Origin of the sequence: Escherichia sp. KTE96, assembly GCF_000408525.1 — a bacterium.
Lineage (GTDB): Bacteria > Pseudomonadota > Gammaproteobacteria > Enterobacterales > Enterobacteriaceae > Escherichia > Escherichia marmotae.
This window is the reverse complement of record NZ_KE137146.1, coordinates 51,944-108,016: the sequence shown is the minus strand read 5'-3', so window position 1 is coordinate 108,016 and position 56,073 is coordinate 51,944. Positions and strand designations below refer to the sequence as shown.

Annotated in this window: 59 protein-coding genes, 5 tRNA genes, 1 riboswitch and 1 other annotated feature (2 of these 66 only partly in view); of the genes, 29 read left to right on the top strand and 35 right to left on the bottom strand. The window is 49.2% G+C overall.

The window, feature by feature from the left end; genetic code table 11:
* From hisH to hisL, 6 genes are all read right to left on the bottom strand, one after another.
* On the bottom strand, positions 1-512 hold the 5' portion of the coding sequence (gene hisH, locus A1WG_RS20605; RefSeq protein WP_001516611.1) for an imidazole glycerol phosphate synthase subunit HisH. The gene continues 79 nt to the left of window position 1, outside the view; 512 of the gene's 591 nt are visible here — the first part of the coding sequence; it begins with the start codon at positions 510-512; the stop codon falls past the left edge of the window.
* Positions 512-1,579, bottom strand: coding sequence for a bifunctional histidinol-phosphatase/imidazoleglycerol-phosphate dehydratase HisB (gene hisB, locus A1WG_RS20610; RefSeq protein ID WP_001516610.1), 1,068 nt, complete (start codon positions 1,577-1,579; stop codon positions 512-514). Before hisB ends, hisH begins: the two co-directional genes overlap by 1 nt.
* Positions 1,579-2,649, bottom strand: a complete 1,071-nt coding sequence (hisC, locus tag A1WG_RS20615; protein ID WP_001516609.1) for a histidinol-phosphate transaminase — start codon at positions 2,647-2,649, stop codon at positions 1,579-1,581. The genes hisB and hisC overlap by 1 nt, the downstream gene beginning before the upstream one ends.
* Positions 2,646-3,950, bottom strand: a complete 1,305-nt coding sequence (gene hisD / locus A1WG_RS20620; RefSeq protein WP_001516608.1) for a histidinol dehydrogenase — start codon at positions 3,948-3,950, stop codon at positions 2,646-2,648. The genes hisC and hisD overlap by 4 nt, the downstream gene beginning before the upstream one ends.
* A gap of 5 nt (positions 3,951-3,955) precedes the next feature.
* A complete protein-coding gene (gene hisG / locus A1WG_RS20625) occupies positions 3,956-4,855 on the bottom strand; it encodes an ATP phosphoribosyltransferase (RefSeq protein WP_000131781.1) in 900 nt (299 codons plus the stop codon).
* Between the two features lie 46 nt (positions 4,856-4,901).
* Positions 4,902-5,025 (bottom strand) — a sequence feature (His leader region).
* Positions 5,001-5,051 carry a his operon leader peptide gene (gene hisL, locus A1WG_RS22725; protein ID WP_001364200.1) on the bottom strand — a complete coding sequence of 17 codons (51 nt, stop codon included), beginning with the start codon at positions 5,049-5,051 and terminating at the stop codon, positions 5,001-5,003. Its footprint overlaps the feature before it by 25 nt.
* A 425-nt stretch (positions 5,052-5,476) precedes the next feature.
* Between hisL and A1WG_RS20630 the strand changes: the two genes are divergently transcribed.
* The 4 genes from A1WG_RS20630 (at position 5,477) to plaP (ending at position 8,901) form a co-directional block, all read left to right on the top strand.
* Positions 5,477-6,301: an SDR family oxidoreductase gene (locus tag A1WG_RS20630; protein WP_001516607.1), complete on the top strand. Its 825-nt coding sequence runs from the start codon at positions 5,477-5,479 to the stop codon at positions 6,299-6,301.
* A 45-nt stretch (positions 6,302-6,346) separates the two neighbouring features.
* Positions 6,347-7,276, top strand: coding sequence for a LysR substrate-binding domain-containing protein (locus tag A1WG_RS20635; RefSeq protein WP_000803328.1), 930 nt, complete (start codon positions 6,347-6,349; stop codon positions 7,274-7,276).
* 214 nt (positions 7,277-7,490) lie between these two features.
* The gene (gene yoeI, locus A1WG_RS24435; protein ID WP_097433929.1) at positions 7,491-7,553 is read left to right on the top strand and encodes a membrane protein YoeI; all 63 of its coding nucleotides are present in this window, start codon (positions 7,491-7,493) and stop codon (positions 7,551-7,553) included.
* On the top strand, positions 7,543-8,901 hold the full coding sequence (gene plaP, locus A1WG_RS20640; protein WP_000019194.1) for a putrescine/proton symporter PlaP: 1,359 nt from the start codon (positions 7,543-7,545) through the stop codon (positions 8,899-8,901). The genes yoeI and plaP overlap by 11 nt, the downstream gene beginning before the upstream one ends.
* A 74-nt stretch (positions 8,902-8,975) precedes the next feature.
* On the opposite strand, the gene sbcB is transcribed toward plaP, so the two are convergent.
* Positions 8,976-10,403 (bottom strand): exodeoxyribonuclease I, encoded by a 1,428-nt coding sequence (gene sbcB, locus A1WG_RS20645; protein ID WP_001516606.1) that lies wholly within the window; start codon positions 10,401-10,403, stop codon positions 8,976-8,978.
* 208 nt (positions 10,404-10,611) lie between these two features.
* Between sbcB and dacD the strand changes: the two genes are divergently transcribed.
* The 4 genes from dacD (at position 10,612) to A1WG_RS20665 (ending at position 14,135) form a co-directional block, all read left to right on the top strand.
* A complete protein-coding gene (dacD, locus tag A1WG_RS20650) occupies positions 10,612-11,778 on the top strand; it encodes a serine-type D-Ala-D-Ala carboxypeptidase DacD (protein WP_001516605.1) in 1,167 nt (388 codons plus the stop codon).
* 118 nt (positions 11,779-11,896) lie between these two features.
* Positions 11,897-12,370, top strand: a complete 474-nt coding sequence (gene sbmC / locus A1WG_RS20655; RefSeq protein WP_001105399.1) for a DNA gyrase inhibitor SbmC — start codon at positions 11,897-11,899, stop codon at positions 12,368-12,370.
* Positions 12,371-12,578: 208 nt separating this feature from the next.
* On the top strand, positions 12,579-13,637 hold the full coding sequence (locus A1WG_RS20660) for an FUSC family protein (RefSeq protein ID WP_001516604.1): 1,059 nt from the start codon (positions 12,579-12,581) through the stop codon (positions 13,635-13,637).
* Between the two features lie 168 nt (positions 13,638-13,805).
* Positions 13,806-14,135, top strand: a complete 330-nt coding sequence (locus tag A1WG_RS20665) for a DUF496 family protein (RefSeq protein WP_000450409.1) — start codon at positions 13,806-13,808, stop codon at positions 14,133-14,135.
* A gap of 108 nt (positions 14,136-14,243) precedes the next feature.
* Here A1WG_RS20665 and A1WG_RS20670 read toward each other — a convergent pair whose 3' ends face one another.
* The 19 genes from A1WG_RS20670 to pduA are packed head-to-tail and all read right to left on the bottom strand — an operon-like array spanning position 14,244 to position 28,775.
* Positions 14,244-14,687: a EutP/PduV family microcompartment system protein gene (locus tag A1WG_RS20670; RefSeq protein ID WP_001516603.1), complete on the bottom strand. Its 444-nt coding sequence runs from the start codon at positions 14,685-14,687 to the stop codon at positions 14,244-14,246.
* A 4-nt stretch (positions 14,688-14,691) separates the two neighbouring features.
* Entirely contained in the window at positions 14,692-15,042 is a 351-nt protein-coding gene (gene pduU / locus A1WG_RS20675) for a propanediol utilization microcompartment protein PduU (protein WP_001516602.1), read from the bottom strand.
* Positions 15,042-15,596: a propanediol utilization microcompartment protein PduT gene (gene pduT / locus A1WG_RS20680; protein WP_001516601.1), complete on the bottom strand. Its 555-nt coding sequence runs from the start codon at positions 15,594-15,596 to the stop codon at positions 15,042-15,044. Before pduT ends, pduU begins: the two co-directional genes overlap by 1 nt.
* Before the next feature lie 2 nt (positions 15,597-15,598).
* Positions 15,599-16,942 carry a 4Fe-4S dicluster domain-containing protein gene (locus tag A1WG_RS20685; RefSeq protein WP_001516600.1) on the bottom strand — a complete coding sequence of 448 codons (1,344 nt, stop codon included), beginning with the start codon at positions 16,940-16,942 and terminating at the stop codon, positions 15,599-15,601.
* The gene (locus A1WG_RS20690) at positions 16,939-18,051 is read right to left on the bottom strand and encodes a 1-propanol dehydrogenase PduQ (protein ID WP_001516599.1); all 1,113 of its coding nucleotides are present in this window, start codon (positions 18,049-18,051) and stop codon (positions 16,939-16,941) included. Before A1WG_RS20690 ends, A1WG_RS20685 begins: the two co-directional genes overlap by 4 nt.
* A gap of 10 nt (positions 18,052-18,061) precedes the next feature.
* On the bottom strand, positions 18,062-19,447 hold the full coding sequence (pduP, locus tag A1WG_RS20695) for a CoA-acylating propionaldehyde dehydrogenase PduP (RefSeq protein ID WP_001516598.1): 1,386 nt from the start codon (positions 19,445-19,447) through the stop codon (positions 18,062-18,064).
* Complete coding sequence (pduO, locus tag A1WG_RS20700) at positions 19,444-20,451, bottom strand: two-domain cob(I)yrinic acid a,c-diamide adenosyltransferase PduO (protein ID WP_001516597.1); 1,008 nt, start codon at positions 20,449-20,451, stop codon at positions 19,444-19,446. Before pduO ends, pduP begins: the two co-directional genes overlap by 4 nt.
* 11 nt (positions 20,452-20,462) lie before the next feature.
* Entirely contained in the window at positions 20,463-20,738 is a 276-nt protein-coding gene (locus A1WG_RS20705; protein ID WP_000549830.1) for a EutN/CcmL family microcompartment protein, read from the bottom strand.
* A gap of 3 nt (positions 20,739-20,741) precedes the next feature.
* Positions 20,742-21,233 carry a microcompartment protein PduM gene (gene pduM / locus A1WG_RS20710; protein WP_001516596.1) on the bottom strand — a complete coding sequence of 164 codons (492 nt, stop codon included), beginning with the start codon at positions 21,231-21,233 and terminating at the stop codon, positions 20,742-20,744.
* Complete coding sequence (locus A1WG_RS20715) at positions 21,230-21,862, bottom strand: phosphate propanoyltransferase (RefSeq protein WP_000361033.1); 633 nt, start codon at positions 21,860-21,862, stop codon at positions 21,230-21,232. Before A1WG_RS20715 ends, pduM begins: the two co-directional genes overlap by 4 nt.
* Positions 21,863-21,864: 2 nt before the next feature.
* Complete coding sequence (locus tag A1WG_RS20720; protein ID WP_001516595.1) at positions 21,865-22,287, bottom strand: BMC domain-containing protein; 423 nt, start codon at positions 22,285-22,287, stop codon at positions 21,865-21,867.
* 23 nt (positions 22,288-22,310) lie between these two features.
* Positions 22,311-22,586, bottom strand: a complete 276-nt coding sequence (gene pduJ, locus A1WG_RS20725; RefSeq protein ID WP_001516594.1) for a propanediol utilization microcompartment protein PduJ — start codon at positions 22,584-22,586, stop codon at positions 22,311-22,313.
* A 19-nt stretch (positions 22,587-22,605) separates the two neighbouring features.
* Entirely contained in the window at positions 22,606-22,956 is a 351-nt protein-coding gene (locus A1WG_RS20730; protein WP_000444065.1) for a glycerol dehydratase reactivase beta/small subunit family protein, read from the bottom strand.
* Positions 22,946-24,778 carry a diol dehydratase reactivase subunit alpha gene (locus A1WG_RS20735; protein WP_001516593.1) on the bottom strand — a complete coding sequence of 611 codons (1,833 nt, stop codon included), beginning with the start codon at positions 24,776-24,778 and terminating at the stop codon, positions 22,946-22,948. The genes A1WG_RS20730 and A1WG_RS20735 overlap by 11 nt, the downstream gene beginning before the upstream one ends.
* A gap of 9 nt (positions 24,779-24,787) precedes the next feature.
* A complete protein-coding gene (gene pduE / locus A1WG_RS20740) occupies positions 24,788-25,306 on the bottom strand; it encodes a propanediol dehydratase small subunit PduE (protein ID WP_001516592.1) in 519 nt (172 codons plus the stop codon).
* A 14-nt stretch (positions 25,307-25,320) separates the two neighbouring features.
* The gene (locus A1WG_RS20745) at positions 25,321-25,989 is read right to left on the bottom strand and encodes a propanediol/glycerol family dehydratase medium subunit (protein WP_000405038.1); all 669 of its coding nucleotides are present in this window, start codon (positions 25,987-25,989) and stop codon (positions 25,321-25,323) included.
* Between the two features lie 9 nt (positions 25,990-25,998).
* Positions 25,999-27,663, bottom strand: coding sequence for a propanediol dehydratase large subunit PduC (pduC, locus tag A1WG_RS20750; RefSeq protein ID WP_001256922.1), 1,665 nt, complete (start codon positions 27,661-27,663; stop codon positions 25,999-26,001).
* Positions 27,664-27,681: 18 nt separating this feature from the next.
* On the bottom strand, positions 27,682-28,494 hold the full coding sequence (gene pduB / locus A1WG_RS20755; protein ID WP_000097486.1) for a propanediol utilization microcompartment protein PduB: 813 nt from the start codon (positions 28,492-28,494) through the stop codon (positions 27,682-27,684).
* On the bottom strand, positions 28,491-28,775 hold the full coding sequence (gene pduA, locus A1WG_RS20760) for a propanediol utilization microcompartment protein PduA (RefSeq protein ID WP_001183614.1): 285 nt from the start codon (positions 28,773-28,775) through the stop codon (positions 28,491-28,493). The genes pduB and pduA overlap by 4 nt, the downstream gene beginning before the upstream one ends.
* Before the next feature lie 512 nt (positions 28,776-29,287).
* Here pduA and pduF point away from each other — a divergent pair.
* The 7 genes from pduF (at position 29,288) to ldtA (ending at position 35,650) form a co-directional block, all read left to right on the top strand.
* Complete coding sequence (gene pduF / locus A1WG_RS20765) at positions 29,288-30,097, top strand: propanediol diffusion facilitator PduF (RefSeq protein ID WP_001516591.1); 810 nt, start codon at positions 29,288-29,290, stop codon at positions 30,095-30,097.
* 202 nt (positions 30,098-30,299) lie between these two features.
* Positions 30,300-31,214: a transcriptional regulator PocR gene (pocR, locus tag A1WG_RS20770; protein ID WP_000622053.1), complete on the top strand. Its 915-nt coding sequence runs from the start codon at positions 30,300-30,302 to the stop codon at positions 31,212-31,214.
* A gap of 88 nt (positions 31,215-31,302) precedes the next feature.
* Positions 31,303-31,478: riboswitch (cobalamin riboswitch) on the top strand.
* A 217-nt stretch (positions 31,479-31,695) separates the two neighbouring features.
* Positions 31,696-32,130, top strand: a complete 435-nt coding sequence (locus A1WG_RS20775) for a hypothetical protein (protein ID WP_001516590.1) — start codon at positions 31,696-31,698, stop codon at positions 32,128-32,130.
* A gap of 133 nt (positions 32,131-32,263) precedes the next feature.
* On the top strand, positions 32,264-32,809 hold the full coding sequence (gene cobU, locus A1WG_RS20780) for a bifunctional adenosylcobinamide kinase/adenosylcobinamide-phosphate guanylyltransferase (RefSeq protein WP_000973182.1): 546 nt from the start codon (positions 32,264-32,266) through the stop codon (positions 32,807-32,809).
* Positions 32,806-33,549, top strand: coding sequence for an adenosylcobinamide-GDP ribazoletransferase (gene cobS, locus A1WG_RS20785; protein WP_001516588.1), 744 nt, complete (start codon positions 32,806-32,808; stop codon positions 33,547-33,549). Before cobU ends, cobS begins: the two co-directional genes overlap by 4 nt.
* A 24-nt stretch (positions 33,550-33,573) precedes the next feature.
* Positions 33,574-34,653: a nicotinate-nucleotide--dimethylbenzimidazole phosphoribosyltransferase gene (gene cobT / locus A1WG_RS20790; RefSeq protein ID WP_001194240.1), complete on the top strand. Its 1,080-nt coding sequence runs from the start codon at positions 33,574-33,576 to the stop codon at positions 34,651-34,653.
* 61 nt (positions 34,654-34,714) lie between these two features.
* Positions 34,715-35,650: a L,D-transpeptidase gene (gene ldtA / locus A1WG_RS20795; RefSeq protein WP_001516587.1), complete on the top strand. Its 936-nt coding sequence runs from the start codon at positions 34,715-34,717 to the stop codon at positions 35,648-35,650.
* A 56-nt stretch (positions 35,651-35,706) separates the two neighbouring features.
* Here ldtA and A1WG_RS20800 read toward each other — a convergent pair.
* Positions 35,707-35,782, bottom strand: a tRNA-Asn gene (locus A1WG_RS20800).
* Between the two features lie 323 nt (positions 35,783-36,105).
* Between A1WG_RS20800 and nac the strand changes: the two genes are divergently transcribed.
* Together nac and cbl are read left to right on the top strand one after the other, a co-directional pair.
* The gene (gene nac / locus A1WG_RS20805; RefSeq protein ID WP_001011486.1) at positions 36,106-37,023 is read left to right on the top strand and encodes a nitrogen assimilation transcriptional regulator NAC; all 918 of its coding nucleotides are present in this window, start codon (positions 36,106-36,108) and stop codon (positions 37,021-37,023) included.
* A gap of 100 nt (positions 37,024-37,123) precedes the next feature.
* Complete coding sequence (gene cbl, locus A1WG_RS20810; protein WP_001516586.1) at positions 37,124-38,074, top strand: HTH-type transcriptional regulator Cbl; 951 nt, start codon at positions 37,124-37,126, stop codon at positions 38,072-38,074.
* Positions 38,075-38,111: 37 nt separating this feature from the next.
* On the opposite strand, the gene A1WG_RS20815 is transcribed toward cbl, so the two are convergent.
* Positions 38,112-38,187, bottom strand: a tRNA-Asn gene (locus tag A1WG_RS20815).
* Between the two features lie 160 nt (positions 38,188-38,347).
* Between A1WG_RS20815 and yeeO the strand changes: the two genes are divergently transcribed.
* Positions 38,348-39,823, top strand: coding sequence for a toxic metabolite efflux MATE transporter YeeO (yeeO, locus tag A1WG_RS20820; protein ID WP_077627720.1), 1,476 nt, complete (start codon positions 38,348-38,350; stop codon positions 39,821-39,823).
* A gap of 100 nt (positions 39,824-39,923) precedes the next feature.
* Positions 39,924-39,999: transfer RNA gene (locus tag A1WG_RS20825), tRNA-Asn, on the top strand.
* Between the two features lie 92 nt (positions 40,000-40,091).
* On the opposite strand, the gene amn is transcribed toward A1WG_RS20825, so the two are convergent.
* From amn to A1WG_RS20840, 3 genes are all read right to left on the bottom strand, one after another.
* Positions 40,092-41,546, bottom strand: a complete 1,455-nt coding sequence (gene amn, locus A1WG_RS20830; RefSeq protein WP_001516584.1) for an AMP nucleosidase — start codon at positions 41,544-41,546, stop codon at positions 40,092-40,094.
* A 101-nt stretch (positions 41,547-41,647) separates the two neighbouring features.
* A complete protein-coding gene (shiA, locus tag A1WG_RS20835) occupies positions 41,648-42,964 on the bottom strand; it encodes a shikimate transporter (RefSeq protein ID WP_000378543.1) in 1,317 nt (438 codons plus the stop codon).
* A gap of 348 nt (positions 42,965-43,312) precedes the next feature.
* Positions 43,313-43,402, bottom strand: a tRNA-Ser gene (locus tag A1WG_RS20840).
* Between the two features lie 93 nt (positions 43,403-43,495).
* Here A1WG_RS20840 and mtfA point away from each other — a divergent pair.
* Together mtfA and A1WG_RS20850 are read left to right on the top strand one after the other, a co-directional pair.
* A complete protein-coding gene (gene mtfA / locus A1WG_RS20845; RefSeq protein ID WP_001516583.1) occupies positions 43,496-44,293 on the top strand; it encodes a DgsA anti-repressor MtfA in 798 nt (265 codons plus the stop codon).
* Between the two features lie 100 nt (positions 44,294-44,393).
* Positions 44,394-44,469, top strand: a tRNA-Asn gene (locus tag A1WG_RS20850).
* A gap of 92 nt (positions 44,470-44,561) precedes the next feature.
* On the opposite strand, the gene A1WG_RS20855 is transcribed toward A1WG_RS20850, so the two are convergent.
* Together A1WG_RS20855 and hchA are read right to left on the bottom strand one after the other, a co-directional pair.
* Positions 44,562-45,620, bottom strand: a complete 1,059-nt coding sequence (locus tag A1WG_RS20855) for a glycosyltransferase family 9 protein (RefSeq protein WP_001516582.1) — start codon at positions 45,618-45,620, stop codon at positions 44,562-44,564.
* A 304-nt stretch (positions 45,621-45,924) separates the two neighbouring features.
* A complete protein-coding gene (hchA, locus tag A1WG_RS20860; protein ID WP_000218188.1) occupies positions 45,925-46,776 on the bottom strand; it encodes a glyoxalase III HchA in 852 nt (283 codons plus the stop codon).
* 728 nt (positions 46,777-47,504) lie between these two features.
* On the opposite strand from hchA, the gene A1WG_RS25045 reads away from it, so the two are divergent.
* Complete coding sequence (locus A1WG_RS25045; RefSeq protein ID WP_228029473.1) at positions 47,505-47,663, top strand: hypothetical protein; 159 nt, start codon at positions 47,505-47,507, stop codon at positions 47,661-47,663.
* An 88-nt stretch (positions 47,664-47,751) separates the two neighbouring features.
* Here A1WG_RS25045 and ompC read toward each other — a convergent pair whose 3' ends face one another.
* Entirely contained in the window at positions 47,752-48,942 is a 1,191-nt protein-coding gene (ompC, locus tag A1WG_RS20865; protein WP_000824343.1) for a porin OmpC, read from the bottom strand.
* Between the two features lie 648 nt (positions 48,943-49,590).
* On the opposite strand from ompC, the gene drpB reads away from it, so the two are divergent.
* The 4 genes from drpB (at position 49,591) to A1WG_RS20880 (ending at position 52,543) form a co-directional block, all read left to right on the top strand.
* A complete protein-coding gene (drpB, locus tag A1WG_RS0121290; RefSeq protein WP_242664688.1) occupies positions 49,591-49,872 on the top strand; it encodes a cell division protein DrpB in 282 nt (93 codons plus the stop codon).
* 39 nt (positions 49,873-49,911) lie between these two features.
* The gene (locus A1WG_RS20870; RefSeq protein WP_000365593.1) at positions 49,912-50,607 is read left to right on the top strand and encodes a phosphohydrolase; all 696 of its coding nucleotides are present in this window, start codon (positions 49,912-49,914) and stop codon (positions 50,605-50,607) included.
* A gap of 66 nt (positions 50,608-50,673) precedes the next feature.
* Complete coding sequence (gene dcm / locus A1WG_RS20875) at positions 50,674-52,092, top strand: DNA-cytosine methyltransferase (protein ID WP_001157228.1); 1,419 nt, start codon at positions 50,674-50,676, stop codon at positions 52,090-52,092.
* A complete protein-coding gene (locus tag A1WG_RS20880; RefSeq protein WP_000785975.1) occupies positions 52,073-52,543 on the top strand; it encodes a very short patch repair endonuclease in 471 nt (156 codons plus the stop codon). The genes dcm and A1WG_RS20880 overlap by 20 nt, the downstream gene beginning before the upstream one ends.
* On the opposite strand, the gene yedA is transcribed toward A1WG_RS20880, so the two are convergent.
* A complete protein-coding gene (gene yedA, locus A1WG_RS20885) occupies positions 52,532-53,452 on the bottom strand; it encodes a drug/metabolite exporter YedA (RefSeq protein WP_001212246.1) in 921 nt (306 codons plus the stop codon). The genes A1WG_RS20880 and yedA overlap by 12 nt on opposite strands.
* A gap of 172 nt (positions 53,453-53,624) precedes the next feature.
* On the opposite strand from yedA, the gene A1WG_RS20890 reads away from it, so the two are divergent.
* The 3 genes from A1WG_RS20890 to dgcQ all read left to right on the top strand — a co-directional run.
* The gene (locus A1WG_RS20890) at positions 53,625-54,542 is read left to right on the top strand and encodes a DUF808 domain-containing protein (RefSeq protein ID WP_000922674.1); all 918 of its coding nucleotides are present in this window, start codon (positions 53,625-53,627) and stop codon (positions 54,540-54,542) included.
* Positions 54,543-54,620: 78 nt separating this feature from the next.
* Positions 54,621-54,803, top strand: a complete 183-nt coding sequence (locus A1WG_RS20895; RefSeq protein ID WP_000011632.1) for a YodC family protein — start codon at positions 54,621-54,623, stop codon at positions 54,801-54,803.
* 192 nt (positions 54,804-54,995) lie between these two features.
* Positions 54,996-56,073, top strand: the 5' portion of a protein-coding gene (dgcQ, locus tag A1WG_RS20900; protein WP_001516580.1) for a cellulose biosynthesis regulator diguanylate cyclase DgcQ. 617 nt of this gene lie beyond the right edge of the window; only the first 1,078 of its 1,695 coding nucleotides appear in the window; its start codon is at positions 54,996-54,998; its stop codon lies beyond the right edge, outside the window.

The window sequence follows — 56,073 nt, the reverse complement described above, 5'->3', positions numbered from 1 at the left end:
TTATCTTTTTGTACCGCCGCGGTGAACGGTTCGCCGTAGTTGCACTGGGCGATGGTCCACGGATTGACCGGCATGGCGTAGCTGTGAACAAAGTAAAAGTACGCGCCGTCTTCAATCCCCTGAAACAGGCGGTTGCCAGCCTGTGGGTAAACGCGGTTCCAGCCCATATGCGGCAATGGCAGACCAAAGTCGGTCATTTTCGGTACATCCTCGTCGATGATGCCCAGCAAATCGACGCCGTTACTCTCTTCGCTGCGTCGCCCCAGCAGTTGCATTCCTAAACAGATGCCCAGCACCGGTTGAGTACAGGCTTTGATGAGATCAAACAGCTCGCGCTCACGCACCTGATCCATCGCCGCTTGCGCGGTGCCGACGCCAGGTAAAAACAGTTTATCGGCCAGCAACACGACGTCCGGGTCACGGCTGACCTTTGGTTCATAGCCGTGACGCGCAATGGCAGACTTCACCGAGTTCAGGTTGGCGCAGTCGGTATCAAGGATCACCACGTTCATTACAGCACTCCTTTCGACGAGGGCAGGGTGTCACCTTCCACGCGGATGGCCTGGCGCAGGGTACGACCAAAGGCTTTGAACAGGCTCTCTACACGGTGGTGATCGTTTTTACCTTTGGTTTTCAGGTGCAGGGTCACGCCCATGGTGTATGAGAGCGAACGGAAGAAGTGTTCGATCATTTCGGTGCTGAGATCGCCCACGCGCTGGTAGGTAAACTCAGCTTTATATTCCAGGTGCGGGCGACCAGAGATATCCAGCGCGCAGCGTGCGAGGCATTCATCCATCGGCAAGACAAAACCAAACCGGCAGATGCCGCGTTTGTCGCCAAGGGCAATTTTTAACGCTTCGCCCAGCGCCAGCCCGGTATCTTCGACGGTGTGGTGATCGTCAATATAGAGATCGCCTTTGACATTGATTTCCATACGGAAACCACCGTGGGTGGCAATCTGATCCAACATATGATCAAAGAAACCAACACCAGTGTTAATCTTGCTGCCACCTTCGCGATCCAGCCACACCTGAACGTCAATCTGCGTCTCTTTGGTGTTGCGCACTACATGGGCATAACGATCGCGTTTAGTGAGTTGCTCACCAATCATCGGCCAGTTCAGGGTTTCGCGGTTGTAGCGTAAACCATTAATACCCATGTTTTCAGCAAGTTGAATATCGGTCGCACGATCGCCAATCACGTAACTGCTGGCGCGATCCATCGCCTGCTCAGCGAGATAACGCTCCACCAGTTTTACCTTCGGCTTGCGGCAGTCACATTCATCGTCGGGCAGGTGCGGGCAAATCAGCACTTCATCAAACTGCACGCCTTGCGAGGTAAAGATCTGCATCATCAGATTGTGCGGGCCATCGAAATCCGCCTGCGGGAAACGTTGTGTTCCAAGACCATCCTGGTTGGTGATCATCACCAGCTTATAGCCTGCTTTTTGCAGCTTCAGCAGTTCCGGGATCACGCCCGGTTCAAAGGCGAGTTTGTCAAAACGGTCCACCTGAAAATCACTCGGCGGCTCGCTAATCAGGGTTCCATCGCGATCGATAAAAAGATACTTCTGACTCATCAAACTTGCTCCGCACGTAAGGCGTCAATGACGCGCTGGCTTTCTTCACGGGTTCCGACGGTAATTCGCAGGCAGCCGCTTAAAGAGGGTTGTTTATTCTGATCACGTAAGATAATGCCCTGATCCCACAAAGATTTAAACACTGCGCTGGAGGCTTTAAAGCGTGCCAGAATGTAGTTGGTTTCGGAGTCGAAAACCAGCTCCACGCAGGGGATCTCTTTCAGTGCGGCAATCAGGTATTCGCGTTCTGCAATAATTTGCGCCACTCGTTCGCGCATGGCGACGATCCCCTGCGGGCTTAACGCCTGGGACGCAATGTCGGCAACCGGCGTTGAGAGTGGGTAGGGGGCGATCACTTTCATCAGCAGGTTGATGACTTCTTCGTTTGCCAGCGTAAACCCACAACGGAGACCCGCCAGAGCAAAAGCTTTCGAAAGGGTGCGCAAAATAGCCAGGTGCGGATATTCCGCCAGCCAGCCCGCCAGCGATGCCTGCGGGCAAAACTCAATATAGGCTTCATCGGCAACCACAATGGCTTTTCCGCGGGTTAACTCCAGCAGAGTGCGAAAATCTTGCGGATTGATCAGTTGCCCGGTCGGGTTGTTAGGGCTGCAAACATAAACCACTTTCACGCCGTCCAGCTTGTCGGAAATCCCCTGCAAGTCCAGTTGCCAGTTTTCCAGCGTCGGCACCGTGCGACACTCGACGCCAATGGTTTCGGCGCTGACGCTATACATGCCGTACGTTGGCGGGCAATAGAGGATGGCATCTTTACCCGGTTCACAAAAGGCGCGAATCAGTAGTTCAATGCCTTCGTCTGCGCCGCGGCTGACCAGCACTTGTTCCGGTTTTACGCCAGCATATTGCGCGTAATTTTCAATAACCGCTTTTGGCTGACATTCCGGATAGCGGTTGAGCGTTTGCTGAGTGAGCTGAAACTCCACGGCTGTAGGATATTCGTTGGCGTTCAGCCAGACATCGCCGTTACCGCCCAGTCGGCGCGCTGACTGATATGGTGTCAGGTTGCGGACGTTTTCACGCGCTAAATCGGTAATAGTCACGGTGCTCATGCTTGCTCCTTAAGGGCGTTGACACGTAAAGTCACGGCATTTTTGTGGGCTGTCAGGCGTTCGGCGGTAGCCAGCGTTTCAATGGTCGAAGCCAACGCAGAGAAACCCTCTTTCGACAATTCCTGCACGGTCATGCGCTTCTGGAAATCCGCCAGTCCGAGGCTGGAACAGGTGGCGGTGTAACCGTAAGTCGGTAGAACGTGGTTGGTGCCGGAGGCGTAGTCACCTGCCGATTCCGGTGACCAGTCACCAAGAAATACCGAACCGGCGCTGGTGATGCTATCGACCAGTTCGCGGGCGTTGCGGGTTTGAATAATCAGGTGTTCCGGGCCGTACTGATTGGAGATTGTCACGCACTGCGCTAAATCGTTGGTCACAATCAGGCGGCTGGTGAGCAGTGCCTGGCGTGCAGTTTCAGCACGCGGTAACTCTGCAAGTTGACGTTCTACAGCTTCGGCAACGCGGCGTGCCATATCGGCGTCGGGCGTCAGTAAGATCACCTGTGAATCCGGGCCGTGCTCAGCCTGAGAGAGCAAATCTGAAGCCACGAAGTCCGGCGTTGCGCCGCTATCGGCAATCACCAGCACTTCCGACGGGCCTGCGGGCATATCGATTGCTGCACCGTCCAGACGCTGGCTCACCTGACGTTTCGCTTCAGTCACAAAGGCGTTACCCGGTCCGAAAATTTTGTCCACTTTCGGCACGGATTCAGTACCAAAGGCCAGCGCGGCAATGGCCTGTGCGCCGCCGACGTTAAATACATCCTGCACGCCGCACAGTTGCGCCGCGTAGAGGATCTCATCGGCAATCGGCGGCGGTGAGCACAGCACCACTTTATTACAACCTGCAATACGCGCTGGAGTCGCCAGCATTAATACGGTTGAGAAGAGTGGGGCAGAGCCGCCAGGAATATACAAACCCACTGAAGCTACCGGGCGGGTGACCTGCTGGCAACGTACGCCTGGCTGGGTTTCGACATCTACCGTCGGCAGTTTTTGCGCATTGTGGAAGGTTTCAATGTTCTTTACTGCTACCGCCATCGCCTGTTTCAGGTCGTCGCTCAGGCGTTCGCAGGCTGCGGCGATTTCTTCAGCAGACACTTTCAGCGCGGTAACCTTGGTTTTATCAAACTTCGCGCTGTATTCCCGTAAGGCGTCATCGCCGCGTGCTTTCACGTTATCTAAAATTTCACGGACGATACGGGTGATGCTTTCAGAGGCGGAGAGCGCCGGGCGCATTAACAGTTGGCGTTGTTGCTCCGCAGTACAGTTATTCCAGTCAATGATTGTGTTAAAGCTCATGGCTATTACTCCATCATCTTCTCAATTGGCAGAACCAGAATCGAACTCGCGCCCAGTTCCTTCAGTTTTTCCATCGTTTCCCAGAACAGGGTTTCGCTACTCACCATGTGCATGGCGACGCGCTGTTGATCACCCGCCAGCGGCAGAATGGTTGGTCGTTCGGCACCTGGCAGCAGGGCGATGACATCATCCAGACGCTCGGTTGGTGCATGCATCATGATGTATTTCGATTCACGCGCCTGAATTACGCCCTGAATACGGGTCAGTAGCTTGTCGATTAGTTGCTGTTTGGATTCTTCCATTTCACCATCGCGCTGGATCAGGCAGGCTTTCGAGCGGTAGATAACTTCCACTTCGCGCAGGCCGTTGGCCTCCAGGGTGGCACCGGTGGAAACCAGATCGCAAATCGCATCCGCCAGTCCGGCGCGCGGGGCAACTTCGACAGAACCGTTCAATAAGCAGGATTTGAAAGAGATACCTTTCTGGTCGAGATAACGCTTGAGCAAGTGAGGATAAGAGGTGGCGATACGTTTACCGTTTAAGGAGAGCGGGCCGTCCCAGGCTTCATCAACGGGCGTTGCCAGTGAAAGGCGACAGCCACCGAAATCAAGACGGCGCAGGGTAAAGTAGCGCGGATCTTCACCCTGGGCGCGGCGGTTGAGCAACTCTTCTTCCAGTACGTTCTCACCGATGATCCCGAGGTCTACCACGCCATCCATTACCAGACCGGGAATGTCGTCGTCACGCACGCGCAGAATATCAATCGGCATGTTTTCTGCCATCGCGATCAGGCGCTGGGTGTGAAGATTAATTTTAATGCCGCAGCGCGCCAGCAATTCGCGAGAATCATCACTTAAACGGCCGGATTTTTGCATAGCTATGCGTAAACGAGTGTTGTCTGTCATTTTCTTATTCCTCTTTTAACCTGTCTGAATCGTTATCAACCGCGCAATAAAAAAGCCCCCGGAAGGTGATCTTCCGGGGGCTTTCTCATGCGTTCATGCACCACTGGAAGATCTGAATGTCTTCCAGCACACATCGCCTGAAAGACTAGTCAGGATGATGGTGATGATGGTGGTGTTTAAATTGAACGCGTGTCATAAAAATCTCTGTGAATGTTTATTCAACTGATGCCTTTTAACCTAAACCACTTTCACGATAGAAAGCAAGGGCTTTTTTATATATTTTGCGGCGATAGATTTGTTTAATGAATGAGCAGGGAAAGAAGGGCGCTAAGAGTGACTACGTTAAAAAAAGTAATCGTGAAAACATGTTTTAAAACCCTCAAGAACATTGTGTTCTGTAACTAAAGTGGCCTTTGTTCATGCCGGATGCGGCGTGAACGCCTTATCTGGCCTACAAATGTTGCCTAAATTCAATATATTGGTGTTTTTGTAGGCCTGATAAGCGGAGCGCATCAGGCAATTGTACATTTGCTAACAGATTCGATTCATTCATAGAATGAATTGTCAGTTTTGATACGCTGGCGTAGCCTTATAGATCTAAGGTGTATCAGGAGAAAACGGATGAAAAAGGTCGCAATTGTCGGGTTAGGGTGGTTAGGTATGCCGCTGGCGATGTCACTTTCAGCGCGGGGCTGGCAAGTCACCGGGAGTAAAACCACACAAGATGGCGTCGAAGCGGCCCGAATGAGTGGGATTGATAGCTATACGCTTCGCATGGAACCCGAGTTAGTTTGCGATTCTGACGATCTGGATGCCCTGATGGATGCTGATGCGTTGGTCATTACGCTTCCGGCGCGGCGCAGCGGTCCTGGCGACGAGTTCTATTTGCAGGCAGTGCAAGAGCTGGTAGACAGCGCGCTGGCTCACCATATTCCCCGCATTATTTTCACCAGTTCAACCTCTGTCTATGGCGATGCGCAAGGCATAGTAAAAGAAACCACACCACGCAATCCCGTGACCAACAGTGGACGAGTGTTAAAAGAACTCGAAGACTGGCTGCACAATTTACCTGGTACTTCGGTCGATATTTTGCGTCTTGCTGGCCTGGTGGGGCCGGGGCGTCATCCAGGGCGCTTCTTTGCCGGAAAAACTGCGCCAGACGGTGAACATGGTGTCAATTTAGTTCACCTGGAAGATGTTATTGGTGCTATCACTCTGTTGTTACAGGCACCTAAAGGCGGACACATCTATAATATATGTGCGCCAGCTCACCCTGCGCGTAATGTTTTCTATCCGCAGATGGCCCGTTTACTGGGGCTGGAACCTCCGCAGTTCAGAAACAGCCTGGACAGCGGCAAAGGTAAAATTATTGATGGCAGCCGGATCTGTAATGAATTGGGATTTGAATACCAGTATCCCGATCCACTGGTAATGCCGCTGGAGTAAAGCATCACGCCAGCAGAATGCCGCATACACCGCAAGGGGGCGTGTATGAAACCACTGCTGGATGTGTTGATGATCCTCGATGCCTTAGAAAAAGAGGGCAGTTTTGCGGCGGCGTCAGCCAAACTGTACAAGACGCCGTCTGCGCTGAGTTACACCGTTCATAAGCTGGAAAGTGATCTTAATATTCAATTGCTTGATCGCAGCGGTCACCGCGCTAAATTCACCCGCACCGGAAAAATGTTATTAGAGAAAGGGCGGGAAATTCTTCACACTGTTCATGAGCTGGAAAAACAGGCAATAAAACTTCACGAAGGCTGGGAGAACGAGCTGATTATCGGGGTTGATGACACCTTTCCTTTTTCTCTGCTTGCGCCGCTAATTGAACTCTTTTATCAACATCACAGTGTAACGCGGTTGAAATTTATCAATGGTGTGCTCGGTGGTTCCTGGGAGGCGCTGACCCAGGGCCGGGCAGATATTATTGTCGGCGCTATGCACGAGCCGCCATCTTCCAGCGAATTTGGTTTTTCTCGTCTGGGTGATCTGGAGCAAGTGTTCGTTGTGGCACCCCATCATCCGTTAGCGCTGGAAGAAGAACCGTTAAATCGACGAATCATTAAACGATATCGGGCGATAGTCGTCGGTGACACTGCGCAGGCAGCCGCGTCTACAGCTTCACAAATACTTGATGAACAAGAAGCTATTACCGTATTTGATTTTAAAACCAAGCTGGAGCTGCAAATCAGTGGTCTTGGTTGTGGTTATTTACCCCGTTATCTGGCGCAACGCTTTCTTGATAGTGGTGCGTTAATCGAGAAGAAAGTGGTCGCGCAAACCCTCTTTGAACCTGTCTGGATTGGCTGGAACGAACAAACCGCAGGGCTTGCCAGTGCGTGGTGGCGAGACGAGATTTTAGCAAATAGTGCTATCGCCGGTGTTTATGCAAAATCTGGTGACGGAAAATCAGCCATTTAAATAAAAAATCATCTGTCAAGCCCCTCATTCTCTTGTCATTTACCCCCCATTTAGGCACAATGCGCCGCTGTCAAAAAATGACTAAAAACCGACGTTTTATCCGCGTCGGTTATTTTTTGCTTCAAACCAATCATTCATACCAAGAGGCCGGGCTTCGTACCGGATAGATATTTACTAAAAATCGACAGTTGTTGTCGCTGAGGAATCCAAAAAAATGGGGCAATTTTTTGCTTACGCGACGGTTATCACCGTAAAGGAGAATAACCATGTCGCATAACGTTACTCCAAACACCTCTCGCGTGGAATTGCGTAAAACGCTTACGTTAGTTCCGGTTGTAATGATGGGTCTTGCCTATATGCAGCCGATGACGCTGTTTGATACTTTTGGTATCGTTTCAGGCCTCACGGATGGTCATGTGCCGACAGCCTATGCGTTCGCATTGATTGCGATCCTGTTCACGGCTCTGAGCTACGGGAAGTTGGTTCGCCGCTATCCTTCTGCTGGCTCTGCGTACACTTACGCCCAGAAATCTATTAGCCCGACCGTTGGCTTTATGGTGGGTTGGTCTTCTCTGCTCGACTATCTGTTCGCGCCGATGATCAACATCCTGTTGGCGAAAATCTATTTTGAAGCTCTGGTGCCTTCCATCCCATCGTGGATGTTTGTGGTGGCGCTGGTGGCCTTTATGACTGCCTTTAACCTGCGTAGCCTGAAATCCGTAGCGAACTTCAACACCGTCATTGTGGTGTTGCAGATTGTGCTGATCGCGGTGATTCTGGGCATGGTGGTCTACGGCGTATTTGAAGGTGAAGGCGCTGGTACGCTGGCGAGCACCCGTCCGTTCTGGTCTGGCGATGCGCATGTCATCCCGATGATTACCGGTGCGACGATCCTGTGCTTCTCCTTTACCGGTTTTGACGGCATCAGCAACCTGTCGGAAGAAACCAAAGATGCAGAGCGCGTGATCCCGCGTGCGATTTTCCTGACCGCGCTGATTGGCGGTATGATCTTCATCTTTGCGACCTACTTCCTGCAACTGTACTTCCCGGATATCTCTCGCTTTAAAGATCCGGATGCGTCACAGCCTGAAATCATGCTGTATGTTGCGGGTAAAGCGTTCCAGGTTGGCGCGCTGATCTTCTCCACCATTACCGTACTGGCGTCTGGTATGGCGGCGCACGCAGGCGTAGCGCGTCTGATGTACGTGATGGGGCGTGACGGCGTGTTCCCGAAAAGTTTCTTCGGTTATGTACACCCGAAATGGCGTACTCCGGCGATGAACATCATCCTGGTTGGTGCGATTGCTCTGCTGGCAATCAACTTTGACCTGGTAATGGCAACGGCGCTGATTAACTTTGGTGCGCTGGTGGCGTTCACCTTCGTTAACCTGTCGGTTATCTCGCAGTTCTGGATCCGTGAGAAGCGTAACAAGACGCTGAAAGATCACTTCCAGTATCTGTTCCTGCCGATGTGTGGTGCGCTGACCGTTGGTGCGCTGTGGGTTAACCTGGAAGAAAGCTCGATGGTTCTGGGGCTGATCTGGGCGGCTATCGGTCTGATTTACCTGGCTTGCGTAACTAAGAGCTTCCGCAACCCGGTTCCGCAGTACGAAGACGTTGCATAATTTTATAAAACCGGATGGTGTCATCATCCGGTAAGTCTCAAAAAGCCGGAGTTTAACGCTCCGGCTTTTTTGTATCAGACGATCTCTTCCGCGTACTGCCAAAGCGCCTTTAACAGTGCCACTTTCTCTTTATCATCGGCATATTGCTGCGCCAGCATCTGCAGTTCATCAGCATAGCCTTGCAAAAACTCTGGAGTGAAGACCTGACGGCGATGCTCCAGCCAGCGTTGCTGTTCGGCGTAATCTAACGTGCCTGGGAAGTTACGCGCCCGATAATTGAACAACAGCTTCTCTATGCGTTTATCGACAAAGGTGATATCCAGTGCCGGTAAGTTACGTGGCTCGGTTTCCAGCACAATTTTCATTGCCGCGCGATCGGCGTCACTGAAAAAGCCATTATAAAGCTGGGCATCCACGTTATCTGAAGGCATAAACGGTTCGGCTTCAGCAAATATTGCCACCACTTTTTCGCGCACTTGCGGGTTTTCACGCAAAATTTTCAGGTTATCAAGGCAATGCTGACGATTAATTCCCAGACGGTCGGCATCCTCCGGGCGAAGTGTATTCGCCTGTGCCAGCACCGGACATTTATTAATATGCACCAGCTTAACCGGGACTGCGGCGTTATTGCCCAGATCGGCTTTTGCGGTATACAGACGCTCGCGCAGCATGTCGCTATCCAGTTCCAGTAATGGCGAAATATCTCCAGCTAAATCCACCATAATCACGGCATTGCGATTTTCAGGATGCCACGCCAGCGGCGCAACCCAACTGGTATTGCCGCGCCACGCACCAAACATGCCGGAAACGTGCACCAGTGGTTTCATCTGTGGCACATCAATCAATGCCATCAGTTTGTGCTTATTACGATGGGTAAAGAGATAATCAAACAGGCGTGGCTGACGCGTTTTCACCAGCTTCGCCATCGCGATAGTGGCGTATACATCGGCCATCGCATCGTGGGCGTTGCTATGCTCTATACCATTCGCTTTGGTTAAATGTTCAAGACGAAAACTCGGTAGACCGTCATCATTTTCAGGCCAGTTGATCCCCTCCGGACGTAGGGCATAACAGGCACGCATGACGTCCAGCAGATCCCAGCGAGAGTTATCATGCTGCCAGCTCCAGGCATAGGGATCGTAGAAATTACGATAAAAAACATTGCGCGTGACTTCGTCGTCGAAACGCACATTGTTGTAACCAAGAATGCAGGTTTTCGGTACGGTAAAAAGCGAGTGGATGCGGGCGGCAAAGGCGGCTTCGTTTTCTCCTTTCGCCCGTGCTTCCTGCGGTGTGATGCCGGTGATTAACACCGCCCCTGGTTGAGGTAAATAATCATCAGCAGGTTTGCAGTAAAAGACTTCTGGTTCGCCAATGATATTGAATTCGCTATCGGTGCGAATGGCGGCAAACTGCGCAGGGCGATCTAACGCGGGGTGCGTGCCAAAGGTTTCGTAATCGTGAAACAAAAAGGTAGATTGTTGCTTACCGTCATTCATCATTAGGTTAAATCCGTTATTTCTGCTGTATGCCAGAGTACCAAATATCACAACGCTAATCAGCTTTAGAGCGACAATTTGGCAGCGTGTGGAAACAGATAATGTCAGATTAAAATGAGATAAATGTCACATTTTCTTGCACTTTATTCCAGCCAGCTCATCAGGATTTCCGTAAAAAGAACAGCTATTTGAAACTCCTGAGGATTTGCTGTTGAAACGCCGTCTTGTTATTGCTGCTTCTTTGTTCGTTTTTAATTTATCGTCTGCTTTTGCAGCAGAAAATATTCCTTTTTCACCCCAGCCTCCAGAAATTCATGCGGGGTCATGGGTATTGATGGATTACACAACCGGACAGATCCTCACGGCGGGTAATGAGCATCAACAACGTAATCCTGCCAGCCTGACTAAGCTGATGACTGGCTATGTCGTTGATCGTGCTATCGATAGTCATCGCATTACACCAGACGATATTGTCACTGTGGGGCGTGATGCGTGGGCAAAAGATAACCCGGTATTTGTCGGTTCTTCACTGATGTTTTTGAAAGAGGGGGATCGCGTATCGGTACGTGATTTAAGCCGTGGATTAATTGTCGACTCCGGCAATGATGCTTGTGTTGCGCTGGCTGATTATATTGCTGGTGGGCAACGGCAGTTTGTTGAAATGATGAACAATTACGCCGAGAAGTTGCATCTAAAGGATACGCATTTTGAAACGGTACATGGTCTGGATGCGCCGGGTCAGCATAGTTCAGCCTACGATTTAGCCGTACTTTCGCGCGCCATCATTCATGGTGAACCTGAGTTTTATCATATGTACAGTGAGAAAAGCCTCACCTGGAACGGCATCACCCAGCAAAACCGTAACGGCTTATTATGGGATAAAACCATGAATGTCGATGGCCTGAAAACCGGACATACTTCCGGGGCCGGGTTTAATCTCATTGCTTCGGCTGTGGATGGTCAGCGTCGACTCATTGCGGTGGTGATGGGGGCTGAAAGCGCAAAAGGTCGTGAAGAAGAGGCGAGAAAGCTACTGCGTTGGGGACAACAGAACTTTACTACGGTGCAAATTTTACATCGTGGGAAAAAGATTGGCACAGAACGCATCTGGTATGGCGATAAAGAAAAGATTGCGCTTGGAACCGAACAAGAGTTCTGGATGGTGCTGCCAAAAGCGGAGATTCCGAATATCAAAGCAAAATACACCCTTAATGATAAAGAACTGACCGCGCCAATTAATGCCCATCAGCAGGTTGGGGAAATTGAACTTTACGATCGGGATAAACAGGTAGCGCACTGGCCGCTGGTCACCCTGGAATCCGTCAGTGAAGGCGGCATGTTTTCCCGGTTGAGCGATTATTTCCACCATAAGGCCTGACCTTTCTTTTGCAGCAGACTGGCAGGAGTGCGAGTCTGCTCGCATAATCAACACTCACTCCTTGTGGTTTTTATATTGCAAATGTACTGTACATAAAACCAGTATTAATGGAGGCATCATGAACTACGAGATTAAACAGGAAGATAAACGTACCGTTGCAGGTTTCCATCTCGTTGGCCCGTGGGAACAGACGGTAAAGCAAGGTTTTGAGCAGTTGATGATGTGGGTAGACGACAAAAATATCGTGCCAAAGGAGTGGGTAGCGGTCTATTACGATAATCCAGACGAAACACCCGCCGAAAAGTTACGTTGTGACACCGTCGTCTCGGTGGCAGATGACTTCACGCTCCCCGAAAACAGTGAGGGCGTTATCCTGACGGAAATTTCTGGAGGTCAGTATGCGGTGGCGGTTGCACGCGTAGTGGGTGATGACTTTGCTAAACCCTGGTATCAGTTCTTTAATACTCTCTTGCAGGACAGCGCTTACGAAATGTTGCCAAAGCCCTGCTTTGAGGTTTATCTGAACAATGGTGCGGAAGAGGGGTATTGGGATATCGAAATGTATGTTGCGGTGCAGCCTAAACAGCGCTGATAAGTGGCACTGGATCAGAGGATAACCCGATTGCTACGCTGTTTTTCGTTATGTAAAAGAGTAAGATTCGTCTGCAGTTTTCTGACAACCAAACCGGGAACGTCTGCTACTCCCGGTTTGCCGGACAGATTTGTTACATAGCGTTATCGTTCCCGGACTGCCAGATTGCATTATGACCGTTTTTTCTCTTATTCCACGGAGTGCTCGCGTGCGTGCCGATAAGTCCTTAAGCCCGTTTGAAATTCGAGTGTACCGCCATTACCGCATTGTGCATGGTACGCGAGTTGCGCTGGCGTTCTTGCTCACCTTTCTCATCATTCGCTTGTTTACCATCCCGGAAAGCACCTGGCCGCTGGTCACTATGGTGGTGATCATGGGGCCAATTTCGTTCTGGGGCAACGTTGTCCCTCGCGCCTTTGAACGTATTGGCGGTACTGTGTTGGGTTCGATATTAGGTCTTATCGCTCTGCAACTGGAGTTAATCTCTTTACCGTTGATGTTAGTCTGGTGTGCTGCAGCCATGTTCCTTTGCGGTTGGCTGGCGCTGGGTAAGAAGCCATATCAAGGTTTATTGATTGGTGTGACGCTGGCAATTGTTGTTGGCTCGCCAACCGGTGAAATTGATACTGCATTATGGCGAAGCGGCGATGTGATCCTCGGCTCTTTACTGGCAATGTTGTTTACCGGCATCTGGCCGCAACGTGCTTTTATCCACTGGCGCATTCAACTGGCGAAAAGTCTCACTGAATATAATCGCGTCTATCAGTCAGCGTTCTCACCGAACTTACTCGAACGTCCACGTCTGGAAAAACATCTGCAAAAACTCCTGACCGATGCCGTGAAAATGCGTGGGCTGATTGCGCCCGCCAGCAAAGAAACCCGTATCCCAAAATCGATATATGAAGGGATCCAGACAATTAACCGTAATCTGGTTTGTATGCTGGAACTGCAAATCAATGCTTACTGGGCCACGCGCCCCAGCCATTTCGTGTTATTGAACGCGCAAAAACTGCGCGATACACAGCACATGATGCAGCAAATCGTGTTGAGCCTTGTTCATGCCCTGTACGAAGGTAATCCGCAGCCGGTTTTTGCTAATACGGAAAAATTGAACGATGCTGTGGAAGAGCTGCGTCAGTTGCTCGATAACCACCATGATCTCAAGGTCGTTGAGACCCCGATTTATGGCTATGTGTGGCTTAACATGGAAACGGCGCATCAACTGGAGTTGTTGTCAAATCTGATTTGCCGGGCCTTGCGCAAATAATTCCCGATCTTCAGAATCATCTTGCTGCTTCGATTCAGCAAAGATAAAGGGTATGATAGTGAAAAGGGATAAAAGCATTGTCATCTGCGGCAGCTATGAGTAATGTTGGCCCTAACGAATAGCGGCTGCTTAAACGAATCCGACTCTCACATTATCAGGGGTATAAAAATGGAAACTACCAAGCCTTCATTCCAGGACGTACTGGAATTTGTTCGCCTGTTCCGTCGTAAGAACAAACTGCAACGTGAAATCCAGGACGTTGAGAAAAAGATCCGTGACAACCAGAAACGCGTTCTGCTGCTGGACAACCTGAGCGATTACATCAAACCGGGTATGAGCGTCGAAGCAATTCAGGGCATCATCGCCAGCATGAAAGGCGACTATGAAGATCGCGTTGATGATTACATCATCAAAAATGCTGAGCTTTCCAAAGAACGCCGCGATATTTCCAAAAAGCTGAAAGCTATGGGTGAAATGAAAAACGGCGAAGCGAAGTAATTTCTGCTTTATTCAATGAGGGTTGCCCGGCAACCCTCATTGTTCATGATTCCTTTCTCTGTGTCACAAGTCATCATTCCCATCTGATAACATATTGAAATGTCGAAATTAACGACAGCTTTCTTCTGTATGCAACAAGGTAAAAAGTTCTGCAACCCCGATGTTATTTATCGCGCTGGTTACTAATACGTTGCGTGCCCCAGCTTCCCGTAACCAGCATTTCACCAAAGATATTTGTTCTACGCTGGCTAAATCCGCTTTGGTTACTACCCCAATGACCGGGCGATTCATCGATGTAGTAAAGCCTGGCGAAAAAGGGGACCACGGTGCGTTCGCATTAAGTACCAGTGCGATAATGTCCGCTTCGCAGGCACAGACCAGCAGTGCGCTGTAAAGGCTGCGGTTTTCGAGGTATTCCCCGGGTGTGTCAATGGTGGCCGGTGACCAGACGATTGCCTGCGTCTTCTGATACTGAATATTCTCTCCGCGCAGGCATTGTGTGAGAGACGTTTTTCCGCACTGACTGGGGCCGATGAGCATCATCCGTTGCATAGTGTCAGGTCCGTGTAATGGAACAGGCGGTAAAGTGCATCATTTCGCCCAGCGTGCGTGTAACCTGGCTAAGTGCATATTCGATAGCAGAAACATCGCCAGCCAGAACTACCGCGCCGGTAAAACGATCAAGAAAACCAATCTCTACAGCGCCTGATTTTGTGGCGATATCACACGCGATGATAGATGCTTCGCTGGGGGTAATCGTCAGAATGCCAATGGCAGAAACGGTGTCTGGTAAACCTAATTTCTTAAACAGATCCTTTCCGGGATTCGCAATCACATGCGCCAGTGTGACCTGTTTACCGGGAACATATTCCTGAATCATCCGTTCAGTCGTGTGTTGAGTTGACATTATCCCTCCACCATCTGACGCCACATGGCTTCATGCGGACGGGCAATCACCGAACGATAGACCAACAAACCTTTTTCCCCCGCGCGCTCGCTGGCGACAGAGACCGCGTTATTAACATCAGAAATATCGCCTGCCACTACCATGTAGCATTTACCGCCAATACCGAAGGCCATATGCACCCGCACGAGCGTGACGTTTGCCGCTTTCACTGCACAATCGGCAGCGTCAATGCAGGCTGCTACACTCCAGGTTTCTACTACACCGACAGCCCGTCGCTGGTCAACATGGTTCAGACTGCTGATTGCAGACAGGATAGTGGGATGAATATTAGGAAGAACCAGACTGTCGACCAGCATTTCACCAGCAAGGGCCGTGCCATTATCGATGGCCTGTTGCACCGCACCGACATCGCCACCGAGCATCAGCAGAAATTTACCGGGGCATAGCGTTTTGCTGACCAGTAACTCAACGTTGGCGCTTTTCAGCATGGCATCGCCGGTTTCCATCCCTTTCGCGATACTGCTAAGTTCTAAAATACCTACCGCTTTTGACATGGTTAACCTCTCACAACCGTAATCGCGTTTTCTGTCACATCACTGATCGTGCCATCAATACTGGCATGAATGGGGGCACCTAATGTGCCGTGTGGAATTTGGCCTACACATTGCCCACGAACGACACGATCGCCTTTTTGGACACACGCAATTGCGCTGGCTCCGATGTGCTGGCGTAACAATAGCGTCACTTTTTCGGGCTGTGGCACGTGTTCAGACCATGGCGCATCCTGATACCACGGTGCTAATCCCAGTCTGGTTACCAGCCGTTTTACGGGAATCAGTCGATAATTTGCCATGACATCCGCAGGGTTTAAGGTGCCTTCGTAGCGGAGATTTTTAGCGCGTAATTCCTGCTTAAGCAGGCGATTTATGCGCATTGGTGAAATACCTACCGGGCAGGCGACGCTGGCACAGACGTTGCACTCCGAACAGGTGAGTGCTGTCAGTAACAGTTGCGGTGTAGCGAGCTGTTGGTAGTTAACCGCACGTACTAACAAATGTGGTGACAGTTCGTGACCGATTAAATGACGTGGACAGAGATCGGTACATAAGCGGCATTGTTCACAAACGGTTTTCGCGACGGCAAGTACGTTGCGATCATCCTGCATTCGACGTTGGATCAGTGAATGAGAGTTGGGTAAGACCAGCAAGCCGCCGGTGGTTTTGCTGACTGGCGTATCGAGCGATGGGATCAAACTCCCCATCATCGGCCCGCCATTGATAAAACCGGGATTATCTACCGTAGCGCCTCCCGCCAGCGCCAGTACCTCGCGTAAAGACATTCCGATGGGAACGGTCACTGTTACTGGTTTAGCAACTGCACCATTAACGGTTAACGTGCGGCGCGTTACCGGATACTGTTGCTCAACGGCTCTGGCAATATTCAGCACGGTCTGGACGTTATTCACCACCACGCCGACGCTAACGGGCAACGCGGCGGGTGGAACGCGACGACCTGTTGCCATCCAGATGGTCAGCACCTCATCCCCAGCGGGATAAACGTCGGGCAAAATATGCAGGCGGATATCCGTTGGAAGTAATGGTGTAAGTGCTTTTATTGCGGGTTGATACTTCTCTTTCAGCGCGATGATTCCGCTAGCAGCCCCGGTGGCTTTCATCGCATAGTGAACACCGCGCAGCAGGCGGCTGGCTTGTTGTGCCATTAACTGCTGGTCCACTTTCAACATTGGTTCGCATTCCGCGGCATTTACCAGGAAAGTGTCAACACACGCCTGCAGCTTGATATGTGTTGGAAAGCCTGCGCCGCCAGCACCCACAACCCCGGCTGCCTGAACTCGCTCACGGATCGTCTGACTGTCACAGGACGTTAACTCGACGTTCATAACAACTCCTCAAGCAGTTCCTCAATAGCGGAGGCATCAGCCGCTCGTGGGTTGGTACGCAATGTTGCATCCGCCAGCACGGCCTGAACCATATCTGGAAGACGTGCTGACCATTCTGCTTTTTTTTCTTTCAGTGCATTAGCGAGAGTCGGTATTGCACAGGCTTTTTTAAGCTGTTCAATATGTTGAATGAGTGCATTCAGGCTGGCGGTGTCATTGGCGTTATCAGGGCATAAATGACACGTTTTTGCCAGCCGGACGTAGCGTTTGGCGGCGCGCGGATCGCCAGCATTAAAGCGGATAACCGCCGTGAGCAGGAGAGCATTCGCCAGGCCGTGTGGCAGATGAAACTGCCCGCCGAGTTGATGGGCAATTGCATGATTTAACCCAAGCCCAGCCTGGCTAAAGGCCATTCCGGCAAGCGTCGAGGCATTATGCATTTTGCCGCGAGTAGCAAGACAATCGCCTTTATTCACTGCTGTAGGCAGGTAGTGAAAAACAATTTGCACGGCTTTTTCGACCAGAGCATCCGAGAAATCACTGGCGCGTGGAGAAACATAGGCTTCTAGCGCATGGGTTAAAACATCCATTCCGGTATTGGCAGTTATCGCGGGAGGCACGCTGACGACCAGCGAGGGATCGAGGACTGCAATATCCGGATAAAGTGCATTATCGAAAAGGGGATATTTAATCCCTTTCTCTGGATCGCTGATGACACAGGCGCTGGTCACTTCTGAGCCGGTGCCGCTGGTGGTGGGAATGGCTACGCAGGTGTCAATCTCAATAGCACACTGGCGACTAAACCAGACAATCGCTTTTGCGGCGTCCAGCGCAGAGCCGCCGCCAAAACCGATAACCACATCCGGGCGTAAAGTCTGCATTTGTGCAATGCCTTTTACCACGGTCTGGATAGTTGGGTCGGGTGTTATTTCGCTAAAAATACTGAGGCGGTTGCTGTCAGGCAGCGCCTGGCGCAACGTGTCAATCAGTGGTGAGCGTGCCAGAAAGGCGTCGCAAATAATCCAGATGTGCTTATTGGTGAAACGGCTAAGCACTTTAAGACTTCCTGGTCCGCTGTATAAACGCGTCTGCAGTGAAAAAGTATTCATTTCCGTTTCTCTAGCGAATGGAAAAACCAGTGGTCAACACGCAGCGTCGTGAGCGGGCAAAAGTCCGTGCTGACGTTGTCCCCTCTCCGGTCGGTGTAGCAATGGTGAAGGTCGTAAAGCCTTCACCGCCGACGCCAATGCCTGCCCAGGAGGGGCCGTTTTTGACAAAGATGGAGGTTTGCATAACGCGCGCGGCAAGGTTGAGCCGAGAGACATTCTGCGAGTGCATAATTGCCGTGTGGTGCAAGCTGTCTTCCACTTTCAGCGCCAGGGTGAGGGCGCTATCAAAATCATTAACTTTTACAATGGGCAACATTGGCATCAGTTGTTCGCAGGTAACCCAGCTATCATCGGCGTCGACAATAGCAATTAGTAATCGAGGGGCTTTCTGCGGTAAAGGAATTCCCGCTGCTTCCAGCATGGCTGAAGGACTTTTACCCACCAGCTTTTTGTTGGCAACATTGCCAGGAAGGCAAATAGCACGCAATTGGTCAGTTTGTTCCCGGTTAAGAAGAAAAGCGCCAAAACTTTGCATCTGTTGGATTAGGTAATCTGCTACTGATTCAACGACTATCAGGCTTTTTTCAGCGATACACGGCAGGTTGTAATCGAATGAAGCGCCGTTGATGATGTCTTCGGCGGCTTTCACAATATCCGCCGTTTCATCGACGATGCAGGGCGGGTTACCCGCACCGGCACCAATCACTTTCTTGCCACTTTTCATCCCCATCGCGACGATACCTGGACCGCCAGTAATTGCCAGAACGACGATTTTAGGGTGCGTCATCATCTGTTCGGTGGCGGCAAAGGTTGGTTCAGACACGGTAACGATAAGGTTATGAATGCCACTACAGCGAAACGCGATGTCTTCGATTATGGCGATCAGTTTCAGCGATACGTTTTTGGCTCCCGGGTGAGGACTGAAACAGACACTATTGCCTGCAGCCAACATGCTGATGCTGTTGTTAATGATGGTTTCCGTTGGATTGGTACTTGGCGTGACTGAGCCAATAACCCCAAACGGAGAGTATTCAAATAAAACCATGCCACCATCACCGGTTAGCGCAGTGGTGGTTAAGTCTTCAATTCCAGGTGTGTTATCGAGAGCCGCTTTGTTTTTTAGATACTTATCTTCTTTATTTCCCATCCCCGTTTCGATAGCGCTCTCTTCTGCCAGTTCGGTAAGGCGGGGGGATAATTCTTCGCGAATGGCGTTGATAATGGCACTGCGGGTTTTAAGTGGGCACTGTTGAAAGCGCAAAAAGGCCTGGTGTGCAGCGCAGACGGCGTCATCGACAGTCTGGAAAATACCATTTCTTTGCGTTTGTGACGCAGTGGGCATCATTTGTTCGCGCAGGATATTGCGGATAGTCGTTTCTAATTCAGTGGTATTCATAGGTTTGCTCCTGCGTTAATTGCTGCCATTGCGGTTTGTGCAATATCCATGTCTTGTTCAACGCTACCGCCGCTGATACCAAGCCCTCCAAGCAATATTCCGTCACGCCAGAGGGGGAAACCGCCACCAAAAGTGACAACTTTGCCTTGCATATGGCTTTCGAGTCCGTAAAGCGGCGCTCCGGGTTGCACGGCGTCAGCAAGCTTGTGTGTTGCCGTTTTCATCGCCACGGCGGTCCAGGCTTTTTTCGGTGCCAGTTCACTGCTAACCAGCAGCGCATCAGGCATCCGCCAGGTAACGCTTTCCGTACCGTTGGCATCAACGATGCTAATGACTACGGGAATATGCAGTTCATCTGCGCGCATTGCCGCGCTACGAATGAGCTGATGAAGATCCTGAAAAGTGAGCGGCATCGTGCGTTCCTTCAATGCTGGAGTGTGGTTAGCTTCGTGATAACGTTTTGTTATTTCCTGAATCATCAGGTTCTGATGAGCAACATTGTCTTCCACGCGGGCGAGGGCATACAGGCAATCGGAAAGCCGGTTGATGTAGTGCAGTAAAACATGGCGAACGGTGGCTTCCGTTGTCAGTTCAACCAGACGTCTTTCGGCCCTGCGAGCCACTGTGCGGGCGAAATGCATGCGGCTTGCGGCTTCACAACGACCAGGTAGAATGAAGCTGCGAACTGGAGGAACCGCGTTCATTGCACTGTCGATCGCTTTTTCCAGCGCGGCGATTTCTTCCGTACTGATGTAACGTTGCTGCGCTGATGGCTGTTCGCTTTCACTGGCGAGCTCGGCACTAAACCAGAATATCTGTTGCTGAATGGCTTCCAGTAAGATGCGATGACTTTCGATGGTGGTGGCGCAATAACACAGACTGAGTGTCGCGTTCAGTTCATCCAGCGTGCCATAGGCTTCGACACGTAGATGAGTTTTGCTGACACGTTGCCCGGTAAATAGGGACGTATTTCCTGAATCGCCTGTTCTGGTATAAATCGCCATCTTTCAACTCCTTAGCGCGAAAGCGTATCGACAATGCCAACCACTGCCAGGTCGATGGCTTCGTTAGGTCCGGAAAACACATGTCTGGCGCTGGAACCGCTGCTGAGGAGTACCAACTCACCGACGCCAGCACCGACTGAATCAACGGCAACTTCGTCACCGGTTAATGGCGTGAGAGGCAGTTCACCGTCAGCGCTGACCCGGCGAACCAACAGCAGTTTTTTCCCGACCAGAGAAGGTGATTTTTGCGTGGATACCACCGCGCCAGTGACTCGAGCCAGATGCATGGGTTACTCCTGCCTGATTAACTGAATGTTTCGGGTAATTGCCGCTTCACGCGCAAGAGCGGTCACACAACATTTCCGTTGCAGCACCAGTATTCCCGTGCATAACTGCGCTATGTCGACATAACTTAAAAGTCGACCACGATGAAGGTAGACCGGTTGCCCTTGTTCGTCGCACCAGGTTAACGGTAGACGGGCGAGTGACTTTAATTTGATGGCGTTCAGAAAATGATTCTGCAACGACAATTGAATGTGCATTCCCCAGGCTAACGCCTCGTGAATGTGGATTGCTGCACGATCTGACGTTTCGTTTTCCGCGAGTTGTCGCAACAACGGCAGATCGACATATTGAATTTGTAACGATGCATACTGATGAACTATCTCGTGAACGCTGGCTTCTCGCAGTTGCGAAACAGTTAGCGCGAGTGTTTTTCCCGCACGCTGTTTCAGGCGAAAAATCACTTCGTCAACAATGTGTTGCATCAGCACGTTATTCATGGCACCGACACCAGCGTGGCAAAAACGTCAGGATTATCAGCGCCTGCGGCGTTGGCTTCGTCGGTATCTATATGCATTTCAAGACGCATATCCGGTGAGACGCGAACGGCAACGTTATCGAATATCAGTCGTCGCTCATCCCCTTCAATGGCGACCGCCACCTTATCACCATGTGTAACGCCATAAATCAGGGCATCAAGCGGAGACATATGAATATGCCGTTGCGCGACAATAACGCCAGAAGCGATTTCCAGCTCTGCAAAAGGGCTTATCAGACGAATTCCCGGTGTGTCGCTGAGATCGCCAGACATGCGTAGCGGAGCGGCGATCCCTAACGTTCTGGCGTCAGTCCGGGAAATCTCCACCTGACTTGAGTTACGTAATGGCCCCAACAAGCGAACGTTGTGTAATTTGCCTTTTGGTCCCACCAGCGTAACAACCTGTTCAGCAGCGAACTGACCAGGTTGTAATAACGACTTTTTCTCGCTGATCGGTTGTTCAGGAAAAAGGCGCACATAATCCGCCGTTGAAAGATGAATGTGACGACTGGAGACGCCCAGAGGGATAGGGCGCTCGCGCATCTCATCCAGGACCAGGCTAACAGCCTCCTGCAAGGTTTGTTTATCCATTACTACCCCCCTCGCTTATCGGAATGCAGGCAAAGTGAACGGGGTTCACCTTTTTGCCGTTGGCACGCCGGGTCAAGACACAAATTACAACTGATAATTTCTGCGGCGACTGTTGTTGCAGGTGTTTCGCTTGCTTCGACTGTCGCATCCAATGCTTCTGTTGTGCGGGGCAGTATTCCTTCTCCAGGTCGGGCAATCACTTTGTGCGCGACAAGACCATTTCGCTGTCTGGCGAAACTGACGCCTGTTGCGATCGCTGCATTAATCGAGGCGACGTCACCGATAATTTTGATGAGAGTCCAGCCCGAACCATTGGTCTTCTCAAGGCCAACCAGCGTGATGGACGCGGCCTTAGCCATAGCGTCCGCGCAACTGATGGCGAGTGCCAGACCACTGACTTCAAGTAATCCCAGTGATTGCTTCACGCTGTGCTCCTTAGCGAATGGGGTTATGCAGATTTAGGTAAAATGGCCTCAACATCGCTGTGCGGTCGTGGAATGACATGGCAGGATTTCACTTTACCAACGGCGCTTGCTGCTGCGCTCCCCGCATCAACGGCGGCTTTTACTGCGCCGACATCGCCGCGGACCATCACCGTAATCAGACCCGAACCAATCTTTTCATAGCCAACCAGTTGCACGTTGGCGGATTTAACCATGGCATCCGCGGCTTCAATTGCGCCAACTAACCCTTTTGTTTCAACCAGTCCTAGTGCGTTATTCATACAGCATTTCTCCTGTGGATTATGGGTGGTATTCCCTGAAGGGAATGCCTTTGACCAGGCGGGCGGCGTTATTGCCGATGCTACGCCGGGCATAGTTATCTTGTTGATACATCAGCGTAAACAACGGTGCTGATGCCGGTAAATTTTTGTAATGTACAATTAGTTTTTCCCGGTCGCAGGCTATGCCAACCAACAGGGGGGACTGACGAGCGGCCTGCCAGGCGCTATCGATCACCTCACCTGACGGGATTTGTTGAATGCTAAAGGGGATCCCCTCTTCTTCAATACCGAAAAGCACCTCATCCCATGCGTTGGTGTAAGCACCGATTACCATGACGACAATGGCGGGGGCTCGTCCTTTACTTTCCATAAGCCGACTCCTTGCGCCAGGCGATGAGTAGCCCGGTAGCTACCGCATTGCGCGGTCCTTCGTTGCCACGGATATTCCCCCGCCCGGCGACCAGTCGATAATGCGCCAACGCATCGGTGACTAACTGTGGTACTTCAAAATCCAGCGAAGAGCCGCCCACCAGCACGACGAATGGAATGTTGCGAATATTTCCACCTGGGCTTACCTGACGTAACGCACGCAGAGCGTTTGTTACGAAGACGCGCTCTTTCGCACTGCGACGAACGGCACGCACTTTTTCCAGTGTTAAATCGCCGGGAATCGGCACCAGCTCGTCGGGTTTCACCACACAAACGCGGGCAAAGACATGAGGGGATAGCGGAGTAGGGAAGAACTGAACGCTGCCGTCTTCATGGCGTAAATGGAACAGGCTTTCTACTTTTGCCAACGGGTACTTTTTGATTTCTTCAGCCAGATAACGATCATTTAAGCCCAGTTCTCGGGCGATAATCATCGTCACCATGTCGCCTGCTCCTGCAAGGTGAGTGGCAATCATTTCCCCTTTCTGATTGATGATGGAGGCATCGGTAGAACCGGCGCCTAAGTCCAGAATTGCCAGAGGGCGCGTTGTCCCCGGGGTAGTTAATGCTCCCTGAATTGCGGCTTCTGCTTCTGCGCCTCCGACCTGAACATCAATATGCAGTTTTTGCTTAATTTCACTGGCGATCATCGCCATTTGCAGGCGGTCTGATTTCACCATTGAGGCGATACCCACTGCCTGTTCCAGTGAAAATTCTCCAGCCAGACCACCGGTTACGCTGACCGGAACAGACGTATCTATCGCCAGCAAATCCTGAATAAAAATTTCGTGGCTGGGTTTATTGGTCAGCACCGCCATGGTCTGGCGAACATGTTCCAGCATTCCGCCGATGTTGGTACCCGGTTCGCCCGTCACGTTCTCCAGTTTTGGGCACTCACCGACCGCTTTCATAATGGTGTCGGCACCTGCGGCAACATCGACCCGCATTGTGCGCCCGGCAGAAAGCAGCTCAATGTTTCCGGCGGGTATCGAACGAGCTTTAACGTCACCAGACGGTGTTTTCACTACTACTGCTGAACGGTTGCCGATAAGCGCTCGTGCCACAGGAACAATGTTTTGAGTCTCTTCAGCATTGAGGGCAAAAACAGTGGCAATCCCATACGGGTTAGACAGGGTTTCGATAACTTTCCCGGGAACGGCAACTTCAATCGCGGCCAGCATACCGAGTGGAATACGCTCGATATAGAGGACTTCATCAACAATGGGTAAAGGGATTTCCAGTCGGTTACTGACCAGCACGCCATCATCGCGTTGCAGAATTACGCCAGTCAGTTGATATCCGGCACGCACGGAGGCGTTTATCATGGTCGCGATATCGGCAAAATCAAATGCCGATGACACGACCAGGATGTATGGTGCTTCCGCCGGGCGTGTTAACAACTCTTGCGGAGTGATGGTGAGTCCCACTCCCAGACCTACTCCGCCTGGCGTTTTCGGGTTGTGGCCGATCATGGTTGATTCGGTGATGATGGTTTCCGTAATGGTTTCCATCGCTACATCACCAATGACCGGAGTTGCTTCGTTGATACGAATAAGCGAAATATCGCTGACAGTGATACCGACTTTTTTCGTTGCCTGTGCGAGCGCCTCCTGAATACCATGTACGTTACGCAACGTACCTTTGATTCCGGTGGTTTCTGCCAGAGCGCTGCTCACGAACGACAATTCTCCAGACGCACTGAGCGTTGCCAGCGCAACCTCTGTCGATGAATTGCCGATATCAATGCCTGCTATATAGCGCATAGTTCGTCCTTAATCGTCGCCTTTCAGTTTTTTACGCTCGACATAGAGTTCTGCGGCTTCACGGACAAATGCAGCGCAAATTTGGGCTTGATAACGCTGTTCAAGATCGTCGGCAATGGCAATGAGTTCTTGCTTAGTCGAACGATAAGGGCGCAACGCATTGTAGATTTCAAGGATGCGATCATCCGGCACTGAGGTAAGTTCGGCAGCACGTTCAAAATTCACCGCCAGGCGATCACGACCAGCATCTTTGGCAATCTCGGCCTGAATACGCAATGTTTCAGGGGTTATGCGCATATCCTGGGCGGTAACTTTATCGCTGAGTACATTTTCCAGAGTGAAATCGTCGAGCGTTTTATTGGTTGCCGTTTTGACCCATTCTGGGTGTTTATTTGCCAGCGGGTAATCAGTCACTTTGGCGCTCAGTGTTGATGAGTGGGGGGCCGCAGAAACAGGAGTTGTATCCTGTAGACTATTCATACGGTTCAACACGTCCCTGACCATCGACTCAATTGCATCGGTATTCATGAAGGTTTCCTTTGTTAAAACGTCACGCGCAGTTCTTGCGGCTTTTTGCCAGTGACCACGTACCTGGTCTCTTTGATATGCAAAATGGCAGATTTGGCCTGGTATTTCGGTCGCGCCATCTGATCGTTGAGGGTCGGAACGGGTTGTGGAGACTCACGCTTCGCATAACGCGCGGCGTTTTTGCCAATCTGGCGATAGGTTTCCAGCGTCAACAATGGCGCTTGTGGGAACAGCTCTAGGTTAGACAGGGGAGGAAGCCCTTGCTGGTGGATAACTGTGGTGCCTTTCGACTGGATACCAATAGCAATGCCTGAACCACTAAGACGATCGCCTTCGACCGCTACGAATGCGACATCAGATGATTTAAAGCAGCGAATCACTCGGGCTTTAATGCCTTCTTCTTCGATACCGGCAATCACTTCGCGCAAAATGTTTTTATGCGGAATGCCGATAATATTGACGGTCTGCGCCAGGCCAAAAGCCGGGCCTACAGCAATAATGACTTCATCTTGCTGAACACCTTGTTGGGCTTCACCAATTTCGGTCAAAAATTTTCCGCCATCCGGCGCGGAAGTGGCAGTTGCGGCGACAGGTGCGCGAAATGAAACGGACTTGTCGCTGGTTTGCATTTCTGCCAGCACGTCTTCGATGATCTGACGAAGTAATTTCTCGTTAATTTCCATTTCTCACCCTTAGTCAATTTCGTTGGGATCAAGTGCACCGGGAATATTTTTGATCTCTTCCCAGCGTTCCCCTTGCAGGCGATAACCCGTAGCCGGTCCGGCGTAATCATTGACGTCATTGACCGCAGAGAGTACTTGTCCGTCATCGACGATAATGGCTGAGGTATGGAGATAATCGCCGGTCAGTTTCGCTTTTTGCATGTTGAGCATGTCCTGCGCGACATCGGTAAAACCGCCTTGCGCCAGGGCTTTCACCACTTCCAGACTGTTACGGTTTTTATTGATAATTTCCTGGGCAAACTTTATGTCTTCTACGATGTTGCGCTCTGGCATATCTTTCGAACCGTGGGCATAGGTCGCTGCTTCGACTTCTTCATCGGTAATGGGCGGTAATCCCATACCTGCAAAGACAGCCTGTAAAGCGCGTGCGGCTTTATTGCGGATGGCGATAACATCTTCTTCGCGCACCGGTCGCAGGCCGCCATCAACCTTCAGGTCACGTTGAAGGACGTTATAATCATCGAAGTCTTCGGCATCTTCGTTTGAGCCGGCAAACATGTTGTCGTAGTTCGGTACTGCGGAAAAACCGGAAGAGATAAAGTCGGTGCCCGGCAGAAACTGCATCAGGAAACGTGCGGTACGGCGCATATCTGAGTGGGTAAAGGTCTGGTCATTACTGGAGGCGCATTCCAGATCCAACGATGAGCAAATTAAGTTTTCCGCCAGTACTGCACGGATGCCTGACGGCACAGCCGATGGCACGCCGATGCAGCTTACGGAACCGTTTTGCAGACCCTGAACACCCGCGGCCTTGGTGATGTAAATGCAACGTGCCTCAAGATAAAGCATTGATTTTCCTTCCGCATAGCCCATCTGCACTTCAGAACCGGAGCCGGAAGTAAAACGCATTTTTAAGCCGCGAGAAGCATAAGATGATGCGAGAAACCCTTTTGACCACGGTGTATCGTCGCCGTCGGTGAAAACGGGTTCCGTACCGTAGACAGAAATCGTTTCGGCGTAGCAGGTGTGGCCTAACATACCGAGTTTCAGTTCAGTGGCTTCTTCCAGTGAACACTGGGTTAAGACGCCAGGGCGTCCCACCTGCGAACCTACCAACAGGGCGATAGCATTGAAAGGTGCATAACGAGCAACGGCAACGGTGGTTTCCTGTTCGTCAAACCCGCGCCATGCTCCCTCGGCCGCGTCGGCAGCAATTTGCACCGGGTTATCTTTGACGTTGGTGACGTGAGCCTGTTGCGATGGTGTGCGACGGGCGCGCATTTTCTGCATCGCCATCATCATTTCTACCACGTTCATTTGTGAAACAACTTCGACGATTTTGGCGGGCGTCATTGCTGTGGTCAGGGGAACAATATCGCTACGTTTGACATTTGGATCGCACAACATATTGGCAAGTTTGACCGAGCTCATCGCGATGACTTCTTCGGCACGCGCGAGATTGATACCGTAGCGGGCGATAAAGTGGTCGATCAAGTCAAACTGGCTGGCGGGTTTTCCATCCAGCTCGGTGACGATGCCGTTAACAATTTTTATTGATGGTTTCGGGTCGTTCGGGCTTTCCATCGCAATGAAGCCTTCTTCAATCCACTCTTTAACGAAACCATCCTGGTTAACCGGGCGTTTTTCCAGTGCTTCAAATCTTTTCGATCTCATGAATCTGCCTCATGGAATTCAGATGTAGGAAGGGCGATCGTTTTTCGGTGTATCACCGAGAGTCGAAAGCACGGTTTTACCGATTTCGCGAGCGGAGATGACCGCCTGTCGGACAGCGCCGGAGTCACCCGAGATAATCAGAATGACTTCATTACTGAAGCTGGTGCCATGAGCTGGGGAGCTGTATGCCACGACATCCACATTGGCGGATTTCAGCGCAGTATCGGCCATCAGAACACCAACAGCAGCCGGAGCGCCGACAATGACGCCACAAGCGCGGCCCAGTGGTGCGCCAAACGCTTTTTCCAGTGCATAGCTGGCGCGAGCGGTATATTGCAGTTCAAGATGTCCGGCTTCATTGGCGTAGACGTCGCCAAAGGTTCGGTCGAGTTCTTTCAGTGCAACTTCAATACCGCGTTTCACGTCGGAAACATCGTTGCCACCTAAGAGGATTAATGAGCCGTGTCCGGCACCACCTTTGGTATCGCGAGGAAGTTCAATGCTAATAACTTCAGTGTTCGTGGCTTTTACTGCTTCATCCGCGGCCATAATGTGTGGCCCCGCACCAATACGCGCGCCCAGAATGCCAATGGAGCGATAGCGTTTTTCAAGTTTCATCGCGTCCAATAGGGCGCTATCAACATTCGCAATGACCAGACCTACAGTGTCGCCAATAGCGGTGCCAACAAATTCCGTTAACGTGCAGCTTTTTTCTGCCATAGCCGTCTCTCGTGTTTGATGAGTGGTTTTCGGGAGAACCTCATGCTCTGGCGTCGCTACGCGAGCGATGACCTGCGCCATGATCTGTTCGACCAGTTCATTGCTGCTCATGGGTTAATTCCCTTTGGTAAGATTTTTTCGACATCAGTATGTGGGCGGGGAATTACGTGTACGGCTTTCACTTCACCGACGTTACGTGCGGCGGCGGCACCTGCGTCTGTTGCCGCTTTTACCGCCCCGACATCACCACGAACGATGACGGTCACCAGCCCGGAACCTATTTTTTCGTAGCCAACCAGCAATACATTTGCCGATTTAACCATGGCATCTGCGGCCTCTATGGCGGCAGTTAAGCCTTTGGTTTCAACCATTCCTAACGCTTCTTGTTGCATAAAGACCTCGCCTGGATTTTTTGACGATATGACTATAAAAAAAAGCGAGAAAAAAGAATGGCTGACTTAATCATCCGATGAGCAAAATTAATAGAGGGTAAATATTATAAAATTGCCTTAATTATCTATATGTTATTAATTTACTGGTCGTTTTCTGGTTTTTTTAATGTGAATTAATTGCATTGGTCGGTAGATTTAATTTGCACTAATGCTTTGTCGGGTTGGGCTTTGCGGAAGTGAATTGTGATATTTGTTTAAGTTTTATTATATAAGGATGGCAATTTTTTATTGTGGAAATCTGGCAGAGTTGGCGAGCTCAATAGCGATTGTATCTAAGTTGAATATTTTTTGAATGACAATAATTTGCTATATCAACACGATTTTTCAGCGTGCCGGTCATGCATGTTGGCAATATTTTCCCCGGCGCAATTTTTATAGTTGCGCTCGATATACACGACAATCAGTGCACGATTAACTGATAAAGAAACAAACTCCGTAAAGAAGGTGTCACTATGAATGATTCACTCAAGGCGCAATGCGTTGCCGAGTTTTTGGGCACCGGACTGTTCCTCTTTTTTGGCATTGGTTGTTTATGCGCCCTAAAACTTGCCGGGGCAAGTCTGGGTCTGTGGGAAATTTGTATCATTTGGGGGTTAGGTATTTCACTTGCTGTTTACCTTACGGCAGGCATTTCTGGCGCCCATCTGAACCCAGCGGTTACCATTGCTCTGTGGTTGTTTGCTGCTTTTCCTGCCCGTAAAGTGTTGCCATATTGTGTGGCACAATTGGCGGGGGCCTTTGGTGGAGCCGTTCTGGCGTATTTTTTATACAACAGCTTGTTTACCGATTTTGAATCTACTCACAATATAGTTCGTGGTAGCGCTGAAAGTTTGCAACTCGCCAGTATCTTTAGCACTTATCCGGCTGCCGCGTTAAATGTATGGCAGGCGGCGTTGGTTGAAGTGGTCATTACGTCCATGTTGATGGGGTTGATTATGGCGTTAACCGATGACGGCAATGGCGTACCAAAAGGACCTCTTGCTCCTTTACTTATTGGCATTCTGGTTGCTGTTATTGGTGCATCTACTGGACCATTAACCGGTTTTGCCATGAATCCAGCGCGTGATTTCGGGCCAAAAATTTTCACCTGGCTTGCTGGTTGGGGGGAAATAGCGATGACCGGTGGGCGTAATATTCCTTATTTCATCGTCCCCATTATTGCTCCGATCATTGGGGCATGTGTTGGTGCAGCAATTTATCGTTTTCTCATTGCAAAAAACTTACCTGTCAATAGTGTTACGCCTAAAGACATCATCGAATAGTGAAATAACATAGCGGTTATAAACGTTTATTTTTTTACTGTTTGTGATCTGCTTTCAGAACTTATTAAAAAGTCTCCCGCCTCACGGAGGCTTTTGTTATTGTCCTTTGTGCTTCTCGTCAGTAAATCATTAGGGATGATGTGAAGATTAAATGTAAAACAATTGTTTTACCATAACAATAAATTAACTGGGAGGTTTTATCATGATTTCTGCGGCGACACTTAATTCAGAACTCATTAATAAAATCGCGCAGGATTTTGCGCAGGCGACCAGCCTTGCGGTTGTCGTGGTTAATATCCACGGTGATGAAATTTCCGAGCTGTTTAACTTCACCTCATTTTGTCAGATGATGCGGCGACATCCTCAGCTTAGCACACGCTGCCGCATGAGCGATCGTTGTGGGGGGCTGGAAGCCTCTAAATCCGATCAACCTTGTATTTATCGTTGCCATGCAGGATTAACCGATTTTTCTATCCCTCTGGTGATTGCCGGGCATTTAGTCGGCTTTGTATTGTGTGGACAAGTCCGCCTGCGTAATGATGATGTCGATTTAGTCGATATTCTGAATGTCGATGATTGTTGGCAGGCAGATCCCGAGTTACTTAATGAATTTCGCAAAGTCCCGGAGATGGATTACTCGCGAGTTATGGCTTCTGCTGATCTGTTGAAGTTAATTGTGGAAAACTGCCTCAAAAAACAACTCAATTTTGTTGTTATTAAAGAGAATAAACCTTATTCGGATCCGCTACGTCAGACTCGCACGCCTAATCCCCACGATAACAAAATGAAAAAAGCATTACGCTATATTGATGCGCATTTATCAGACGATTTGCGCCTGGAAGATGTTGCCTCCCATGTTTATCTCAGCCCTTATTACTTCAGTAAATTGTTCAAGAAATATCATGGGATTGGTTTTAATGCGTGGGTAAACCAACAACGGATGGCCAGCGCCCGCGAGTTGCTGTGCCATAGTGACTGGAGCATCGCCAGCATTGCGCGTAATTTAGGCTTTTCGCAAACCAGTTATTTTTGCAAAGTTTTTCGTCAGACGTATCAGGTAACACCACAGGTATATCGTCAGCAAATTAGCGAAAATACAGCAGCGGAAACAGCATAAATTGAATGTAAAAAATGAGGGATGACTAAATAGATTCCGACAGTAATAATTAACGTTATTTACGTGTTATGGGAAAAGTGAAATCAGCTCATAACATACGCTGACAGGTTTGGCACATTTGTGCCTGGGAAGTGGGTGTAAATCCCTCGCAGCCCCCGCTGCTGTAATGCTGACAACCCCGAAAATACCACTGATCGCGAGATTGGGAAGGGTGGGGGAGGATGACGCTAAGCCAGAAGACCAGCCTGCCAGTCAATACCAACAACTTCGGTGGGAAGTGGGTTGCCCGGAAGCGTCTGCTTGAGCACTGACGCGTCTTTATACCCCTACCACCCTGAAAGGATCAGGGGATGGCGGCATCATTTAGTTTATTCATCGTAGTGCCGACAGGCATCAGGGCTGCACTCAAGGCGCAGCAATCTTTTTTTATGGTATATCAACCTGACCGTCATTGCAGGAAACCAAGCGGAGGACGGAGGGTATGAAAACGATGAAACCCGAATCGATAGCACTTTTTTGCCTCTCCACTGGCGATATTGAATTGGCTAAACATCTGGCTGAAATGTTGCCAATGACCTGTTTTGTTGGTGAGGACTGGCAGCAAGGTTTTCTGCCTTTTAACGGAGGGCCAGTACAATCGTTGTCAGATGCATATAGCGATTATTCAGTGCTGTTATTGATTGCTGAAAACGGGGCATCCATACCAGAAAGCTTTTCTCATCCTGATGGTGCGACGGTAATCTTAATTGCAGAGCACAATGCCCGTTTGTTGGCCGGTCCGACCGGTGGAGCAGTAGCATTAATCAATTATCTGAATGAGACGTGTCGATGGAGAGAATCTGTTGCTAATGACGCATTTTGTCGGGCGTTTTCACAGGGAAATCAGACTATCTCACAATGCCGTCCTCATTCGTAATGAATTGAGAATACTGGATTTTTATTTTTATTACGCGCAGTATTAATCGAGGGAATGTTATTACGGTCAGCACGGTGGTGTATCCATTGTTCTGGTCAATGAATACCATCATACAATTGAATCAGGAGTCCGTATGATGATTTTAGTGACGGGTGGAGCACGGAGCGGGAAAAGCCGGCACGCTGAGGCGCTTATTGGGAATTCTCCACAGGTTCTGTATATCGCCACTTCGCAAATCCTTGACGATGAGATGGCGGCACGAATTGAGCATCATCGACAAGGCCGCCCGGTGCACTGGCGTACAGTGGAACGCTGGCAACAGCTTGATGAGTTAATTAATGCGGACATTAATCCGCAACACGCCGTGTTGCTGGAATGCATTACGACAATGGTGACTAATCTGTTGTTTGAATATGGCGGCGATAAAGACCCTGACGAATGGGACTATATGGCGCTGGAGCTGGCGATTAATGACGAGATTCAGTCGTTGATTGCCGCCTGTCTATGTTGCCCTGCAAAAGTCGTAGTAGTCACCAATGAAGTGGGAATGGGGATTGTGCCGGAGAATCGCCTGGCGCGACATTTTCGTGATATTGCCGGGCGAGTGAATCAGCAACTGGCCGCTGCGGCAGATGAAGTATGGCTGGTGGTTTCGGGTATTGGAGTAAAAATCAAATGAGTAAATTATTTTGGGCGATGCTCTCTTTTATTACGCGTCTGCCTGTACCGCATCGTTGGTCCCAGGGGCTGGATTTTGAGCATTATTCTCGCGGTATTATTACTTTTCCTTTAATTGGTTTATTACTTGGTGCTATTAGCGGACTGGTCTTCATGGTGTTGCAGGCATGGTGTGGTGTGCCGCTGGCGGCATTGTTTAGTGTGCTGGTTCTGGCGCTGATGACCGGAGGATTCCACCTGGATGGGCTTGCAGATACCTGTGATGGCGTATTTTCTGCTCGTAGCCGCGATCGCATGTTGGAAATCATGCGTGATAGTCGTTTAGGAACCCACGGCGGTCTGGCACTGATTTTTGTTGTGCTGGCAAAGATTCTGGTGTTAAGCGAGCTGGCATTACGTGGTGAGCCGATCCTTGCATCTCTGGCAGCAGCGTGTGCGGTCAGCCGCGGAGCCGCTGCGTTATTAATGTATCGTCATCGTTATGCCAGGGAAGAAGGGCTTGGCAATGTGTTTATTGGTAAAATCGATGGACGACAAACCTGTGTCACCCTCGGTTTAGCCGTTATTTTTGCAGCCGTATTATTGCCAGGTATGCACGGTGTTGCTGCTATGGTGGTGACGATGGTGGTGATTTTCATCCTCGGTCAGCTTCTCAAACGTACTCTGGGTGGGCAGACCGGCGATACGCTGGGAGCGGCCATTGAACTTGGTGAACTGGTTTTCCTGCTGGCGCTGCTGTAAGACAGATAACCCAGGAGAAGTGACATGCAAACACTCGTCGATTTACTGAATACAATCCCTGCTATCGATTCTGCCGCTATGTCGCGCGTACAACGGTATATTGACGGGTTACTAAAACCCGTCGGTAGTCTGGGAAGACTGGAGTCGCTTGCCATACAACTGGCGGGAATGCCGGGGCTGAATGGCACACCTCATGTGGGCAAAAAAGCAGTACTGGTCATGTGTGCCGATCACGGCGTCTGGGATGAGGGGGTCGCTATTTCCCCGAAAGCGGTGACAGCCATTCAGGCTGAAAATATGACACGCGGAACAACAGGCGTGTGTGTGCTGGCAGCACAAGCGGGTGCTAAAGTTCATGTGATTGATGTGGGGATAGATACTGCAGAGCCAATCCCCGGACTTATCAACATGCGTGTCGCCCGAGGTAGTGGCAACATCGCCTCAGGCCCGGCAATGAGCCGCTGCCAGGCTGAAGAGTTGCTTCTGGAAACCATCCGTTATACGCGTGAACTGGCGAAAAATGGCGTAACGCTGTTTGGTGTGGGCGAACTGGGGATGGCAAACACGACTCCGGCAGCGGCGATAGTTAGCGCTATGACGGGACATGATCCTGAAGTTGTGGTGGGTATTGGTGCAAACCTGCCAACAGATAAACTGGCTAATAAAGTGAATGTTGTCCGTCGGGCAATTACGTTGAATCAACCGAATCCACTGGATGGTGTTGATGTACTGGCAAAAGTCGGTGGGTTTGATTTGGTCGGAATGGCTGGCGTGATGTTAGGTGCCGCCTCCTGTGGTTTACCTGTATTGCTGGATGGATTTCTATCTTATGCCGCCGCGCTTGCGGCCTGCCAGATGTCACCCGCTATTAAACCTTATCTTATTCCTTCTCACTTATCGGCAGAAAAAGGGGCGCGTATTGCGCTGGCGCATTTGGGAATGGAGCCTTATCTCAATATGGAAATGCGCTTAGGTGAGGGGAGTGGCGCGGCACTGGCGATGCCCATCGTTGAAGCAGCTTGTGCGATATACAGCAGCATGGGCGAACTTGCTGCCAGTAATATTGTTCTACCCGGAAATACAACTTCTGGATTGAACAGCTAAAAACGGAAAGCCTGACAAAAGCTATACTTATTGGATAACTTTCGCGACTTAGGAAAGGGATATGATGCGTCGTGTAAATATTCTTTGTTCATTTGTTCTGTTTTTTGCCAGCCATCATAGTCTGGCGGTAACTTATCCACTACCTCCAGAGGGTAGCCGTTTAGTGGGGCAGTCTCTTACGGTTACGGTTCCCGATCGCAATATCCAGCCGCTTGAAACTTTTGCTGCGCAGTACGGGCAAGGGCTGAGTAATATGTTGGAAGCGAATCCAGGCGTTGACGTTTTCTTGCCGAAGTCTGGCTCGCAACTCACCATTCCGCAGCAACTGATTTTACCCGACACTATACGTAAAGGGATAGTCGTTAACGTTGCTGAGATGCGTCTTTATTACTATCCGCCAGACAGTAATACTGTAGAAGTTTTTCCTATCGGGATCGGTCAGGCCGGGCGTGAAACCCCGCGTAACTGGGTGACTGCCGTTGAACGAAAACAAGAAGCGCCAACCTGGACGCCAACTCCCAACACTCGCCGCGAATATGCGAAACGAGGGGAGAGTCTGCCCGCGTTTGTCCCTGCCGGACCCGATAATCCTATGGGGTTGTACGCTATTTATATCGGCAGGTTATATGCCATCCACGGTACTAATGCCAATTTTGGTATTGGCCTACGGGTGAGTCAGGGCTGTATTCGTCTGCGTAATGACGATATCAAGTATCTGTTTGATAATGTTCCGGTAGGCACGCGTGTGCAAATTATTGATCAGCCTGTGAAATACACAACGGAACCGGATGGTTCAAAGTGGCTGGAAGTTCATGAACCGCTGTCGCGCAATCGGGCGGAATATGAGTCTGACAGAAAAGTGCCATTGCCGGTAACGCCTTCTTTGCGGGCGTTTATCAACGGGCAAGAAGTTGATGTAAACCGTGCAAATGCTGCGTTGCAACGTCGCTCGGGAATGCCTGTGCAAATTAATCTTGGCGCAAGGCAGAGGTTTTAAAATAACTGCCGAGTGAATAGCAAAAAGCCCGCGTTAAAAGCGGGCTTTTCAAAATTTGGCTCCTCTGACTGGGCTCGAACCAGTGACATACGGATTAACAGTCCGCCGTTCTACCGACTGAACTACAGAGGAATCGTGAGAACGGGGCGAATATTAATGGCGAGGCCTGGGGATGTCAAAGGGGGAAATGCATTTTTTTGTTCGTTTGCTGCCAATTTCAACAAAGCGATGAACTTTCAATCTTTTTAATCATGTTCCATCGTGGTGCATATCACCCTTTCATGGGGCATGGGACATTTGTTCTGTAAAAAAGAGCAAGGGCAAAACAATCATAATCTCTTATTTGACAGGCTATTAGCTTTAGTACCAGCGGAAAAATGAAACTGGCAAGTATCTTGCAATCTGGTTGTAGTAATGTCGGCACTTGGGCTGACTTTTAAAAAACCGGAGGCACCATGAACTTTAGACGCCTGAAATACTTCGTAAAAATTGTAGACATTGGTAGCCTGACCCAGGCTGCTGAAGTATTGCATATAGCACAGCCTGCGCTCAGTCAGCAGGTTGCTACGCTGGAAGGAGAGCTGAATCAACAACTTTTGATTCGCACAAAACGAGGCGTTACACCGACAGACGCCGGAAAAATTCTCTACACCCATGCGCGGGCAATTTTACGTCAGTGTGAACAGGCCCAACTGGCGGTACATAACGTAGGACAGACATTATCGGGTCAAGTTTCGATTGGCTTTGCGCCTGGGATCGCCGCGTCATCTATCACCATGCCCTTATTACAGGCGGTTCGCGCCGAATTTCCAGAGGTGGTTATCTATCTACATGAAAATAGTGGTGCTGTTCTTAACGATAAACTTATTAATCGTCAGCTTGATATGGCGGTGATTTACGAGCATTCCCCTGTGTCAGGCGTATCCAGCCAGGCCTTGTTAAAAGAAGATCTGTTTCTTGTCGGTACTCAGGATTGTCCTGGGCAAAGCGTTGATGTTAATGCTATAGCGCAAATGAACCTCTTCCTTCCCGGCGATTACAGTGCAGTAAGACTTCGTGTCGATGAGGCTTTTTCCCTACGGCGACTCACAGCTAAAGTTATCGGTGAAATTGAGTCTATCGCCACACTTACCGCCGCGATTGCCAGCGGTATGGGCGTTGCAGTATTACCGGAATCGGCCGCGCGTTCGTTATGTGACGCTGTTAACGGTTGGATGTCACGTATTACCACACCTTCAATGAGTCTCTCATTGTCATTAAATTTACCCGCCAGATCGAATTTATCGCCACAGGCGCAGGCAGTGAAAGAGCTTCTGTTGTCAGTGATTAGTAATCCAGCTATGGAAAAAAGACAATGGCAATTGGTGAGCTAAACGTTATATCCGAATGGAATAAGATGCAGGTTTTTATTATTTGTTATGCCGGGCATTAGACTCTAACAATAGTGGATGTCTGATATGCCCGGAGTTTACCGTGAATTTCCAACAGCTAAAGATAATCCGCGAGGCTGCCCGTCAGGATTACAATCTGACAGAGGTCGCGAATATGCTCTTTACCTCACAGTCTGGTGTCAGCCGTCATATTCGAGAGCTGGAGGATGAACTTGGTATAGAAATATTCATTCGTCGGGGCAAACGGCTTCTTGGCATGACTGAACCGGGCAAAGCGTTACTGGTTATTGCAGAACGTATTCTGAATGAAGCCAGTAATGTTCGTCGGCTTGCCGAGCTGTTTACCAACGATACGTCTGGCGTACTCACTATCGCAACGACGCATACTCAGGCTCGCTACAGCTTGCCGGATGTCATTAAAGTCTTTCGCGAACTTTTCCCGGAAGTGCGACTCGAGCTTATCCAGGGAACGCCACAGGAAATTGCCACATTGCTACAAAATGGCGGCGCTGATATTGGCATAGCCAGTGAGCGTTTGAGCAATGACCTCCAACTCGTCGCCTTCCCCTGGTTTCGTTGGCATCATAGTTTGCTTGTTCCTGTTAATCATCCTTTAACAAAAATTACGCCATTAACGCTGGAATCAATAGCGAAGTGGCCGTTGATCACTTACCGGCAGGGGATTACAGGCCGCTCGCGTATTGATGATGCATTTACCCGCAAAGGTTTGCTGGCAGATATTGTATTGAGCGCCCAGGATTCTGATGTCATCAAAACCTACGTCGCTCTTGGGCTGGGAATCGGATTAGTAGCCGAACAATCCAGCGGTGAACAAGAGGAAGAGAATTTAATTCGTCTGGATACTCGCCATCTTTTCGATGCCAATACTGTCTGGTTGGGGCTGAAACGAGGGCAACTGCAGCGTAACTACGTCTGGCACTTTCTGGAACTGTGTAACGCTGGATTGTCGGTTGAGGATATTAAGCGGCAGGTGATGGAAAAGAGTGAAGAGGTAATTGATTATCAGATATAACAAAAAGCCCGCTATCAAAGCGGGCTTTTCAGAAATTTGGCTCCTCTGACTGGACTCGAACCAGTGACATACGGATTAACAGTCCGCCGTTCTACCGACTGAACTACAGAGGAATCGCTGTTGGGGCACATCTTAACGGCGAAAAATATTTTGTCAAACCCGATTTTTAAAAAAACTAACTGTTTGCCGTTTCTATCAACAGTTTGTTGCATTTGCAGACAATTTGACAGCGAAAATCTTTGCAGCTTTGCTGATTCTCCCTCATTATTTGAAATGTGGTTTCACTTTCTGCAATTAGGGTCGGCTTTGAATATCTCCTCTGCTTTACGCCACACTCGCTGGCACGCAAAACGCAAGAGTTACAAAGTGTTGTTCTGGCGTGAGATAACTCCGCTTGCTGTTCCTATCTTTATGGAGAATGCCTGTGTCCTGTTGATGGGCGTCCTGAGCACTTTTCTGGTCAGTTGGCTGGGAAAAGATGCGATGGCGGGCGTAGGGTTGGCTGATAGCTTCAATATGGTCATTATGGCCTTTTTTGCCGCTATCGATCTTGGTACTACTGTCGTTGTGGCATTTAGTCTCGGTAAACGTGATCGACGGCGAGCCAGAGTAGCGACACGGCAATCATTGGTAATCATGACGTTGTTTGCCGTGCTGTTGGCTGTTCTTATTCATCATTTTGGCGAGCACATTATCGAATTTGTTGCAGGTGATGCCTCGACGGAAGTGAAAGCACTGGCGCTGACTTACCTGGAGCTAACGGTAATCAGTTATCCTGCGGCGGCTATCACCTTGATTGGCAGTGGGGCACTTCGCGGTGCAGGGAATACGAAAATACCGCTGCTTATAAACGGCAGCCTGAATATTCTTAATATTATTATTAGCGGTATATTAATTTACGGTCTTTTTTCCTGGCAGGGATTGGGTTTTGTCGGGGCTGGGCTGGGATTAACTATTTCCCGTTATATTGGCGCAATTGCAATTTTGTGGGTACTGGCGATTGGTTTTAACCCTGCGCTACGGATCTCGTTAAAGAGCTATTTTAAGCCTTTGAATTTCAGCATTATCTGGGAAGTAATGGGGATCGGTATTCCTGCGAGCGTTGAATCTGTATTATTTACCAGTGGCCGGTTATTAACACAAATGTTTGTCGCCGGGATGGGAACCAGCGTTATTGCCGGGAACTTTATCGCTTTTTCGATCGCGGCTCTTATCAATTTACCAGGAAGTGCACTCGGTTCAGCCTCCACAATAATCACCGGTCGAAGACTGGGGGTAGGGCAGATAGCGCAAGCAGAAATTCAGTTGCGGCATGTTTTCTGGCTGTCCACTATTGGACTAACGGCAATAGCCTGGTTGACTGCCCCTTTTGCCGGAGTTATGGCGTCGTTTTATACCCAGGATCCACAAGTTAAACATGTCGTTGTGATTCTGATTTGGCTAAACGCTTTGTTTATGCCTATTTGGTCCGCCTCATGGGTGTTACCTGCTGGTTTTAAAGGTGCTCGTGATGCACGCTACGCCATGTGGGTTTCTATGCTGAGCATGTGGGGATGCCGCGTGGTTGTGGGTTATGCGCTGGGAATTATGCTTGACTGGGGCGTGGTTGGCGTCTGGATGGGGATGTTTGCCGACTGGGCCGTGCGTGCCGTGCTGTTTTACTGGCGGATGGTGACCGGGCGTTGGCTATGGAAATATCCTCGCGCTGAACATAAAAAGTGTGAAAAAAAGCCAGTTGTGTCGGAATAAACGGCAAAACGCAGAATATTTCAGCAAACGCTTTCAAAATTAAAAAACAGGCTTTGACATTGTGGATGGGCATAGTTAATATTCGCCCCGTTCTCACGATTCCTCTGTAGTTCAGTCGGTAGAACGGCGGACTGTTAATCCGTATGTCACTGGTTCGAGTCCAGTCAGAGGAGCCAAATTCTGAAAAGCCCGCTTTGATAGCGGGCTTTTTGCTTTGCTACTTATCAAATCCTTCACATTTTTTCCTGACGCAAAGGATCTGAACTCATTACCGGAACGGCGGCTCATTAAAGGTTCGCAGTTTACGCGAATGCAGTCGATCGCCTTCCGCGCGCAGCAAATCTATCGCCCGAATGCCAATTTGCAGGTGCTCGGAAATAGCACCTTCGTAAAAACGGTTAGCCTGGCCGGGAAGTTTAATCTCACCATGCAACGGCTTATCTGAAACACACAGTAGCGTCCCGTATGGCACGCGGAAACGATATCCTTGTGCTGCAATGGTTGCACTTTCCATATCAATCGCCACGGCCCGGCTTAAGTTAAAACGCAGTGCAGAAGCCGAGTAGCGCAGCTCCCAGTTCCTGTCATCTGTGGTTACCACAGTGCCAGTACGTAACCGCTGTTTAACTTCCTCACCCGGTCTACCGCTGACCAGCTTGGTCGCGTCATAAAGCGCACGTTGCACTTCAGCAATGCTGGGAATAGGAATATCGGGCGGCAGAACCGCATCGAGAACGTGGTCATCGCGTAAATAAGCATGCGCAAGTACATAATCACCAATAGACTGGCTTTCACGTAATCCACCGCAGTGACCAATCATTAACCAGACATCCGGACGTAGCACCGCCAGATGATCACAGATGGTTTTTGCATTTGACGGCCCCACGCCAATATTCACCAGAGTGATGCCCTGACCATCAATAGTGATTAAATGCCAGGCGGGCATCTGGTGTTTTTTCCATGCGAGGTCGGAAATTGCTTCTTCAGGTGCTTCTGTTTCGGCAGTGATCCAGTTCCCGCCAGCGCAAGAAAGTGCAATATAAGGGCTTTCAGGATCAAGGATCTGGTTGCATCCCCAACGAACGAATTCATCCACATAACGTGTGTAGTTGGTAAACAAGACGAACGGCTGAAAATGTTCGACAGGTGTGCCGGTATAATGGCGTAACCGCGCGAGGGAAAAATCTACCCGGCGTGCATCAAAATGCGATAACGGAGAAAATTCCGCCGGATGATAAATGCCGTCTGCAGTTTCATCGCCAATTTGTGCCAGCTCTGTTGTCGGGAAATAACGCGTTAGCCCGGCGCTCATTGAGCGATCAAGCGTTAACTCGGAGCCATCAATGACATAGGGGTAGGGGATTTCATGCTGTGACGGTTGCACGGAGATATGCGCGCCATAATCCTGATACAACAAAGTAAGTTGTTCATTGAGATACGAACGAAAGAGAGCAGGGCGTGTGATGGTGGTGGTATAGCTGCCAGCGTGAGTAAAGCGACCGAAAGCGCGTGTTTTGGGGGGATTGGTTGTGCTGCCGTCCCAGGTCACGGTCAGTGATGGATAGACAAAAAGACCTTGTTTGCGGGCGTTTTCATCAGGCAATTCGCCACTTTTAATATATTTGCCAATGGCATTGCGTAAAGCGACTACAGATTGCTCATACAGCGCGTCGAGTTTATCCAGTGCCTGAGCTGGGGTCAGACCGGAGCCCTTATTATTCATGTGTGTCTCCTGTTCCATACAATTACCGCGTTTCCGATAGTATGTCACAGGAATGTGAAACAAAAGTGGAAGGCGAAGATCGAATGATCTTCGCCAGACCCTCAGGCGCGTTGATTGTCTTTCATCAACAAAGCAGTTATTGCGGAAATCAGGCATCCTGCCAGCAAATAAATGGCGACGCTATGCCAGTCTCCAGCAAAATAAGTAATGAGAGCTGCAGCAATAAAAGGTGTAAATCCACCCCCTACCACACTGGCAACCTGGTATCCGACCCCCGCGCCGCTGTAGCGATAACTGGCACCAAACATCTCGGTGAACATCGGTTGTTGCACACAAACCACCATGTCATGCGCAATGTTCGCCAGCATAATGGAGAAGAAAACAATCCAGAAAATGGACTGTGCCTCAAGCGCCATAAAGAAAGGAAACGCGCTTAACGCTCCAATTAACGCGCCAGTGATATACACCCTACGGCGGCCAAAACGGTCGGCAAGCCAGGCAAAACAGGGAATTGTCAGACAGCTTAACCCACCCACCAGCAAACCAATATTAAGGAACAATTCGCGCGGTAACCCCATATTCTGGGTTGAATAGTTAAGTGCAAAGGCGGTAACGATATACATTGTCAGCAACTCGCACAGGCGTAGTGCAATAATCTTCAGGAAAGCGCCGGGATGTCGTAACAGGGCTTCGATAACCGGGATACGCTTTTGCGCGGTCACTTGATTATGTTGCTGTTGTTCAAATTCAGCGGACTCCTCCATGCCATTACGCACCCACAATGCGCCCAGCACCAGTATGATGCTAAACAGGAAAGGGATGCGCCAGCCCCAGCTCAAAAACTGCTCATCAGTAGTCATCATGCTGATCAGTGAAACCAGTCCGGTTGAAAGTAGTAACCCTACACCGTAACCAACTTGTACGCCGCTGCTGTAAAAGGCTTTTTTATTTTTCGGCGCGCTTTCAACAGACAGCAATGCAGCGCCTCCCCACTCTCCGCCGACGGCAAAACCCTGAATGGCACGCAGCGTCACCAGTAAAATCGGTGCCCACCAGCCAATAGTCGAAAACGAAGGGAGAATACCAATCAAAGCTGTTGCGATGCCCATCATCCAGACGGTCAGCATTAACATGCGTTTACGTCCCAGACGGTCGCCAAAATGGCCGAAAATGACACCTCCGAGCGGACGGAAAAGGAAACCGACCCCAAAAGTAGCAAATGCGGCGAGCGTTCCCATTGCCGGGCTTATTTGCGGGAAAAACTCGCGATTAAACACCAGTGCGGCGGTAATGCCATAGAGTAAAAAATCGTACCAGTCGACGACGGCACCGGCGAAACTGCCTAACGCAGCTCGTCGGGCGCGACTTAACGAAAGCGTGCCTTCATCGGGACGCGTGGAGATGAGCGTGGAGTCCATAATGTTCCTGTTTGTACTGTCTTTTTATAATTAGTATGGAAAAGGTAACTCACATTGCCGTCGAACTATAAACGAACCTTATGAGACTACCGCGACAGAGAGCATCTGCAAATGTTTTTATGTCAGGAAATGACTATGGGGGACGGGTAGGGACATCACTGTAATGTGCGGAAACGAAACAGAATTGTGGGTTCAGGCGCGTATTAGAAATTCAAAAACAGCGAGAAAAATGTGATTGCTAAAGTCGCGCAGGTTACTTACAGGCGTTATTTTTCGCGGATGAATTTTTCGAATTTTCTCAATGGGATTTGTGTCACTGACATGGGGCGGACTAGCTGTTTGAATGATTGGCGGAGAGAGGGGGATTTGAACCCCCGGTAGAGTTGCCCCTACTCCGGTTTTCGAGACCGGTCCGTTCAGCCGCTCCGGCATCTCTCCGTTCAGATTGTTGCCATGATGCCAGGAAATTTGGCATTTTAACAGTCTCTGTCCGTGCAATTTTGTTCAAGTGACGAGTTTGCGAGCAAAACGATGATTAAGTGGCCCTGGAAAGTACAAGAAACCGCCCATGATGATGCAATTCCGTGGAAGGAAGCTTTGGCGATACCTCTTTTGACATGTTTGACTGAGCAAGAGCAAAACAAATTAGTCACTCTGGCTGAACGTTTTTTGCAACAAAAACGGCTGGTTCCTTTACAAGGCGTTGAACTTGATGCATTGAAAAGTGGTCGCATTGCCTTGCTGTTTTGCTTACCTGTTATGGAACTGGGACTGGAATGGCTGGATGGATTTCATGAAGTGTTAATTTACCCGGCACCATTTGTGGTAGACGATGAATGGGAAGACGATATAGGGCTGGTTCATAATCAACGTATTGTTCAGTCAGGTCAAAGCTGGCAGCAAGGTCCCATCGTGCTGAATTGGCTCGATATACAGGATTCTTTCGATGCCTCGGGATTTAATCTGATTATCCATGAAGTTGCACATAAACTGGACACCCGAAATGGCGATCGCGCCAGTGGCGTCCCCTTTATTTCTTTACGCGAAGTCGCGGGCTGGGAACACGATCTTCACGCTGCGATGGATAACATTCAGGAAGAAATTGAGTTAGTGGGGGAGAATGCCTCCAGCATCGATGCTTATGCTGCCAGTGATCCTGCCGAATGTTTTGCCGTGCTTTCCGAATACTTTTTTAGTGCTCCGGAGCTTTTTGCGCCTCGCTTCCCCTCGCTGTGGCAACGTTTCTGCCAATTTTATCAGCAGGATCCACTGCAAAGACTGCGAAATGCTAATGAAAGGGACGCATATTCAGCACCAGATGTTCATTAAATATCAATTTTGTTGCTTAATTAACCGATTGAAATGGCTTGTGAATTTTAGTGTTGACACTCGCTGCACCACTCAGTAATATTCGCCTCGTTCTCACGATTCCTCTGTAGTTCAGTCGGTAGAACGGCGGACTGTTAATCCGTATGTCACTGGTTCGAGTCCAGTCAGAGGAGCCAAATTCAAAAAAGCCTGCTTTAAGCAGGCTTTTTGCTATTTAGCGCCAAATCATAACAGACATATCTAAAATCTCTTAAATCTGATAATTACATCAGGATTGAATTTTTACGATAATTCTTTTCACCGTGTTCCTGAATTCATCCAGATTGATGCGATCAATCTCTTTCCCTACTACAATTGTCTCTGAAATATCCGCCATTGCAGGCCAGCGTGTTTTATAATCGGCATACACGGCGATGACAGGAACATTATAAGCACTTGTCATATGCAAAATAGAGGTATCTGGCGTTATCGCGAGAAAAGCATTTTTTATGACGGCAGCAGAACGTGCTATTGAAGGAGCCAACGATAAATGATAGACATTGTCAAAATACTGGGTTAGCTCTACTGCTTTTTCAGTACCATTGGGTCCATGAACAATGACAATTGGCATATTTGTTTCATTTTTAATCATAGCTATTAGCTTTTGAGCTATTGTTTCTGAAAAGGTTCTTTCCTGGGCACTGCCATCAAGATTAAGAGCGATATAAGAACCCAATGGATCCAGTTCATAATGTACCTCGTCTATTACCTCTTCGTGGATCGGTAATTCAAATAAAGGGGGGACGGGTGGGAAACCTGCTTCTCGCATCATGAAAGCCCATGTCATTGGTACTGGCGCTCGAAGAGACTGATCCATTGTTGATGCCGATTTACATAATGGGGAATAACATGTCATCGTTAAACCCACAACTTGTAAATTCGTTTTCGCCTTTAAATGACTTATGAATAGCATTGTTTTCAAGTTTTTCTTGCGCATCGCTTCAATGCAGAGATCTGGTGTACCGTGTTGCTCTCTTATACTTTTCGCCAGTTTTTTTATTTCATTTAAGCTGGCATAGTCCTGCATTGTCATACTGACTAATGTTAATTTGGTGTATTTAAGATGAAGCGCATCAAAAACAGATTTATTAATTGTAGATGTGACAATTAATAAATGTTTTATTTTATGTGATTCCAGCGATCTAATTATTGGGTAAATAGCCATTGCATCACCAATTTGATCTGGAATGTGAATGACTGCAAATTCAGTATTTGCAATATCAATATCTTCACATGAATAATCATAATAGCTAAATGCAATGCGTCTAAAAATTGACGTTAACGACATATCTAACCTCGCTTCCCTACTGGTTAAAACGTGATGGAGTTTATCAGAGATAGTCGTTTTCTAAAATCGATAAATAACGTAATGCCACATAACATGTCCTTATATTTTATGTGTTAATGATTTGCTTGAATTATACTTATTATTTCAACAAAGGATTGTATTGCATTCTTCAATGCATGAAGCTGATGCAAAAATGGAGGTAAGACAAGAGATAAAGCGTCAACAACTGGTGGTGAACATCTCTCGTTTATTCAGTGGGGGAGATAAACCCCCACTTTTTTATTACACCGTAAGTGATGTCCGGTTAACCCACGTATGCCGCCAGCATTTCCTGTGCAGCAAGTTTGCCCAGCGCATTCGCTGCAAAAGGGCTGTCTCCGGTGAGAAGTTTACGATCCTTATGTACCCGGCCAGTAATGTCATCATTGATGATGTTCATTCCCATTTTCTTCAGTTCTTCACCGAAGTACCAGGTCAGATGACCCGGCATATAGCCAATATCTGGTGTTTGTTTGTCTGCTGCATCCGGGAATGCGCAAATTGAATAACCGTTTAGTGGGTTATCACCGTGGCGGAGCGACAGAAACGCAGCCGGGCCGTGACAAAGAGAGATAACAAAGCGGTCGTTTTCAATTGCCCATTGCAGAGCGGTAGCAACTTCTTTGCTTTCAGGTAAGCCAATAAGAGCACCATGACCACCAGGAACAAAGATTGCTGCGTACTCGCTGTCTGCGTTGAGGCTGGCGACAACATCCGCTAATTTCTTCGGATTGCGGAACAGAGATTTGTGCTGCTCAAAGAATGGCATCACTTTTTCATCTTTGTGTGGCATAGCCCAGTATTCAAACTTCGTCATCAGGCCAGAGATGGTCGCAACTTCGAACTCGAAACCAGCAGCATGCAGGTGATACAACGGCAGCAACGTTTCAATGGGATGGTTGCCCGTCGAGAATAGTTTACCGTTATCGGTCGGCAAATAGCGTTCGTCAGCGGCGATCACCAGAATTTTATGCTTACCGCTATACGGTTTTGGGTAGTCCACACCATCAAGATCAGATACAGGACTGGTATATTGGCTAAGCGAATATTCTGAAGGGAAGAACGCATTATCTTCAGCAATATCAATCTGCGGGTTCTTACTTGTTTGAACAGTCATAGTGTATTCCTTATTGTTACTTCGGTAGGTTAGTCACTATATTCGCGACTGAGCTGGATGCTATATTTAACCAGGAACGTAAAACGAGTCAATATACCTAAAGCGGTAGAGGGTTGCGTTAAACACGTCAGGGAAAATACATCACAGTTAACGAATAGTGTTCTCATCGAATCAACCTTATTTGCAATAAAAAACGTAAAGCGTAGCAATATATTTTAGTTCATTTTTCAGAAAAGATGAGATTGCATACTCTCGTTACATAGGGCGACTGTAAGAATCATAAATGAGATTTTTAGCAAAAAATAATGATGAAGCCGTTCTGTATAACCGTTAGTCGTGGAAAAATGATGAATCAGATTAAGCTTAACTGATGACAGATATGGTTAATTACATGCTATCAGATTCTCTAATTACAGTAGCAACCAGAAACAGGTGTGCGAGGAGTGGCTAAGGTTACAGCAGATATAATGCGCCAAATATTTAAGGCGTAACTATAATCTTTAACAGATAAATTAATAATAATTTATAGTCTTTTTTATATTAAGATGTTTTCAGAGGTTTTCTATGTACTGAAATATTGTTATTCCGGTGAATGTCTTTCTCGGGATGATAGGGAACTATCACTTTATTATGCGTAGTTTTTCGCTAACGTTTCTTCAGGGCATATTCATTTACCTGGCTTTATTCCGGAATATGTAAGAATCCTGGAGCGTAGATATGTTTCTGACATGCATCGTTTTAAAGATGCACTACGTGCTCAGGCTTTGCACTGTTTAGCGACTCTGGTTGAACAGAAACTGGCAGATGTTATTGTGCCGGGAGTCACCCAGGAATTGAGTTTTGTCGACATGCTACAGCGGTTGAGAGTGCCGCTGCTGGTGATTTGACGAGGGGGATAAAAAAGCCCGAGTTCAATGAGGGACGAACTCAGGCTGGATGAGTTTTTACAGTAACGTGCCGTGGCGCGTTGGCTGATTAGAACTGGTAGACTAAGCCTACAGCAACGATATCATCGGTTGCGATGCCGTTTGCTTTGTAGAAGTCATCGTCGTTATCCAGCAGGTTGATTTTGTAATCAACATAGGTGGACATGTTTTTGTTGAAGTAGTAAGTCGCACCGACTTCAACGTATTTAACCAGATCTTTGTTTGCGTAATGATGATTCCCCTGGCTGTCGAAGTTATCACCATTCAATCCGCCTAAATCCTTACCTTTAGATTGCAGGTAAGCGATGGACGGGCGCAGACCGAAGTCGAACTGATACTGAGCAACAACTTCAAAGTTCTGAGTTTTATTAGCGATGGCATCAGCATCACCGTAACCAGTCATGTTACGAGTTTCAGCGTACATGGCTGCTAAGTAAACGTTATTCGCGTCGTATTTAGCACCAACGGTCCATGCTTCCGCTGTTTCACCGCCAGCAGTTGCATCGAAGCGGTCTCCGTAACGAGTATCATGATAACCTTTGTGAACCTGATTATCGGTACGGTCAGAGTTGGAGTATGCAGCACCCAGACTTAAACCGAAGTCGAAATCATAAGAGGTGGACATACCGAAACCGTCACCATTTTCTTTAGACAGTTTACGACCATTACCATTACCTGAACCTTCCTGGCCAAACAGACCATCGCTTTCATTATTGCCTTGATATTGCAAAGCAAAGTTCAGGCCATCAACCTGACCGAAGAAGCCATTGTTACGGTAGGTTGCTACACCATTAGCACGGCCGTTCATGAAGTTGTCAGCGCCAGCGTAGGTATCACCACCAAATTCCGGCAGCATATCGGTCCATGCTTCAATATCATAAACAACGCCGTAGTTACGACCATAGTCGAAAGTACCATTCTGGCCAAAACCTAAGCCTGCGAACGCCAGACGGGTAGCAGAACCCGCTCTGTTACTTTCAGGACCATTTGCCTGCAAGTTGTATTCCCATTGACCATAACCAGTGAATTGATCAGCGATCTGAGTTTCACCTTTAAAACCGATACGGGCGTAGGACTGGTCGCCATCGCTATTCGCTGCATCATCAGCGAAGTAGTGCAGACCAACAGCTTTACCGTACAGATCAAGTTTATTACCATCTTTATTATAAATTTCAGCCGCATTTGCTGCGCCAGCAACTAATAACGCCGGGACCAGCATTGCCAGAACTTTTCTTTTCATTATGTATTCCCTTGTGATTATAATCTTCATGAATATATCAATAAGTGCCATTATCCAAAAAAAAGCACATTTGGATACTATTCTATGAAGTTCATTTTATTTTAAAGATTACATGTAACAAATATATTTAAAAGATTTCAAAATGTTTCTATCTTATTTAATATAATTCAAAATTATGAATTGCAGATACAAAAATTCATGTCATTTATGGTTGTATATCAATAGATTATTGATTTTGCGGAAGGATAGGTTGTGTCAATGAGTGTTGCACCAAAGACCCTGAGTGATCTTGCGCACATTATGAATGGCATAAAAAAAGCCGGCATCATGCCGGCCCAAAAATATAAACAAGACGATAAAGGCTAATAACGGGGTTATCATGACACAGAAAACGGAAAAGGTATAATTGTATTCAGTGCTAATATATACAAGATGTGAATTAATTAATTATCCACTGCCGAAAGAAAAATACTTTCTTATTTGTTTTTTCTGCAAATAATAGCCATTGGCTAAGATTTATATATTTGTTCAAAAAATGAGTGAGACTTGACTGTCTCAACTAATGTGGAAAAATGTGACTTTTATCACATAATAGTGCTAAGTCTGAATTTCCCGGGTTATCTTAAAATGGAGTACGGTTCGACAACGATGGAAGAGAGACTTTCTCGCAGCCCTGGCGGCAAACTGGCTTTATGGGCCTTCTATACATGGTGTGGCTATTTCGTCTGGGTAATGGCGCGTTACATTTGGGTGATGAGCAGGATCCCGGATGCCCCCGTGTCGGGATTTGAAAGTGATTTAGGCTCTACCGCAGGAAAGTGGTTAGGGGCATTAGTGGGATTTTTGTTTATGGCCCTGGTCGGAGCGTTGTTAGGTGGTATTGCGTGGTACACCCGACCCCGACCCGTGCGTAGCAGACGCTATGAGTAAAAACTGCTAAGGTTGCGACTCATTTGCAGCGGAGCGTGTATGGATTTACAACACTGGCAGGCACGGTTTGAAAACTGGTTTAAAAACCATCAAACGCACCAGGACGTGGCCCATGACCTGTGTCATTTTCGTCGTGTCTGGGCGACAGCGCAGAAACTGGCGGCAGATGAAGACGTCGATATGCTGGTCATTTTAACCGCCTGTTATTTTCACGATATTGTGAGCCTGGCGAAAAATCATCCGCAACGGCAGCGCTCCTCATTACTGGCGGCAGAAGAGGCGCGTCGCATTTTAAGTGCGGAATTTGTCGATTTTCCGCCAGAGAAAATAGACGCCATTTGCCATGCTATCGCGGCACACAGTTTCAGCGCACAAATTACACCTTTAACGGCGGAAGCCAAAATCGTGCAGGATGCAGACAGGCTGGAAGCTTTAGGCGCGATTGGTCTGGCGCGAGTGTTTGCGGTCTCAGGCTCGCTGGGTGTGGCGTTGTTTGACGGTGAAGACCCGTTCGCGCAGCATCGCCCGCTTGATGATAAACGCTACGCGCTGGATCATTTCCAGACTAAGCTGCTGAAACTACCGCAAACCATGCAAACGACAAAAGGTAAACAACTGGCGCAACACAACGCCCGTTTTCAGGTGGAGTTTATGGCTAAACTCAGCGCTGAACTGGCGGGCGAGAATGAAGGTGTGGATCATGACGTGATTCGTGCCTTTTCTCCTGCAGGCTGACCGCGTGGCCCTAAACTGAAGTAATTATGTTAACCTGTCGGCCATCTCAGATGGCCGGTTAAATCTATGCAGGAAAATATATCAGTAACCGATTCATACAGCACCGGGAATGCCGCACAGGCAATGCTGGAGAAACTGCTGCAAATTTATGATGTTAAAACATTGGTGGCGCAACTTAATGGTGTGGGTGAGAATCACTGGAGCGCGGCGATTTTAAAACGTGCGCTGGCGAATGATTCGGCATGGCACCGTTTAAGTGAGAAAGAGTTCGCTCATCTGCAAACGTTGTTACCCAAACCACCTGCACATCATCCGCACTATGCGTTTCGTTTTATCGATCTGTTTGCCGGAATTGGTGGCATCCGTCGCGGTTTTGAGTCGATTGGCGGTCAATGCGTGTTTACCAGTGAATGGAATAAACATGCGGTACGCACCTACAAAGCGAATCATTATTGCGACCCGGCTACGCATCACTTTAATGAAGATATCCGCGACATTACCCTGAGCCATAAAGAGGGCGTGAGCGATGAAGCAGCGGCGGCACATATTCGTCAGCACATTCCTGAACATGATGTTTTATTGGCCGGTTTTCCTTGCCAGCCGTTTTCCCTGGCTGGCGTATCGAAAAAGAACTCTCTTGGTCGCGCGCACGGTTTTGCCTGCGATACCCAGGGGACGTTGTTTTTTGATGTGGTACGCATTATCGACGCCCGCCGTCCGGCGATTTTTGTACTTGAAAACGTCAAAAACCTGAAAAGTCACGACCAGGGCAAAACGTTCCGCATCATCATGCAGACGCTGGACGAACTGGGCTATGACGTAGCCGATGCAGAAGATAATGGCCCGAACGATCCGAAGATCATTGATGGCAAACATTTTTTACCGCAGCACCGTGAACGCATTGTGCTGGTGGGTTTCCGTCGCGATCTTAATCTGAAGCAAGATTTTACCCTGCGTGATATCAGCGATTGTTTCCCTGCGCAGCGAGTGACGCTGGCGGAGTTGCTGGATCCGATAGTCGAAGCGAAATATATTCTGACGCCGGTGCTGTGGAAGTACCTCTATCGCTATGCGAAAAAACATCAGGCGCGCGGTAACGGCTTCGGGTACGGGATGGTTTATCCGAACAATCCGCAAAGTGTCACGCGCACGCTTTCTGCCCGCTATTACAAAGATGGCGCAGAAATTTTAATCGATCGCGGCTGGGATATGGCAACAGGTGAGAAAGACTTTGACGATCCGCAGAATCAGCAACATCGTCCGCGTCGGTTAACACCTCGTGAATGCGCACGGTTGATGGGCTTTGAAGCGCCGCATGAAGCGAAATTCCGCATTCCGGTTTCTGACACTCAGGCCTATCGCCAGTTCGGCAACTCGGTAGTCGTACCGGTCTTTGCCGCGGTGGCAAAACTGCTCGAGCCAAAAATCAAACAGGCGGTAGCGTTGCGTCAGCAAGAGGCACAACATGGCCGACGTTCACGATAAGGCCACGCGTAGCAAAAATATGCGCGCGATTGCCACGCACGATACAGCAATCGAGAAGCGCCTGGCCAGTCTGTTAACCGGACAGGGGCTGATGTTTCGCGTTCAGGGTGCCAGTCTACCCGGACGTCCGGATTTTGTCCTCGATGAGTATCGCTGCGTGATATTTACCCACGGCTGCTTCTGGCACCATCATCATTGCCATTTGTTCAAAGTTCCTGCCACACGAACGGAGTTCTGGCTGGAGAAGATAGGTAAAAATGTCGAGCGCGATCGTCGTGATATTAATCGATTGCAGGAACTCGGCTGGCGTGTATTGATTGTCTGGGAGTGTGCGTTACGTGGGCGAGAGAAGTTGACGGACGCGGCGCTGACCGAGCGTCTGGAAGAGTGGATCTGCAGCGAGGGTGCCAGCGCGCAGATCGACTCTCTGGGGATTCATTTACTCGCTTGATGTGTCCTGAATGACGGGGGCGACAACGGGTTTTGCGGGAAAGAGATATTTCCCCAGCGTTACCAGCACCACCGCGAAGACAATCACGCCCAGTGCCAGCCATTCAATCCGCGATAGCGTTTCGCCACCCAGCCCCGTACCCAGTAATACCGCGACCACCGGGTTAACATAAGCGTAGCTGGTCGCCAGAGCCGGGCTGACATTGCGGATTAAATACATATAAGCGTTGATGGCGATGATCGAACCAAACAGCGCCAGATAGCCGACCGCCAGGAAGCCCGAAAGAGAAGGGAGCGCCGTCAGTTTTTCACCCGCAATCATCGATGCGATCATTAACACCACGCCTGCCGCCAGCATTTCAATGGCTCCCGCCATCATCCCCACTGGCAGAGTGATTCGTGAGCCATAAACTGAACCAAATGCCCAACTCACAGACCCGATCAAAATCAGGATCGCGCCCCACGGATTGCCGCTTAAATTACCGCCACTGTTGAGCATGATGATCCCCGCTAACCCAATGGCGATGCCAAGCCACTCCAGTTTGCGCGTTTTTATGCCAAACAGGCGGCTGAAGCACAGGGTAAAGAGTGGCACCGTTGCCACCACCACGGCGGCAATGCCGGAAGGGACGTTTTGATGTTCGGCTACCGTTACCATGCCGTTACCGACAGCCAGCAGTAACAGGCCAATAAGCGCGGCATTAAGCAGTGGACGTAGCGGCGGCAATTTGTGCCCGCGCAGCAGTAAAAATGCCATTAGTAAAATACCGGCTGCCAGAAAGCGCACGCCCGCCATCATTAACGGTGGCCAGCTTTCTACCCCAATCCGAATGACAAAATAGGTTGAGCCCCAAATGATATACAGCGCAAACAGTGCGCCAAAAAGCGGTAACAACTGGCGGAAACGCATAATCCCTCACGATGGAAATAAAAAGGCGGTTCATAGTAAACGTGAAAATCATTTCACTGGCGAGAGATATAATCGTAATTGATTGTTAATAAAATGTTGACTTGTGAAGCAAGTATCAGACAAGCCGATTTTGCTTCATACTTAGCACCGTCAACAATAAAAATGAGAGGGAATGCTTTTGGCCGGGAGTAGTTTATTGACGTTGCTCGATGATATCGCCACTTTGCTGGACGATATCTCCGTGATGGGCAAGCTGGCGGCGAAGAAAACCGCTGGTGTATTAGGGGATGACTTGTCGCTCAATGCGCAACAAGTTTCAGGTGTGCGTGCCAACCGGGAATTACCCGTGGTCTGGGGCGTGGCGAAGGGATCGCTCATCAACAAAGTGATTCTGGTGCCGTTGGCGCTGATCATCAGTGCGTTTATCCCGTGGGCGATTACACCGCTGTTGATGATTGGCGGTGCATTTCTCTGCTTTGAAGGGGTAGAGAAGGTGCTGCATATGCTGGAGGCGCGTAAGCATAAAGAGGATCCGGCGCAGAGTCAGCAGCGTCTGGAAAAACTGGCAGCGCAGGATCCGCTGAAGTTCGAAAAGGACAAAATAAAAGGGGCGATTCGTACCGATTTTATTTTGTCTGCGGAAATTGTCGCTATCACGCTGGGGATTGTGGCGGAAGCGCCGTTGCTTAATCAGGTGCTGGTGCTTTCAGGGATCGCACTGGTGGTTACCGTGGGCGTCTACGGTCTGGTGGGGATCATCGTTAAGATTGATGATCTGGGTTACTGGCTGGCGGAAAAATCCAGTACGGTTATACAGGCGCTGGGCAAGGGGTTATTGATTATCGCGCCCTGGCTGATGAAAGCGTTATCGATCGTCGGCACGCTGGCGATGTTTCTCGTCGGTGGTGGCATTGTGGTACATGGTATTGCGCCGCTGCATCATGCTATTGAACATTTCTCCGGGCAGCAGAGTGCGCTGGTGGCGATGATATTACCGACTGTTTTAAATCTGATTCTTGGTTTTATCATCGGTAGCATCGTCGTATTGGCAGTGAAAGCAGTAGCGAAAATGCGCGGTCAGGTACATTAATATTCTCACTGGCTGGTATGCAAAATTCGCCATTCTCGACTAAGGTGAACAAGTTTCACTCGAAAAAAGGAGGCGAGTATGAGCTTTGTGGTGAGTGAGGAAGTAACGGTTAAAGAGGGCGGCCCGCGGATGATTGTTACCGGGTATTCCAGCGGCATGGTTGAGTGTCGCTGGTATGACGGTTACGGCGTCAAACGGGAAGCCTTTCATGAAACTGAGCTTGTTCCGGGGGAGAAGAGTCGTTCATCGGAAGAAGTTTAAAAGCGTATAATTAACACCAGGGCAGATAAGGCGTTCACGCCGTATCCGGCGATTGTGCCAACGTTGGCATTGAAAGCCTGATGCGACGCTGGCGCGTCTTATCATGCCTCGTTATAAAAATATTGTTGTTTGGCGGTACGCTATTGCCAGGTTATGCCAGAATCATAAGAAAGCAGGTTGGGAGTTGTCAGGGTGCTGCACGAGACAGAAATGGAAAACCAGAGCTGGCTGAAAAAACTCGCGCGCCGCCTGGGGCCTGGTCATGTCGTTAATCTCTGCTTTATTGTGGTGTTGATCTTCTCAACTTTACTCACATGGCGTGAAGTCGTCGTACTGGAAGATGCCTATATTTCAAGTCAGCGTAACCATCTGGAAAATGTTGCCAACGCGCTTGATAAACAACTGCAATATAACGTTGATAAGTTATTATTTTTGCGTAACGGGATGCGCGAAGCCCTCGTTGCGCCGCTCGATTTCACCTCTCTGCGCAATGCCGTTACCAAGTTCGAACAACGTCGCGATGAACATGCCTGGCAGATAGAACTCAACAGACGACGTACCCTGCCGGTAAATGGCGTCTCTGATGCGTTAGTCAGCGAGGGGGATCTGCTTTCTCGCGAAAATGAATCCCTGGACAACGAAATTACCGCCGCGCTGGAAGTCGGTTACTTGCTGCGACTGGCGCACAACTCCTCGTCGATGGTTGAACAGGCGATGTATGTCTCGCGCGCCGGATTTTACGTTTCTACGCAGCCGACGCTGTTTATGCGAAGTGTGCCCGGGCGTTACTACGAATTTGTCACCCAACCCTGGTTTATCGGTCATTCACAACGAGAAAACCGCCAACGTGCGGTGCGTTGGTTTACCTCTCAGCATGACCATAACAATGTTACTGAACCACAAGTCACTGTAAGCGTGCCGGTTGACAGCAATAATTACTGGTATGGCGTGCTGGGAATGAGTATTCCCGTGCGTTCAATGCAGCAATTTTTACAAAATGCTATCGATAAAAATCTCGACGGTGAATATCAACTCTACGACAGTAAACTGAAATTATTGACCTCTTCCAACCCGGAGAATCCTACCGAAGATCTCTTTGATCCTCGCGAACTGGCATCACTTGCGCAGGCCATTGAACACGATACGGGCGGTGGAATCCGGATGAACAGTCGCTATGTTAGCTGGGAACGGCTGGATCATTTTGACGGGGTATTAGTGCGAATCCATACGCTTAGCGAAGGTGTGCGTGGTGATTTCGGCAGTATCAGCA

Bases quoted from the DNA above. Each gene is read 5' to 3' on its own strand.
- pduP (WP_001516598.1), bottom strand. From the start codon at position 19,447: ATGAATACCACTGAATTAGAAACGACTATCCGCAATATCCTGCGCGAA.
- cobS (WP_001516588.1), top strand. From the start codon at position 32,806: ATGAGTAAATTATTTTGGGCGATGCTCTCTTTTATTACGCGTCTGCCT.
- mtfA (WP_001516583.1), top strand. From the start codon at position 43,496: ATGATTAAGTGGCCCTGGAAAGTACAAGAAACCGCCCATGATGATGCA.
- A1WG_RS20705 (WP_000549830.1), bottom strand. From the start codon at position 20,738: ATGCATCTGGCTCGAGTCACTGGCGCGGTGGTATCCACGCAAAAATCA.
- plaP (WP_000019194.1), top strand. From the start codon at position 7,543: ATGTCGCATAACGTTACTCCAAACACCTCTCGCGTGGAATTGCGTAAA.
- pduC (WP_001256922.1), bottom strand. From the start codon at position 27,663: ATGAGATCGAAAAGATTTGAAGCACTGGAAAAACGCCCGGTTAACCAG.
- A1WG_RS20665 (WP_000450409.1), top strand. From the start codon at position 13,806: ATGGAAACTACCAAGCCTTCATTCCAGGACGTACTGGAATTTGTTCGC.
- cobU (WP_000973182.1), top strand. From the start codon at position 32,264: ATGATGATTTTAGTGACGGGTGGAGCACGGAGCGGGAAAAGCCGGCAC.
- A1WG_RS20690 (WP_001516599.1), bottom strand. From the start codon at position 18,051: ATGAATACTTTTTCACTGCAGACGCGTTTATACAGCGGACCAGGAAGT.
- pduE (WP_001516592.1), bottom strand. From the start codon at position 25,306: ATGAATACCGATGCAATTGAGTCGATGGTCAGGGACGTGTTGAACCGT.
- hisB (WP_001516610.1), bottom strand. From the start codon at position 1,579: ATGAGTCAGAAGTATCTTTTTATCGATCGCGATGGAACCCTGATTAGC.
- hisC (WP_001516609.1), bottom strand. From the start codon at position 2,649: ATGAGCACCGTGACTATTACCGATTTAGCGCGTGAAAACGTCCGCAAC.
- shiA (WP_000378543.1), bottom strand. From the start codon at position 42,964: ATGGACTCCACGCTCATCTCCACGCGTCCCGATGAAGGCACGCTTTCG.
- A1WG_RS25045 (WP_228029473.1), top strand. From the start codon at position 47,505: ATGCATCGTTTTAAAGATGCACTACGTGCTCAGGCTTTGCACTGTTTA.
- yeeO (WP_077627720.1), top strand. From the start codon at position 38,348: ATGTGGTTTCACTTTCTGCAATTAGGGTCGGCTTTGAATATCTCCTCT.
- A1WG_RS20775 (WP_001516590.1), top strand. From the start codon at position 31,696: ATGAAAACGATGAAACCCGAATCGATAGCACTTTTTTGCCTCTCCACT.
- drpB (WP_242664688.1), top strand. From the start codon at position 49,591: ATGGAAGAGAGACTTTCTCGCAGCCCTGGCGGCAAACTGGCTTTATGG.
- A1WG_RS20745 (WP_000405038.1), bottom strand. From the start codon at position 25,989: ATGGAAATTAACGAGAAATTACTTCGTCAGATCATCGAAGACGTGCTG.
- A1WG_RS20870 (WP_000365593.1), top strand. From the start codon at position 49,912: ATGGATTTACAACACTGGCAGGCACGGTTTGAAAACTGGTTTAAAAAC.
- A1WG_RS20670 (WP_001516603.1), bottom strand. From the start codon at position 14,687: ATGCAACGGATGATGCTCATCGGCCCCAGTCAGTGCGGAAAAACGTCT.
- A1WG_RS20685 (WP_001516600.1), bottom strand. From the start codon at position 16,942: ATGAACGTCGAGTTAACGTCCTGTGACAGTCAGACGATCCGTGAGCGA.
- A1WG_RS20880 (WP_000785975.1), top strand. From the start codon at position 52,073: ATGGCCGACGTTCACGATAAGGCCACGCGTAGCAAAAATATGCGCGCG.
- pduJ (WP_001516594.1), bottom strand. From the start codon at position 22,586: ATGAATAACGCACTAGGACTGGTTGAAACAAAAGGGTTAGTTGGCGCA.
- amn (WP_001516584.1), bottom strand. From the start codon at position 41,546: ATGAATAATAAGGGCTCCGGTCTGACCCCAGCTCAGGCACTGGATAAA.
- dcm (WP_001157228.1), top strand. From the start codon at position 50,674: ATGCAGGAAAATATATCAGTAACCGATTCATACAGCACCGGGAATGCC.
- pduA (WP_001183614.1), bottom strand. From the start codon at position 28,775: ATGCAACAAGAAGCGTTAGGAATGGTTGAAACCAAAGGCTTAACTGCC.
- ldtA (WP_001516587.1), top strand. From the start codon at position 34,715: ATGATGCGTCGTGTAAATATTCTTTGTTCATTTGTTCTGTTTTTTGCC.
- pduB (WP_000097486.1), bottom strand. From the start codon at position 28,494: ATGAGCAGCAATGAACTGGTCGAACAGATCATGGCGCAGGTCATCGCT.
- pduU (WP_001516602.1), bottom strand. From the start codon at position 15,042: ATGTCAACTCAACACACGACTGAACGGATGATTCAGGAATATGTTCCC.
- yedA (WP_001212246.1), bottom strand. From the start codon at position 53,452: ATGCGTTTCCGCCAGTTGTTACCGCTTTTTGGCGCACTGTTTGCGCTG.
- A1WG_RS20630 (WP_001516607.1), top strand. From the start codon at position 5,477: ATGAAAAAGGTCGCAATTGTCGGGTTAGGGTGGTTAGGTATGCCGCTG.
- ompC (WP_000824343.1), bottom strand. From the start codon at position 48,942: ATGAAAAGAAAAGTTCTGGCAATGCTGGTCCCGGCGTTATTAGTTGCT.
- A1WG_RS20715 (WP_000361033.1), bottom strand. From the start codon at position 21,862: ATGGATAAACAAACCTTGCAGGAGGCTGTTAGCCTGGTCCTGGATGAG.
- pduT (WP_001516601.1), bottom strand. From the start codon at position 15,596: ATGTCAAAAGCGGTAGGTATTTTAGAACTTAGCAGTATCGCGAAAGGG.
- hisG (WP_000131781.1), bottom strand. From the start codon at position 4,855: ATGACAGACAACACTCGTTTACGCATAGCTATGCAAAAATCCGGCCGT.
- A1WG_RS20855 (WP_001516582.1), bottom strand. From the start codon at position 45,620: ATGTCGTTAACGTCAATTTTTAGACGCATTGCATTTAGCTATTATGAT.
- sbcB (WP_001516606.1), bottom strand. From the start codon at position 10,403: ATGATGAATGACGGTAAGCAACAATCTACCTTTTTGTTTCACGATTAC.
- pduF (WP_001516591.1), top strand. From the start codon at position 29,288: ATGAATGATTCACTCAAGGCGCAATGCGTTGCCGAGTTTTTGGGCACC.
- hisD (WP_001516608.1), bottom strand. From the start codon at position 3,950: ATGAGCTTTAACACAATCATTGACTGGAATAACTGTACTGCGGAGCAA.
- hchA (WP_000218188.1), bottom strand. From the start codon at position 46,776: ATGACTGTTCAAACAAGTAAGAACCCGCAGATTGATATTGCTGAAGAT.
- sbmC (WP_001105399.1), top strand. From the start codon at position 11,897: ATGAACTACGAGATTAAACAGGAAGATAAACGTACCGTTGCAGGTTTC.
- pduM (WP_001516596.1), bottom strand. From the start codon at position 21,233: ATGAATAACGTGCTGATGCAACACATTGTTGACGAAGTGATTTTTCGC.
- A1WG_RS20890 (WP_000922674.1), top strand. From the start codon at position 53,625: ATGCTTTTGGCCGGGAGTAGTTTATTGACGTTGCTCGATGATATCGCC.
- A1WG_RS20635 (WP_000803328.1), top strand. From the start codon at position 6,347: ATGAAACCACTGCTGGATGTGTTGATGATCCTCGATGCCTTAGAAAAA.
- nac (WP_001011486.1), top strand. From the start codon at position 36,106: ATGAACTTTAGACGCCTGAAATACTTCGTAAAAATTGTAGACATTGGT.
- A1WG_RS20735 (WP_001516593.1), bottom strand. From the start codon at position 24,778: ATGCGCTATATAGCAGGCATTGATATCGGCAATTCATCGACAGAGGTT.
- cobT (WP_001194240.1), top strand. From the start codon at position 33,574: ATGCAAACACTCGTCGATTTACTGAATACAATCCCTGCTATCGATTCT.
- pocR (WP_000622053.1), top strand. From the start codon at position 30,300: ATGATTTCTGCGGCGACACTTAATTCAGAACTCATTAATAAAATCGCG.
- A1WG_RS20730 (WP_000444065.1), bottom strand. From the start codon at position 22,956: ATGGAAAGTAAAGGACGAGCCCCCGCCATTGTCGTCATGGTAATCGGT.
- A1WG_RS20895 (WP_000011632.1), top strand. From the start codon at position 54,621: ATGAGCTTTGTGGTGAGTGAGGAAGTAACGGTTAAAGAGGGCGGCCCG.
- pduO (WP_001516597.1), bottom strand. From the start codon at position 20,451: ATGGCGATTTATACCAGAACAGGCGATTCAGGAAATACGTCCCTATTT.